Below are 57671 nucleotides of genomic sequence, written 5' to 3' on the forward strand. Positions count from 1 at the left end.
CATTTCCGTTTCGAGATTGGCGCGGATGGCCTCGAAGAACTGCTCGGTGGTCATCCAGGCCTGGTCCGGGCCGATCAGGATGGCGAGGTCCTTGGTCATCGATCCCTGCTCGACGGTCTCGATGCAGACGCGCTCCAGCGTCTCGGCAAAGCGCACCACTTCAGGGGTTTCGTCGAAGCGACCGCGATAGATGAGGCCGCGCGTCCAGGCGAAGATCGATGCGATCGGGTTGGTCGATGTCGCCTTGCCCTGTTCGTGCATGCGATAGTGACGCGTGACGGTACCGTGCGCCGCTTCGGCCTCGACGGTCTTGCCATCGGGGGTCATCAGCACCGAGGTCATCAGGCCGAGCGAACCGAAGCCCTGGGCCACGGTATCCGACTGCACGTCGCCGTCATAGTTCTTGCACGCCCAGACGAACTTGCCCGACCATTTCAGCGCCGATGCGACCATGTCATCGATCAGACGATGCTGATAGGTGATGCCGGCGGCTTCGAACTGCGCCCTGAATTCCTTCTCGTACACCTCTTCGAAGATGTCCTTGAAGCGGCCGTCATAGGCCTTGAGGATCGTGTTCTTGGTCGACAGATAGGTCGGCCAGCCGCGATCGAGGCCATAGTTCATCGATGCGCGCGCAAAGTCGGCGATCGAGTCATCGAGGTTGTACATCGCCATGGCGACGCCCGAGGACGGGAACTGGAACACTTCCTCGTCGATCGTGCTGCCGTCCTCGCCTTCGAAGACGAGGCGCAGCTTGCCCGGGCCGGGCACGCGGAAATCGGTCGCCTTGTACTGGTCGCCAAAGGCATGACGGCCGACCACGATCGGGTCGGTCCAGCCCGGCACCAGCCGCGGGATGTTCGAGATGACGATCGGCTCGCGGAAGACCACGCCGCCCAGGATGTTGCGGATCGTGCCGTTGGGCGACTTCCACATTTTCTTCAGGCTGAACTCTTCGACGCGCTGCTCATCGGGGGTGATGGTGGCGCACTTGACGCCCACGCCATGCTCGCGGATCGCATTCGAGGCATCGACGGTGATCTTGTCGTTGGTCTCGTCGCGCTTCTGGATCGACAGGTCGTAATATTTCAGGTCGATGTCCAGATAGGGCAGGATCAGGCGTTCGCGGATCCACTCCCAGATAATCCGGGTCATTTCATCGCCGTCGATTTCGACGACGGGCTTGGCCACCTTGATCTTTGCCATGCGGGATTTGCGCCTTCTTGCTAGGGAGGAATCGGAAAACTGGGTCGCTCTTAGCAAAGTCAGCCCATGTTTCAACCTTGTCGCGCGCCCTCTCGCTAGCGCAAATCAGTCGCAGAAATATGCCGCAGCGCAGCATTCACCGCATCCGGGGGCCATTGGTCGTTGTCACACCCGCATCCACCCCCTAAGAGGGCCTGCATGTCGCAAGAATTACTGGATAACCGGGGCAAGGGCCTGGCGAGCTGGAGCTTCCCGCCGGTTCATCCCGAAGGCCGAAAATTTGCCGTAATCGCCGCCGGAATCACGCTCGTTCTTGCGCTGATGGCCTGGGAAACCCTCGCCTGGCCGATGGGCGGCATCACCTTGTGGATCCTGGCCTTTTTTCGGGATCCCGCCCGCGTCACTCCGCTTGACGAACGCTTTGTGGTCGCACCTGCCGATGGGATGGTCACGCTGATCCAGGAGATCGCACCGCCGATCGAGCTGGCGGACATGGACGGATTGGGCAGCGAGCCGCTGTGGCGCGTGTCGATTTTCATGAGCGTGTTCGACGTGCACATCAACCGCGCACCGATTGGCGGCACCATCCGGCGCATCGTCTATATTTCGGGCAAGTTCCTCAATGCCGATCTCGACAAGGCGAGCGACGAGAACGAGCGCCAGCACATCATGGTGGAGCGCAGCGACGGTCTGCGCGTCGGCTTCACCCAGATTGCAGGGCTGGTCGCGCGCCGCATCGTGCCCTTTGTCAAGGAAGGCGATTTCGTCGCCGTGGGCCAGCGCGTCGGCCTGATCCGCTTCGGCAGCCGGGTCGATGTCTATCTGCCGCGCGGCACCGCGCCTGCGGTGGTCAAGGGCCAGCGCATCGTGGCAGGCGAAACCGTTCTGGCGGTGGTCGGCGATGCCCCGATGCGCGAAGGCATTGCGCACTGATGCGGCCCGCCCCCTCCCCCCGCCTGCGGATTTTCCGGACATGAGCGCCCCCGATCCTCTCGACCGGCGCGGACGGCGCGGACCGATCCGCTATCTTGCCGGGCGCCGCTTCCGGCTGCGCGAGGGCCTGACGCTCAGGGCCATGGTGCCCAATGCCATTACCGCATCGGCGCTGTGCTGCGGCCTGACCGGCATCCGCTTTGCGTTGCAGGAACAATGGCCGCTGGCGGCAGGGGCGATCGTGCTTGCTGGCGTGCTCGACGGGATCGATGGACGCGTCGCGCGCATGCTCAAGGCACAGAGCCGCTTTGGCGCCGAACTGGACTCGCTGGCAGATTCGATTGCCTTTGGCGTATCGCCCGCATTGGTGCTGTTCCTGTGGTCGCTCAACGAGTTGCCACGCTTCGGCTGGCTGATCGCGCTGACGCTGGCGGTCTGCTGCGCGCTGCGCCTGGCGCGGTTCAATGCACAGATCGACCTTGAGGACCAGCCGCACAAGTCTGCCGGATATCTGACCGGCATTCCGGCACCTGCGGGCGCTGGTCTTGCCATGCTGCCGCTGTATCTGTGGATCGAGACCGGGCTCGACGTCTTCCGCCACTATACCGTGATCGGCCCGTGGCTGCTGCTGATTGCATTCCTGATGATATCGAACGTGGCCACGTTCAGCTGGTCGTCGCTGCATCTGCGCAAGAACATCCGGCTGGAAATGCTGGCGGTCGTGGCGATCACGGCAGCCTCGCTGCTCACCGTCCCCTTCATCACGCTGAGCGCGATCTCGCTGGTCTATCTCGCGCTGATCCCGTTCGGGATGCGGTCCTACGCCAAGGTCAGGCGGCAGCGCGCCAGTCAGGCCGGCTGACCGTCACATTGCCGCGCACCGGCATGGCGATGACATTGCGCGGGCTATAGTCCGGCGCATGGGCCGGAACGAAGGTGACCGCCGCACGCATCTGCCCGCGAGCAACACGCCCCTGCCCTGCTTCACGATAGGCCGCAAACAGCGCGTCGAAACGCTCTGTGGCGCCCGCAAACGACTGGGCGATGACGAGCACTGCGGCGATGGCGGCAGCGGCGAAGAACAGGGCAATGGCTACAGCAAACATGGCGCTCAATCCTGGCTTGCGTCCGCTGTGCTGATCGCCCAGCAGAACATTGTGGATAACACTGTGGAAAGCCATTGGTTCCATTTCGGGACGATCCGGAGCCCTTGACCTGCTTTGTATCGCGTTTGTTCCACCTCTGTTTCGGCGCGTCAACCGGAAAATTCGGTTCGTCGCATGTTTTGGGACTGGATTTCCCACGCGAACTCGCATAAGGGCCCGCTCGCAGGCAGCACTGTGCCGCCCGCAATCCACATGGAAGACGCACATACCGGTGCCCCGGCCACCCTTTCAGGGTCGTGCCTTCAGGGTTCCTGTCTTCCAGAGGCTCAACCGGAAAGGAAATGATTATGGCGGCACCTGTCGTCACCATGCAGCAATTGATCGAAGCCGGCGCGCATTTCGGCCATCAGACCCACCGCTGGAACCCGCGCATGAAGCCGTACATTTTCGGCGCGCGCAACGGCATCCACATCCTTGACCTGTCGCAGACCGTGCCGCTGTTCGCGCGCGCTCTCGAATTCGTCTCGGCCACCGTGCAGGCGGGCGGCAAGGTGCTGTTCGTCGGCACCAAGCGCCAGGCCCAGGCCCCGATCGCCGAAGCAGCCCGCGCCAGCGGCCAGCACTTCGTCAACCACCGCTGGCTGGGCGGCATGCTCACCAACTGGAAGACGATCTCGGGATCGATCAAGCGCCTGAAGACGCTCGAAGAGCAGCTCGCCGGTGACACCTCGGGCTTCACCAAGAAGGAAGTCCTGCAACTGACCCGCGAACGCGACAAGCTGGAACTGTCGCTCGGCGGTATCCGCGACATGGGCGGCATTCCCGACGTGATGTTCGTGATCGACGCGAACAAGGAAGACCTCGCCATCAAGGAAGCCAATGTGCTTGGCATCCCGGTGATCGCGATCCTCGATTCGAACGTCGATCCGCAGGGCATCGCCTTCCCGGTTCCCGCCAATGACGATGCCGCGCGCGCCGTTCGCCTCTATTGCGACGCCGTTGCCGCTGCTGCCACCAAGGGCCGCACCGGTGCCGCCGTTGCTTCGGGCGCGGACGTTGGCGAGATGGCCGAACCGCCGGCAGAAGCCGCGCTGGAAGAAGCTGCAGCCGAAACCGGCGACGCTGCCTAATCGGGTTGGCTGATCGGGCCGGGTGGGGCTTGGCCCTGCCCTGCTTGCACAAAACTGACACATGCAGGGGCTACGGGCCGGGCATTGGCCCGCACCTGTGGCCCCTGCGTCCATATTCAAAACAAGGAACACGAACATGGCTGTTGTAACCGCTGCTACTGTCAAGGAACTGCGCGAGCGCACCGGCGCTGGCATGATGGACGCCAAGAAGGCGCTGACCGAAGCCAATGGCGACATCGAAGCCGCCGTTGACGCGCTGCGCGCCAAGGGCCTTGCCACCGCGCAGAAGAAGTCGAGCCGCACCGCCGCCGAAGGCCTGGTGGGCATCGAGGTTTCGGGTCTGAAGGGCGTCGCTGTCGAAGTGAACAGCGAAACCGACTTCGTCGCCAAGAACGACCAGTTCCAGGATTTCGTCCGCAAGGTGACCGGCGTCGCGCTGACCACCGGCGATGATGTCGATACGCTCAAGGCTGCGGACTATCCCGATGGCGGCACCGTTGGCGACAAGCTGACGAACTCGATCGCCACGATTGGCGAAAACCAGTCGATCCGCCGCATCAAGACCGTTTCGGTCAGCGAAGGCGTCGTGGTGTCGTACATGCACAATGCTGTCGCGCCGAACCTCGGCAAGATCGGCGTGCTGGTCGCGCTGGAAGGCGATGTCGCCGCCGACGTGCTCGAGCCGCTGGGCAAGCAGATCGGCATGCACATCGCTGCAGCCTTCCCGCTGGCGCTGAACGCCGATGGCCTGGATGCCGAGCTGATCGCGCGCGAACGCAAGATCGCCGAGGAAAAGGCTGCTGAAAGCGGCAAGCCCGCCGAAGTGCAGGCCAAGATGGTCGACGGTGCGATCGCCAAGTTCGCCAAGGAAAACGCACTGCTCAGCCAGCTGTTCGTGATCGACAACAAGACCCCGATCGCCGACGTGGTGGCCAAGGCCGCCAAGGACGCGGGCGGCAAGATCACGCTGAAGGACTATGTCCGCTTCCAGCTCGGCGAAGGCATCGAGAAGGAAGAAACCGACTTCGCGGCTGAAGTCGCGGCGGCTGCGGGCCTCTAAGCTCCACGCTGATACAGCATGAAACGGCGGGTAGCCCCCGGGCTGCCCGCTGTTTTTGCGTCCACTCCACTGGCGTTCATCGCTTCCTGCGGACAAGTGCAGGAACGTGCTTGGCAGCCCTTGATGCACCCACTATGGTGCGCGCCACCCGGCCTTGAGGGCCGCACTTCATCCCAGATACCGGAACATCCATGACCATCGCCCCCTACCGCCGCATCCTCCTGAAGCTGTCGGGGGAAGCCCTGATGGGCGACGGCCAATATGGCATCGATCCCGCCACGGTGGCCCGCATGGCGGGAGAGGTTAAGGCTGCCAAGGAAACCGGGCTGGAAATCTGCCTGGTGATCGGCGGCGGCAATATCTTCCGCGGCATGGCGGGCGCCGCCAAGGGCATGGACCGCGCCCAGGCCGATTATATGGGCATGCTCGCCACCGTGATGAACGCGCTGGCGATGCAGAGCGCGCTCGAGCAGCTTGGTGTCCCCACCCGCGTCCAGTCCGCGATCGAGATGGACAAGGTGTGCGAACCGGTGATCCGCAGGCGGGCCCAGCGGCACCTGGAAAAGGGCCGCGTGGTGATCTTTGCAGCTGGCGTCGGCGCACCTTATTTCACCACCGATTCCGGCGCGGCCCTTCGCGCGGCTGAAATGAAGTGCGATGCGCTGCTCAAGGGCACCAGCGTCGACGGCGTGTACAATGCCGACCCCAAGCTGGATCCGAACGCTGTGCGTTACGAAACATTGAGTTATGACCGGGTGTTGCAAGACAATCTGAAGGTCATGGACGCCAGCGCCGTGGCGCTCTGCCGCGACAATTCCATTCCCATCGTGGTGTTTTCGATCCGCGAACAGGGCAATCTCGCCCGTGTTCTCAGCGGCGAAGGCACGGCGACAACCGTACATCAGAAGGATTGAACCTGTGGCACAGTTTGACAAGAAGGACCTCGAGCGCCGGATGAATGGCGCGGTCGAATCGCTGAAGGGGGATCTTTCCGGCCTGCGCACTGGCCGCGCCAACACCACCCTGCTCGATCCCGTAACGGTCGAGGTCTATGGCGCGCAGATGCCGCTGACCCAGATCGCTACCGTTTCCGCGCCCGAACCGCGCATGCTTTCGGTGCAGGTCTGGGACAAGTCGAATGTCGGACCGGCGGACAAGGCGATCCGTTCGGCGGGCCTCGGCCTCAACCCGATCGTCGATGGCCAGACGCTGCGTCTGCCGATCCCCGACCTCACCGAAGAGCGCCGCAAGGAGCTGGCCAAGCTTGCCGGGCAATATGCGGAAAAGGCCCGCGTCGCGATCCGCAACGTCCGCCGCGATGGCATGGACGCGCTGAAGACCGACGAGAAGAAGGGCGAGATCAGCGAGGACGAGCGCAAGCGCTTCGAGACCGAAGTGCAGAAGCTGACCGATGACATGATCGCCCAGGCCGATGCCGCCGCAACCCATAAGGAAAAGGAAATCCTGGGCCAGTGATCTTCCGCCCGGGCTCCAAGCTTTCTGAGGCACAGGCGCAGTCCGCCACGCACAGCCATGTCGATATGGCCAAGGCGTGCGGAGTGCGCCATGCCGCCATCATCATGGATGGCAATGGCCGCTGGGCTTCCCGGCGCAGCCTGCCCCGCTTTGTCGGCCACAAGCAGGGCGTGGAGGCGGTGCGCACCACGGTCCGCGCCGCGCGCGACATGGGGCTGGAAGCGCTGACGCTCTACGCCTTTTCCTCGGAAAACTGGAAGCGCCCGGAAGACGAGATTTCGGACCTGATGGGGCTGCTGCGCCACTTCATTCGCGCCGATGTCGACGAATTCATTGCCAACAACGTGCGGCTCAAGATCATCGGCAATTACCGTGCGCTTGCGCCCGATCTGGTCGAGATGATCGATGATGTCGTGCAACGCACCGCGCATAACACCGGCACGACCCTGGTCATCGCGCTCAACTATGGCGCGCAGGACGAGCTGGTTCGCGCCGCCCGCGCATTGGCCGCAGCTGCCGCACGGGGCGAGATTTCTGCCGATTCCATCGAAGCGGCGCATATCGATGCCGCGCTCGACACCAGCGATCTGCCGCCGCTCGATCTGCTGATCCGCACCTCGGGCGAACAGCGGCTCAGCAATTTCCTGCTCTGGCAGGCAGCCTATGCCGAGCTGTATTTCACCGAAACGCTCTGGCCCGATTTCAACGGCGACAGCCTGGCCGAAGCCCTGACCACCTATGCCACCCGCGAAAGGCGCTTTGGTGGCCGCTGACCCCGTCCGGCGATCGCTATTCGGCCAGGATCTGGCAGTTCGCACGGTTTCCGGCCTGGTGCTGGTCGCGATTGCAGGGACCGCGCTCTGGCTCGGGGGGATCGCCTTCTGGCTGCTGCTGATGGCGGGTGCGCTCGCCATGCAGCATGAATGGGCGGGGCTGGTCGGGCGGATGGAGCGCCGCCGCCTGTCGATGCTGGCGCTGATGGCTCCGCTGTCGATGCTCTCGCCATTTGCCGATGGCCCGGGCTTTCTCTCGCTTGGCTTCATCATCGGTGGCGCGTTCTTCATCGCCGCAGTCGATCGCGGATTCCGCCTCGCAACGGGCGTGCTCTACTGCGCGCTGCCGGTGATGGCGCTGCTCTATCTGCGTCAGCAGGACAATGGTTTCCTCCTGGCGTTCTGGACGATGGCCACGGTCTGGGCGACCGATATCGGCGCCTATTTTGCCGGGCGCGGCATTGGCGGGCCCAAGATCGCGCCGACGATCAGCCCCAGCAAGACCTGGGCTGGCCTCGCCGGCGGCATGACCGCAGCACTGCTGTTCGCACTGCTGCTGCGCGAGCATTTCGACCTGCCCTATATCCTGGTGCTGGCCAGCGCACCGCTGGCGGTCATCGCGCAAATGGGGGATTTTCTGGAAAGCTGGATGAAACGCCAGGCAGGCGTCAAGGATTCGGGCGCGCTGATCCCCGGCCATGGCGGAATCCTCGATCGGGTCGATGGACTCGTCCCGGTCGCGCCCGTCGTCGCAACGCTGGTTGCAGCCAACGCCTTTTGGGCGCTAGGATAAGCATTCCATGTCGCGACCCGAAATTTTCTCTCCCGGCCTGATCGTGCCGCCGCCATCCGCGCAGCCGCGCTCGATCAGCATCTTCGGTGCGACCGGATCGGTCGGCACGTCGACGCTCGACCTCATCCGCTTCAACCCTTCTGCCTATCGCATCGTCGCGCTGACCGCGCATAGCGATGCAGAGGGCCTCGCGAAACTCGCGCGCGAATTTTCCGCCGAGGTCGCGGTCATCGGCGATCCGGCCCAGCATCAAAAGCTGGCAGACGCGCTGGAGGGCACCAGCACCCAGGCCTGGTCAGGCCCCGAGGCGCTGCTCGATGCCGCCGACCTCGATGCCGACTGGACGATGGCCGCGATTGTCGGTTGTGCAGGGCTGGCACCGATCATGCGCAGCCTGCTGCGCGGACGAAGCGTCGCGCTCGCCAACAAGGAGGCTCTGGTCTCTTCCGGCGCACTGATGATCGAGGCCGCGCGCAACAGCGGCGCGATCCTGTTGCCGGTGGATTCGGAGCACAACGCGATCTTCCAGTGCCTTGCGGGCGCTTCCTACGATCAGGTGGAAAGCATCACGCTGACCGCGAGCGGCGGGCCTTTCCGCACCTGGACGCTCGATCAGATGCGCGCAGCCAGGCCCGAACAGGCGGTGGCGCACCCCAATTGGTCGATGGGGGCCAAGATTTCGGTCGATAGCGCGACGATGTTCAACAAGGGGCTCGAACTGATCGAGGCCTATCACCTGTTCCCGGTCGGGCTCGATGCCATCCGCATCCTGGTTCACCCGCAATCGGTGATCCATTCGATGGTCGAATATCGCGACCGTTCCACGCTGGCACAATTGGGCGCGCCCGACATGCGCATCCCGATCGCCTCGGCGCTGGCCTGGCCGGACCGGATCGCCACCAACTGCGCGCCGCTCGATCTGGCCACCATCGGCCAGCTGACCTTCGAACCGCTGGATAACGAGCGCTTTCCCGGTCCCGGCATCTGCCGCCAGGCGATCGCTGCCGGTGGCGGCGCGCCTGCCATCCTGAACGCGGCGAACGAAATCGCGGTCGCCGCGTTTCTGGGCGGCAAGATCGGATTCCTCGATATTGCCGCAATTGTATCGGATGTTCTGGCAGGCTATAGCCCGCCAAGCCCACAAAGCCTGCAGGACGTGCTGGCAATCGACCGAGAGGCGCGCGCGCATGCCGCCGCCGCCGTGCAGACCAGGAACTGACACTTGAACGAAAATCCCGGCTTCTTGCTGACCGTCATCGCCTTTCTGCTCGTGCTCGGCCCCTTGGTCTTCGTGCATGAAATGGGGCATTATCTGGTCGGACGCTGGTTCGGGGTGAAGGCGGAATCCTTCTCGATCGGCTTCGGGCGCGAGATTGCCGGCTGGACCGACAAGCGTGGCACGCGCTGGAAGCTGGGCATGCTGCCGCTGGGCGGTTATGTGCAGTTTGCCGGTGACATGGACCCGTCGAGCCGCTCCGATCCGAACTGGGTGGCGCTACCCGCCGAAGAGCGCAACCGCACCTTCCAGTCGAAAAGCCTGTGGCAGCGCGCGCTGATCGTGTTCGCAGGGCCTGCGATCAATTTCCTTTTCGCGATCCTGATCCTCGCCGGCTTTGCCTTTGCCTACGGCAAGAGCGTCACGCCGCCGGTGGTTGCAGGCGTGCTGCCGGGGTCGGCGGCGGCCGAAGCCGGATTGCTGCCCGGCGACCGTATCATTTCTATCGATGGCGAGCAGGTCGAATGGTTTGACGAGGTCGGCCGCCGCATCGCGCACCGCCCGGATGAGCGCATCACCATGCGCGCGGAACGCGCCGGCAAGGAGCGCACGTTCGACTTCAGGATCGGCGTCGACATTCAGAAGGACCGGTTCGGCAACGAATATCGCATCGGCCGCCTGGGCATCATGTCGGCCCAGCCCGTCGTGCGCCCCGTATCGCTAGTGGAAGCGCCCGTGGTGGCGGTGGAGCGCACCGGCGATATCGTGCGGCTGATGGTGGCGACCCTGGGTCAGGTCATCACCGGTCGGCGCTCCGTCTCCGAACTCGGCGGCCCGCTGAAAATCGCGCAGGTTTCCGGCGAGCAACTCTCCGCCGGGCTGGACGATTTCATCTTCTTTATCGCGCTGATCTCAATTAATTTGGGGTTCATCAATCTGCTGCCAATCCCCATGCTCGATGGCGGCCATCTGCTGTTCTATGCGATCGAGGGTATCCGGCGCAAACCGGTCAATCCAAAGGTCATGGAATGGGCGTTCCGTTCGGGCCTGGCAGCTGTGCTGGCCCTTATGGTGTTCGTGACCGTCAACGATCTGGCATCGTTCGGCCTGCTCGGCTGAAAGACGGTTGATTGATTGCGGCGGATGATGCAGGGGTTTGCGCACCGGGGCGGGTTATCGGACGGCAATGCAGGGACCGTTCGGTGTTTTTTGGCTTAGGGTGGGTCTTTTTTCCGTGAAATCTGAACACAAAATCGCCATCGGCGCGCGTGCCCTCGGCCTGCTGCTGAGTTCCACCGTTCTGGCGGGAAGCGCCAGCACAGCCTTTGCGCAGACCGCAGGGCCGGCAGCGCCCGCGCCTGCCGCGCCTCAGGCAGCAGTACCGGCCCCTGCCCTGCCCCAGGGGCAGCAGATCCGGTCGATCACCATCAATGGTTCGCAGCGTATCGAGGCGGATACCGTACGTTCGTATATCCAGCTGCGCGTGGGCGACATCTATACCCAGGTCGCGGCCGACCAGGCGCTGCGCGACCTGTTCGAGACCGAGCTGTTCGCTGACGTTTCCATCCGCAACAATGACGGCGCGGTCGTGATCGACGTCAAGGAAAACCCGGTCATCAACCGCGTGATCCTGGAAGGCAACAAGCGGATCAAGGAAGACAAGATCCTTCCCGAAATCCGCCTCTCGCCGCGTCAGATCTTCACCCGCACCAAGGTGCGCGCCGACGTCGCCCGCATCATCGAGCTGTACAAGCGCCAGGGCCGTTTCGCCGCGACCGTCGAGCCGAAAATGGTCCAGCAGGACCAGAACCGCGTCGATGTGGTGTTCGAAATCAACGAAGGCCCGCGCTCCAAGGTCCGCCAGATCAACATTCTGGGCAACGAGAAATTCTCCGACGGAGAGCTGCGCGGCGAGATGGCGACCAAGCAGTCGCGCTTCTACCGTTTCTTCAGCTCGGGCGATTCCTACGATCCCGACAAGCTGGCCTATGACCAGCAGAAGCTGCGCCAGTTCTACCTGACCCAGGGCTATGCCGATTTCCGCGTGATCTCTGCGGTGGCCGAGCTGACCCCCGACAAGCGCGACTTCATCATCACCTATGTCGTCGAGGAAGGCGATCGCTACAAGTTCGGCGATGTCGGCGTCGACAGCCAGATTCGCGACTTTTCCGAAGACGGGCTGAAGGCCCAGCTGCCGATGAAGACCGGCGACTGGTACAATGCCAAGCTGGTCGAGGACACGGTCGAGCAGCTGAGCGAGACGGCAGGCCTGTTCGGCTATGCCTTTGCGGACGTGCGGCCGAATTTCAACCGCAACCGCGAAACGCTCACCATGGACATCACGTTCGAGCTCGCGGAATCGGCGCGCGTCTATGTCGAGCGGATCGACATCAACGGTAACACGCTCACCCAGGACAAGATCGTCCGGCGCGAATTCCGCCTCAACGAGGGCGATGCGTTCAACAGCTTCCTGGTGAAGCGTTCGGAAAACCGCATCAACTCGCTCGGTTATTTCCAGGAAAAGTTCGAGATCGAACAGAAGCAGGGCAGCGCACCTGACCGCATCATCCTGGAAGCCAATGTCGAGGAAAAGGCGACTGGCGAGCTTCAGCTCTCCGCCGGTTTCTCGTCGATCGAGAACTTCATCCTGCAGGCCTCGATCCGCCAGCGCAATTTCCGCGGCAAGGGCCAGACTGTCGGCCTCAGCATCAACTATTCGCGCTTCTCGCAGGGCGTGAACCTGAGCTTCACCGAACCCTATGTGTTCGACAAGAACATCTCGTTCGGCGCGGACATCTTCCGCCGTGACCTCAACAGCTTCAACTTTGTCGGCAATTCGCGCAACACCACGTTCGAACAGCTGACCACCGGCGCATCGTTCCGCCTGGGCGTTCCGCTGACCGAATATGTCTCGGCCCTGCTGCGCTACTCGCTGACGGTCGATGACGTGACGCTCGACCGGACCCAGTTCTTCTCTGACCTTGACGGCAACGGCACGCTGGAGTGCGACCCCGTGCGCGCAGGCTTCTTCCTGTGCGACAACCTGGGCCAGCGCACCACGTCGCTGATCGGCTATTCGCTGCTCTACGATAACCGCGACAACCGCATCCGCCCGACGCGCGGACAGAATATCACGCTGTCGCAGGATTTTGCCGGCCTTGGCGGTGCGGTGAGCTATCTGCGTACGCGCCTCAACGCGTCCAAGCACTGGCGTATCGGCCGCAGCGGCTTCATCCTTACCCTTGCGGCCGAAGGTGGCCATATCATCGCGTTCGAAGATCGCGGCACGCCGGCGCAGGGCATTGACGACATCCGCCTGACCGACCGCTTCTTCCTGGGGCAGCCGCAGATCCGCGGTTTCGACATTCGCGGCGTCGGCCCGCGCGTCATTCGTACCGGCTTCACGCCTGAAATCGTCAACGGCGTGATCGTCAACACGCCGGTGACCGAGCGCCGCAACCGCGTCGATGACGCGCTGGGTGGCCGCTATTACTATCTCGCCCGTGCTGAGCTCGACATTCCGCTGGGCAGCGGCGCGCGCGAGCTGGGCCTGCGTCCCTCGGTGTTCGTCGATGCCGGCGCCGTGTTCGGCGTGGTCCGTCCGCTTCTGCAGACACCGCAGAACCGCGATGAAAATGGCAATCTGCTGTATCTTACGACGGCGACCGACGCGGCCGGAGCGGTGACGATCGTCAGCACAACCAATGCCACCGATGCCAATGGCCGGGCCAACACTCCCAGCCTTTCCTTTACCGAACAGTTCTTTGGTGATTCGCCCAAGCCGCGTGTTTCGGTGGGCTTTGGCGTCAACTGGAACTCGCCATTTGGCCCGTTCCGCATCGATATTGCCCGCGCTCTGCTCAAGGAGCCGGGCGACGACACCCGTCTGTTCACATTCAACGTAGGGACCCAGTTCTGATGAAACTTCTTCTGAAATGCACCGCTGCTGCCCTGATGGCCGCAGGCACCCTGGCTTCGGGCGCGATTGCTCCCGTAGCCGCTCAGGCTGTCGCTGGCCTCGGCGTCGCCGATCAGCGCCGCGCCGTGATCGAATCGTCCGCCTTCGTCAACGCCAACAACGCGCGTCCGACGACCTACAAGGCGCAGTATGACGCGGCCCAGGCCAAGTCGAACCAGATCCGCCAGCAGCTCGAGCCGCTGGTGAACAAGTTCAACACCGACGTTCAGGCTCCCAACGCGCAGGCCAACCAGGCCGCGCTGCAGCAGCAGCTGGGCCAGATCCAGCAGCTGCGCGAGCAGGGTTCGCAGGAAGTGCAGGAAATCCTGCAGCCCGTCGCCCTGTCCGAAGCCTATGTGCTGGAACAGATCAGCGACAAGTTCGACGCCGCCGTGCGCGCTGCGATGACCAAGCGCAAGATCAGCATCGTGTTCGAAGTCGGATCGACCCTGGCGCACAATGACGCCTATGACCTGACCAAGGACATCACCGCCGAGCTGAACGCCGCCATCCCGACCGCACAGCTGGTGCCGCCGCAGGGCTGGCTGCCGCGCGCACAGCGTGAACAGCAGGCCCGTCAGGCCGCTGCTGCCGGTGCCGCTCCTGCACCTGCCGCGCCCGCCGCACAGCAGCCCGAAGGCCGGTAAACCCGACCGATGGCTGAGATGGAACAGGGCTACGACATTCTCAAGGTGATGGCGGCGCTTCCGCACCGCTATCCCATGCTGCTGGTGGACCGCGTGGCGCGGCTGGACATTGACCAGTCGATCCACGCGATCAAGGCCGTGAGCATGAACGAGCCGTTCTTCCAGGGCCATTTCCCTGCCCGCCCGATCATGCCCGGCGTTCTCATCATCGAGGCGCTGGCGCAGGCGGCGGGGATTTTGGCGGTGGAATCGCTGGGCCTGGCAGGCTCGGGCAAGCTGGTCTATTTCATGGCGATCGACGGTGCCAAGTTCCGCGCGCCGGTGGAACCCGGTGTGCTGCTCGACCTGCATGCCGAGTTCGAACAGAAGCGCGCCAAGGTGTGCAAGTTCAAGGCGCGCGCGGAAATGAACGGGAAGCTGGCCTGCGAAGTCGGCTTTACCGCGATGATCGCCGACCCGCCGGCCTGATCGGCGGACCCACTGCAAATCCCTTGCTTTTGACTGCGGGCAGCGTTATGCGCGCCGCTTCCCATTCATCCTGCGGGCTGGTCGGAACCAGCCATATTCAAGGACACGAGACAATGAAGAACGATATCCATCCCGACTATCACATGATCAATGTGAAGATGACCGACGGCACCGTGTACCAGACCCGCTCGACCTGGGGCAAGGAAGGCGACACGCTGCAGCTGGATATCGACCCGACCTCGCACCCGGCCTGGACCGGCGGCAACCAGCGCCTGATGGACGCAGGCGGCCAGGTTGCCCGCTTCAACAAGCGCTTTGGCGGCATCTCGCTCAAGAAGGGCTGAGACGCGCCCCTCGCTTGAGGAACCGCATCAAAAAGGGCTGCGAACCAGATGGTTTCGCAGCCCTTTTTTGTTGTCGAACAGAATGACTGCCCTCGCTCGTTGAGCGTTTCTGGTCCCTTGCCTTTACAAGGGACCAGAGAGAGTTACGCCGGAGCAGCCACCTTCTCGATCAGCGCACGGACTGCAGCGAGCGCGGCCTCTGCCTTGCTGCCATCGGGACCGCCGCCCTGCGCCATGTCCGGGCGACCGCCGCCACCCTTGCCGCCCAGGGCCTCGACCCCGGCACGTACCAGATCGACCGCGCTGATGCGGCTGGTGAGATCGTCGGTCACTGCGGCAGCGAATGCCGCGCGGCCTTCGTTGATCGCGATCATCACCGCAATGCCCGATCCGAGCGACGTCTTGGCCTGATCGAGCAGCCCGCGCAGTTCCTTGGGGTCCAGCCCGTCGATCACCTGGCCGGTGAAGCTCAGTCCGCCGACCGTCTCGACCGCAGCACCGGCCTTGCCTGCACCGCCGCCCAGCGCCAGCGCCTTGCGCGCTTCGGCCAGCTCGCGCTCGAGCGTGCGGCGCTCTTCGACCAGTGCGGCGATACGCGATTCGACCTCGTCGGGCGCGGTCTTGATCAGCGATGCGATCGCCTTCAGCCGCTCGTCACGGCCGACCAGCCATTGGCGTGCGCCTTCACCGGTCAGCGCCTCGATCCGGCGGACACCGCTCGACACCGCGCTTTCGGAAACGATGCGGAATATGCCGATATCGCCCAGCGCGCGGACATGCGTGCCGCCGCACAGTTCGACCGAATAATGCTTGTCGGTCGCGCGGCCCATCGAAAGCACGCGGACTTCCTCGCCATATTTCTCGCCGAACAGCGCGAGCGCACCAGCCTGGACGGCATCATCGGGGCTCATCAGCCGCGTCGTCACTGCTTCATTGGCGCGGATCTCGGCATTGACCTCGGCCTCGACGGCGGCGATCTCCGCCTCGCTCAGGGCCTTGGGATGCGAGAAGTCGAAACGCAGCCGATCGGGGGCGACCATCGATCCCTTCTGGGTCACGTGCCCGCCCAGATGATTGCGCAGCGCCGCGTGCAACAGGTGCGTGGCGCTGTGATTGGCGCGCAGCGCATCGCGGCGCTCGACATCAACGGCCAGGTGCACGGTGTCGCCCAGCTTGATGCTGCCGGTCTCGATCCGCGCCTGATGCGCGTGCAGCCGGCCCAGTGGCTTGGACGTATCGTCGACAATCGCCTTCAGCCCGGCGAGCGATGTTATCGCACCGGCATCGCCCATCTGACCGCCGCTTTCACCGTAGAACGGCGTCTGGTTGACCAGGATGGTGACCTTGTCGCCCGCAGTGGCACTGTCGATCTCGACGCCGTCGCGGACCAGAGCCACGATCTCGGCCTCGCCTTCGGTGGCGGTATAGCCGGTGAACTCGGTGCCGCCTGCGCGTTCGGCAATATCGTACCAGATCTCGGCCGAAGCAGCCTCGCCCGAGCCCTTCCAGGCAGCACGTGCGGCCGCCTTTTGCGCGGCCATCGCGGTATCGAAGCCGGCGCGGTCGACGCCGAGACCACGGCTGCGCAGCGCATCCTCAGTCAGGTCATAGGGGAAGCCATAAGTGTCATAGAGGCGGAAGGCGGTTTCGCCCGCCAGCACCGCGCCTTCGGCGAGGTCGGCGGTCGCCTCGTCGAGCAGCCTCAGGCCCTTGTCGAGCGTCTGGCGGAAGCGGGTTTCCTCGCGCTCCAGCGTTTCCTCGATCAGCGGCTGCGCGCGCACCAGTTCGGGGAAGGCCTGGCCCATTTCAGCGACCAGCGTCGGCACCAGCCGGTGCATCAGCGGATCGGCCGAACCCAGGATGTGCGCATGGCGCATCGCGCGGCGCATGATCCGGCGCAGCACATAGCCGCGGCCCTCATTGGCGGGCAGCACGCCATCGGCAATCAGGAACGAGGTGGCGCGCAGATGATCGGCAATGACGCGGTGGCTTGCCTGATTACCGCCCGTGGTCGCGGTGCCGGTTGCCTGGCCGGATGCCGCGATCAGCGCCTTGAACAGATCGATATCGTAATTGTCGTGCACGCCCTGCATGACTGCCGCGATGCGCTCGATGCCCATGCCGGTATCGATCGACGGGCGCGGCAGATTGGTGCGGCTGCCATCGGCATGCTGTTCATATTGCATGAACACCAGGTTCCAGATCTCGATGAACCGGTCACCATCCTCGTCGGGCGATCCCGGCGGGCCACCGAAGATATGGTCACCGTGATCGTAGAAGATTTCGCTGCACGGACCGCACGGGCCGGTATCGCCCATCGACCAGAAATTGTCCGAGGTCGCGATGCGGATGATGCGCTCATCGGGAAGCCCTGCGATCTTCTTCCACAGGCCGAACGCCTCGTCATCGGTGTGATAGACGGTGACGGTGAGCCTGTCGGCGGCCAGGCCCCAGGTCTTGTTGACCAGCGTCCAGGCGTGGTGGATCGCCTCTTCCTTGAAATAGTCGCCGAACGAGAAATTGCCGAGCATCTCGAAGAAGGTGTGGTGCCGCGCGGTATAGCCGACATTGTCGAGATCGTTGTGCTTGCCGCCGGCGCGCACGCATTTCTGCGACGAGGTGGCGCGCGGATTGCTGCGCGTCTCCAGCCCGGTGAACACGTTCTTGAACGGCACCATGCCCGCATTGACGAACATCAGCGTCGGGTCGTTATGCGGAACCAGCGGCGCAGAGGGCACGATGTCATGGCCGTTGCCCCCGAAATATTCGAGGAACGAACGCCGGATGTCATTTGTCGATGTCATGGCTGCGACATAAGGCGAGTTGAAGCGAGATTGAAGCAATATATGCGCAAAAATGAAGGGACAGAACCGCTTGCCTGCGGCCCTGCCCCCTTGATTTGTTCCAGCTTACCGATCACGGGCGCTACCGGACACTGCTGTCCACCGATCGCCCGGCACCCGATTACATGTCGTCGCCGACATCATCCTCGGCATCGGGCCCGGTCATCATCTCTTCGGCTACCTTGTCCTGCTGGCCGCGGATCAGACCTTCGATCTTGGCCATCATCTCGGGATGTTCCTTGAGGAAGGTCTTGGCATTCTCGCGTCCCTGGCCGATCCGCACCGAATCATGGCTGAACCAGCTGCCCGCCTTTTCAACGATGCCGGCCTTGACGCCGAGGTCGAGAATCTCGCCGATCTTGGAAATGCCCTCGCCATACATGATGTCGAATTCGACCTGCTTGAACGGCGGGGCGACCTTGTTCTTGACGACCTTCACCCGGGTGGTGTTGCCGACGATATCGTCGCGATCCTTGATCTGGCCGGTGCGGCGGATGTCGAGGCGGACCGATGCGTAGAACTTGAGCGCGTTGCCGCCGGTCGTGGTTTCCGGGTTGCCGTACATCACGCCGATCTTCATGCGCAGCTGGTTGATGAAGATCACCATGCAGCGCGAGCGGCTGATCGAACCGGTCAGCTTGCGCAGCGACTGGCTCATCAGACGGGCCTGCAGGCCGACATGGCTGTCGCCCATTTCGCCTTCGATTTCCGCGCGCGGCACCAGCGCCGCCACCGAATCGACCACCAGCACGTCGATCGCGTTCGATCGCACCAGCGTGTCGGTAATCTCGAGCGCCTGTTCGCCGGTGTCGGGCTGCGAGACGATCAGTTCGTCGATATTGACGCCCAGCTTCTTGGCATAGACCGGATCGAGCGCATGTTCGGCATCGACGAATGCCGCGGTGCCGCCGTTCTTCTGCGCCTCTGCAATCACGTGCAGCGCGAGCGTGGTCTTGCCCGAGCTTTCCGGGCCGTAGATTTCAATCACGCGGCCGCGCGGCAGACCGCCGACGCCCAGCGCAATGTCGAGCCCGAGCGAACCGGTGGAGATCGCCTCGACCTGCATCGCTTCCTTGGAGCCCAGCCGCATCGCCGACCCCTTGCCAAAGGCCCGGTCGATCTGAGCCAGCGCTGCATCGAGCGCCTTTTGCCTGTCCATGGATTTCGCCTCTTTCTCGGTCTGGATGAGTTTAAGCTGCCCGGCCATAGCCCTGCCCTCTCTTGCCTAGTTGCTCCGGACCTCCGGTGCAACGAATCAGTGATGTACCCGATGTGTTCTGATGGAACAGGTAGGGAACATCGCTGCGGAACGCAAGAGCATTCGCGCGTTACAACCGGCCGAGCGCCGCCTCCAGCGACGCCATCGTGTACGGCTTGGCCAGGGTCGGGGCCGATGCATGTTCCGCCGGGATGGTATCACCGCCGCCGGTCGCAAAAATATAGGGAATGCCCATGGCGCGCAGCGCATCGGCGAGCGGCCAGCATTTGTCGCGCCCCAGATTCACGTCGAGTATCGCCGCATCGAAGCCGCCAGCGCTGATCGCGGCCAGTCCGTCTTCCAGGCTTGCCACCATCGCGGCGATCTTGTGGCCCAACAGATCGATGAAATCTTCGAGCAGCATGGCAATCATCGCCTCATCCTCGGCGATCACAAAGGTCCTGGCGTCGCTCACGTCGGTCTCAATCCTTCAATCGCTGGGGGTGGCAGAAGCGGCGAGCGCGCCGTGCACGGCATCGACAATCTGCGCAACCGAAAATGGCTTGGGCAGGAAATGCACCTGATCGATCGAAATGCTCTGCCGCAGGGTTTCCTCGGCATAGCCCGACATGAACAGGATCGGCAGGCCGGGCATGCGCTTGCGCATCTCCACCGCCATGCCCGGGCCGTCCAGATTGGGCATGACAACGTCGCTGACCACCAGATCGAACGGGCCGCTATCGCCCAGCCGTTCCAGCCCATCCTCGCCATCGCTGGCGGTGACCACGGTAAAGCCCTGCCGCGTCAGCGCCCGTTCGGCCACCGCGCGGACCATGTCCTCATCCTCGACCAGCAGCAACCGCGCATGGCCCCATTGGCCGGGATTGACCTTGGCGGGCTTGCGGCTGCGCTGCTCGACCGCGCCGCCGCGATAGACCGGGAAATAGATCGAGAAGGTCGTGCCCTGGCCGGGTTCGGAATCGACGAAGATATAGCCGCCCGATTGCTTGACGATGCCATAGACGGTGGACAGCCCGAGCCCCGTGCCCTTGCCCACTTCCTTGGTGGTGAAGAACGGCTCGAAGATGCGCGCCTGGACATCGGGCGGAATGCCGACGCCGCCATCCTCCACCAGGATCGCGCTGTAATCGTCGACCGGCAGGATATCGCTCGCCATCGCGCGCACATCGGCTGCCGTCACCTTGCGGGTGCGGATGGTCAGCGTACCGCCCGGCGGGCGCTTGGAGAGCATCGCATCGCGGCCATTGACCGCAAGGTTGACGATCACCTGTTCCAGCTGGCCAGGGTCGGCGCGCACCGGCCCCAGATTGCGGTCGTGCTGCACCTCGAGCACGATCTTCTCGCCGATCAGCCGCTTGAGCAGTTCCGATGTGTCAGACACGATATCGGGCAGCTGCAGCACCTGCGGACGCAATGTCTGCTGGCGCGAGAACGCGAGCAGATGCCGCGTCAGCGAGGCCGCGCGGTTCGAGTTGCTGCGGATCTGCTGGATGTCATCATAGTCGCTGTCGCCGGGGCTGTGCCGCATCAGCATCAGGTCGCAATGGCCGATGATCGCGGTCAGCACATTGTTGAAATCATGCGCGACCCCGCCGGCCAGCTGCCCGATCGCCTGCATCTTGCTGGCCTGGGCCACCTGGCGCTTGAGGCGGCTTTCCTCGCTGTTATCCTTGATCGACAGCAGCACGGCGGCATCGCCCATGCCGCGCAGGCTGCCAAGCGACAGCGTCACCGGCTCGTCCGGCTGGTGGCGCAGGCGCAGCGCGACGTCGCCCGACATCGCCTGGCCGCTGGCATGGCGGCGCACCGCATCGGCGATCGCGCCCTTGTCTTCGCGCACCACCAGGTCACCCGGATAGGGCGGAAGCTCGGCCTCGGTAATGCCCGCCGCGCGCAGGAATGCATCGTTGGCGAACAGGAAGCGGCCGTCGCGGTCGGTCATCGCCAGCCCCACCGGCAACAGGCCGAGCAGCGTCTGGACATAGCCCAGCGCGGTGCCCTTATCGACGCCGCTTGCGTCCTCATCGATCAGCACGACCAGCGCGGGCGCCTTTTCCCGCTCGGCCGGATCGGTGACGTAGAGCGGATCGACCAATGGCAGGTGGAACAGCCGCAGCGGAACGCCCTTTCGGCCCTCGCGCTCGAAATAGATGCGGTTGCGTTCATCGGCGCGCAGGAAGCTGGCAAGATCGCGACCCACGACATTGCCCGCCTCCGCTCCCGCAGCGCGTGCGGCAAAGGCACTGTTGGCGGCGCGGATGCGGCCTTCCGGGCTGATCGCGGCGGCCATGAAGCCCCCCTCGCCCAGCGCGCGTCCGGGCCTGCCCGTCAGCAGCGCATCGGCTTCCAGCGCCAGATCGTGGCGCTGAACCGGCTCGAACCGCCAGAGCAGATAATCCTGCCCGCGCCCGACACGCCGCACCTGCGCTTCGATGGGCAGACCCGCCGCGACGAGCCCGCTGGCCGCGCCCTCGCCATCGCGCCAGGCGGCGCGGCCCGCCTCGGCCAGCAGATCGCCACCCTGGCCGGAAAGCGGCAGCTTGGGCGGCACCATCTCGGCCCCGAACTGATCGATGAAACGCTGGTTGGCGCAGATCATCCGCCCCGCTTCATCGGTGATGGCAATGGCGATCGTCGGATGGTCGGTCGCGGCAAAGGTCACCGACCAGTCGGGCATCACCTGCTGCACGGCAGCGCGCGCCGGAAACTGCTGGCGCACCAGCACGATCAGCGCTGCAATGCCCGCAAGCCCGGCCGCGAACAGCGCCAGCGGCACCCAGTCGCCGAGCGCGAGCCAGATCAGCGCGCCGCTCACCACCAGCCCGCCGACGATGATCAGCGCGGTGATGCGGGCGTCGGGCGTTTCGGAATCGGGCAGTGCAGGCAGCCATTCCGGCCAGTCAAGGTCGGTGCGGGCACGGGTGGTGGTCAAGGTCGTCGGATCCCCCTGGCGTGGCGAACGCGCTCAGCCTGTTCAGGTGATCGACGCTAGCGCAAGTTTTGCACCGTTACAAATTGCAGTTGCCCCTTAAAGCCAGCGGCGCGCGCTCAAGAGTGGCGCACCCGCGCCAGCCTGCGCCGTCTTTTGCCCGCAATCCAGATGCGCCAGCCGATGGCACTGACGACATAGCCGACCGCCGCCATAACGATCGCCAGCACGACCAGCCCGAAAGCGGTTATCGAGGCCGCCCCCGTCAGCCATTCCATCCAGGTTTCGACATGCGGCTGGTTGAGCGCGGTCGCGACCGGCTGCCCGAAGGTCGAGGCATCGACGCGCAGGATGAAGCTGCCGACATGATAGGCGGCAACCCACAGCAGCGGCGTGGTGAACGGGTTGGTGATGAAGGTGGTCAGCGCCGCGACGGGCACATTGGCGCGAAAGGGCAAGGCCAGCAGCGCAGCGCCAAAGATCTGGGCGATGGGCAGGATCACGCCGACCAGCACGCCCAGCGCAACGCCGCGGGGGACCGAACGCCGGGTGAACCGCCACAAGTCGGAGCGCAGGACGCGCGCGGCAAAAGGCTTGATGAAGCGGTTCTGCTCCATGCTCTCGCGCGTCGGCATGTTGCGCCCTACCCAGCGGGTGAAACGGCCTTCCGTCAACTCCAAACCCTTATGCCCTTTTGCTGCCCGCTTGAAGCGGCAGGGCCCATGTGGGAGCGCCGCCGCAAAAGGCCATAGCCTCAACGGATTAAAACGACGTTTACCCAGATTCGAAATCGACCGAATCGGGCTGCGACCCCGTTCGAGCACGGCCCATAGCGCGAAGCGGTGACCGCGCGCACGCTAAGTCACGAAGCGACGTTAATTTTCGACGGTTGGAGGCAGGTGCGATCAGCCACGGTCCCGCATCAACCGTCCTTGCTCGCGCTTCCATTCGCGTTCCTTGGTCGCCGCGCGCTTGTCGGGGGCCTTCTTGCCCTTGGCAAGTGCGAGTTCGACCTTGGCGCGGCCGCGGCCGTTGAAGAACACCGACAGCGGCACCAGCGTCATCCCCTGGCGGTTGACGGCACCATGCAGCTTGGCGATCTCGCGCGCGTGGAGCAGCAGCTTGCGCGGGCGCTTGGGCTCGTGGTTTTCGCGATTGCCATGGCTGTATTCGGGAATGTTCGAGTTGATCAGCCAGACCTGCTCGTCCTTGATCTCGGCATAGCTTTCCGCGATCGTGCCCTCGCCAAAGCGCAGCGACTTGACCTCGGTACCGGTCAGCGCGATCCCGGCTTCGTAGACGGTATCGATGGCATAGTCGTAGCGGGCGCGCCGGTTCTCGGCGACGATCTTCTTCTTGTCGAATGTCTCCGGCTTGGGCCGCGCCATCAGATCAACCCAGCATGGACGAGCGCGGCGTCAACCGCCTTGCGGCTCTTCTTGTCGGGCGGGGTCATCGGCAGGCGCAGATCGGGCAGGAAATCCGGACGGATACGGTGCAGCGCATATTTCACCGGGCCCGGCGAGGCATCGGAGAACATCGCCGAATGCAGCGGATACAGCCGGTCGTTGAGCGCCAGCGCGGTCTTGTAATCGCCCTTGGCCAGTGCCGACTGGAACTGCGCGCACAGCGACGGCGCGACATTGGCGGTGACCGAAATGCAGCCGACCCCGCCCATCGCGCGATGGCCCAGCGCCAGCTCGTCATTGCCCGACATCTGGCAGAATTTCTTGCCGCACTGCGCCCGCTGCGCGCTCACGCGTTCGAGGTCACCGGTCGCATCCTTGACGCCGATGATGGTCGGGAAACGCGACAGCTTGGCCATGGTCTCGACCTTGATGTCGGTCACCGTGCGCGCGGGCACATTGTACAGCATGATCGGCAGGTCGCATGCCTCGGTCAGCGCCTTGAAATGCGCGCGCACGCCGTCCTGGCCGGGGCGGTTGTAATAAGGCGGCACGACCAGCGCAGCGCTGGCCCCTGCCTTTTTGGCGTTGAGCATATGGCCGATGGCGACATTAGTGTCGTTCGATCCGCATCCGGCGATCACCGGCACACGCCCGGCCGCCTGTTCGACGCACACCCGCACGACATAGTCATGCTCCTCGATCGACATGGTCGCGGCCTCGCCGGTGGTGCCGCAGGGGACCAGCCCGGAACTGCCGTTCTCGATCTGCCAGTCGATCAGCGCGCGAAACGCGGGCTCGTCAAACGCTCCGTCGCGGAAGGGGGTCGCAAGGGCCGGAATTGAGCCGGAAAACATCGGGTAGCTCCTTTACCTTGCCCGCAAATCAGGCAAGAACGAATGCAATCACACGAAGGTTGCGTGTTCAGCGCCTGATAAGGATCGAAAGCGCATCATGTCCAGCATGGTTTCACGAATTGCAATCGCGCGCAGTACCGCCGCGCTACTCGCCCTGCCCCTGCTCGGCGTGCCCGCCGCCTGTCTCGCCAGCGATCAGAGCGCCGATTACGCGGCGACGGCCCCCAGCCGCACCGGCGATGGCAGCGACTGGGACCGCGCGCGCGCCAACCTGCTGCAGTCCATGCCCGCCGACATGTCCGGCACGATCGCCAATTGGCGGTCGCTGACCACGACGCCCAACAACTATACCTTCTCGACCTTTGCGAGCTTCCTGATCTCCAACCCCGGCTGGCCCGATGAGGACAAGATGCGCCGCAATGCCGAACAGGCGCTGGGAGCAGGTCCTGCTGCGCCGCAAGAGGTGGTCGCATTCTTCAACCGTTTCCCGCCGCTGACCAATGTCGGCCGCGCGCGCTACGCGATGGCGCTCGATGCCATGGGTCAGCGCGATGCGGCGCGCGGGGTAGCGGTCGCCGCCTGGCGCGGCGGCACGATGATGCCCGAGGACAAGATGCAGCTGTTCAGCCGCTTTGGGACGGACTTCACCGCTGCCGATCATGACGCACGGATGGATGCTTTGCTCTGGGCCAGGGCGACGCCCGATGCCGAGGAGCAGTTCGGCTATGTTTCGGCAGAGCGCCGCGCGGTGTTCGCCGCGCGCCTCGCGATGCTGAAGAACCTGCCCGATGCCGATGCGCTGGCCGGATCGCTGGGCGCAGAGGCGATGCGCGATTCCGGCTATGTCGCCCAGCGCGCGCGGCGTCTGGTCGATACCGGCAACTGGACCCTGGCGCGGCAAATGCTGGCAAGCCGCCCGGCCCTGCAATATCGCCCGGTCAATGCGGAAGGCTGGTACGAGCTGCTGCTGAGCCAGGCGCGCGCCGCGAGCAATGACGGGCAATATGCGCTTGCCTTCGATATCGCGTCCAAGGTCGATGATGCCTTTGCCCAGGGCCATGACATATCCGACGAGAGCCTGGGCGTGCGCGACGATTATACCAGCCTGACCTGGCTGGCGGGTACGGTGGCGCTGCAGAATCTGGGACGCCCGCGCGATGCCATCGGCATGTTCGCACGCTATGGCGGCGGTGCGCGCACCCCGCAGACCCGCTCCAAGGGCTTCTACTGGGCGGGCCGCGCAGCAGCCGTCTCGGGCGATCAGGCCGAGGCGATGCGCTATTTCGAAATGGCTGCCGCCTATCCCGACCATTATTACGGCCAGCTGGCCACCGAGCGACTGGGCCGCGAAATCGCGCCCTTTGCCGAAGCGCCGCGCGTGCAGGTGAGCGCGGTCGAGCGCGGGCGCTTCAACGCCAGCTCGCTGGTTCAGGCGACTCAGGCGATCTCGCGCAGCGGCGACTGGCCGACCCAGCGGCGTTTCTTTGGCGCGGTCGCGGCTTCGGCCAAGACCCCCGAAGAGCATGTGCTGGCCGCAGAGCTGGCACGGCAGATCGGGCGGCGCGACCTTGCGGTGATCGTCGGCCAGGCGGCCCGCTCCAAGGGGGTAGACGATCTGCAATCGCTCGCCTTCCCGCAAATGCCGGTCCCGCCCGGATCGCTGAGCAGCTGGACGATGATCCACGCCATCACCCGTCAGGAAAGCCAGTACGCCCCCAATGCCGTCAGCCATGCAGGGGCACGCGGCCTGATGCAGCTGATGCCGGGCACCGCCCGCGAGCAGGCAGGAAAGATGGGGTTGAGCTATTCGCTCGGCGCGCTGACCGATGACACCCAGTATAATATCCAGCTCGGCGCGGGCTATTTCAGCCGCATGATGGACTATTTCGGCGGCAGCTATCCGCTGGCGGTGGCGGCGTACAATGCTGGCCCCGGCAATGTGAACAAATGGCTGCGCGCCAATGGCGACCCGCGCATGGGCGGCATCGATATCGTCGAGTGGGTCGAGCGCATCCCGATCTTCGAGACCAAGAACTATGTCCAGCGCGTGCTGGAAAATGCGGTGGTCTATGACGTGATGCACCCCGAACGCGCCAATATGCGCGGGCGTGACAAGCTCAGCCGCTATCTCGGCAAGAATTCGCCGGGGTGATGTAAACCGCGAAAATTGGCGCTATGGGGCAGGCAATGGACCGTCCCAACCACATCACCCCGCAAGGCTATGCCGCCCTGAAGGCGCGCTACGACCAGCTGCTCGGCGTCGAGCGGCCCGCGATTGTCGAGATCGTCAGCTGGGCAGCGGGCAATGGCGATCGCAGCGAAAACGGCGACTATCTCTACGGCCGCAAGCGGATGCGCGAGATCGACCGCGAACTCAATCGCCTGGCCCGCAAGATGAAGGCCGCGCGGGTCATCGACCCTGCCGAACAGGCCGACAAGAGCCGGGTGTGGTTCGGAGCCGAAGTCGACATTGCCGATGAGGACGATAACTGGCGGACGCTGACGCTGGTCGGCGATGACGAGCAGGATGCCGCACAGGGCCGGATCGGCTGGAACGCCCCGCTGGCGCGCGCGCTGCGCGGTGCCGCTATCGGCGATCTGCGCACGGTGCGGCTGCCGGCGGGAACCAGGGAATATGAGGTCATGGCGATCCGCTATCCCGGCTGATACCGCCTTCATGCTCAACACACGTTTAACGCTGAAACTGTCGTATCCGTCCTATCTAGTTCATGTAACACGAAGTAAACCGCTCCTCGCGTGAACCAAGGCCGTGGTCGATGCCATCACGCCCATAAACATCAAAGATCCTCAACGCCCGAAATCACCATTTTGGTGATCGGGATTGCTTGTCCATGCCTCACCCTGCCCTCGATCGGCAGGCCGATGACGCTTGCCTGAAGGAAATTATCATGAATCCGGTATTATATTGGAATGCCATTCTTCTTGAGTGCTCGCGCCGTGACTTTACACGCGGTTTCAACAACGCCCAGCAGCCCGGCCCTATCCGTACTTCGCGGGCCATGGCGATCGTTCATCTTGCCATCCATGATGCCGTCGCGTTCAGCAGCGGCAATACCGGCGCGGCCTGGCTGAGCAAGAAGGGCATAGCCAACAGCATCGGCCCGGCACCGGCTGGCAGCGTTGGCGACATCATCGCCGGCGCGGCGGTGGTGACGCTGAAGGCGATGTACCCGCGCTATGGCATCTATATCGATGATTCGACCGGAGCGGTGAACGCAGGCCGCTTTGCCTATGGCCAGCAGGTCGGACAGGCGATCCTTGATGCGCGCGCGGCGGATGGATCGAATATCGACATCGCCACCAACCAGCCGGCCAATCCGGTCTATGGCCAGCATCGCGCCGATCCGTTCCAGCCTGGGCAGAACCGGTTGGGACCCGTCTGGGGCAATGTCACGCGCTTTACCGGCGCCGCCAACCAGCCGCTCGACCCGTTTCCCGGACTTGGGCTTTCCGACTATCTCAGCAATCCCGACTACAGGGACGACTTTGACGAGGTGCGCGAATTCGGCGCCAGGACGCGCGGCCAGCGGACCGCCGAACAGGAACGCATCGGCGTCTATTGGGGCTATGATGGCGCGATGAACCTCGGCGTACCGCCACGGCTGTACAACCAGGTCGCCCGCCGGGTGGTCGAACCGCTGGCGCTCAACATTCCGCGCGCGGCCGAACTGTTCGCGCAGCTCAACGTCGCCATGGCCGATGCGGGAATCGACGCGTGGCACTGGAAATATCAATATGACCTTTGGCGGCCCGTGGTCGGCCTGCGCGAAGAGGATGCAACGCGCGGTGGCGATCCGTTCTGGGCTCCGCTGGGCGCGCCGCAGACCAATACCGCAGGGCCGAGCACGCGCACGCCCAACTTCCCGGCTTATCCATCGGGCCATGCCACGTTCGGCGCAGCGCTGTTCCAGACCTTGCGGCTGGCGCTCAACACCGCACCGGGGCCGATCACGCTGAAGGATGTGCTCGATATCGAAACACATGACAGCGCGCCGATCGCCAAGGAGACCTTCAGCTTCGTCTCCGATGAGCTCGACGGCATCGCCAGCGATCCCGACGGATCGACCCGCACCCGGGTGGAAAAGAGTTTCGACAATTTTGCCGAGGCGGTGTGGGAAAACTCGGTGAGCCGCATCTATCTGGGCGTCCATTGGCGGTTCGATGGCATACCGCGCCGCGATGGCGAGAATATCGGCGGCGTACCGCTGGGCCTCGCGATCGGCGAAGAGGCGCACGACTTCTTCAATGCATCCCCCTCGCTCGGCGGGGTAGTGGTCACGCCCTGAACGCAGGCCGCATCGCTCGGCGCGGGCGATGCGGCCCCTGCCCTGAAGGCGTTGCCGGCAGCTCTTGCGACCGGCCGGCGCTTTGGTATCTTGTCGGCAACAGGGGGAGTTGCCGATGGATTTCATGGGGTTGCTGCGCTCGGTCGAGGACATATTGTTCGAGATCGTCAGCTGGTTGTATTTTTATCCGCGCACCTTTCTGCTCTCGTTATTCCGCCCGACCGAGATGATGGCTTATGCCGATGATGAGCTCGATGACCGTCCGCAGCAGCGCTATGAAAGCACCATCAATCCGCCCGTCTTCCTCATGATCACCATCGCGCTGGCCAGCACGGTCAGCGATGCGATCGTCGGACCGGAAGCCGTCCAGGAGGCGCTCAAGACCACGCCGGAATTCCTGAAGGACTGGAAGAACGACCTGATGTTCACCGCCTTCATTTTCAGCATTTATCCGCTGCTGCTGGCGATGGACCTGCTGCGCCACCGCAGGATCGCCATCGACCGCGGCTCGCTGCGCCCGCCCTTTTACAGCCAGTGCTTCGTCGCCGCGCCGTTCGGGCTCGCCAATTATGTCGCGCTCGCCTTCATGAGCGACACGACATACGAATACGAAATCATGGGCAGCTATTATGACGGGCTGTATATCGGTTTCCCGATCTTCCTGGCGACCCTAATCTGGTACACCGTGCTGCAGGCGCGCTGGTTCATCCGGGAGCTGGGCATTTCCAGGCTCAAGGGCACGTGGATCGCCGCGTTTGCCGTCTTCAAGGGCTTTTTCGTGACCTCATCGATCTTGCTGCTGATCGAGGGAACAAGCTGATCGCTCAGCCGCCCCGGATCAGCAGATTGCGGATCTCGGTCATGTCCTCCATCGCAAAGCGGATGCCCTCGCGGCCAAGGCCGGAATCCTTGACGCCGCCATAGGGCATGTTGTCGATGCGGAAGCTGGGCACGTCGTTGATGACGACGCCGCCGACATCGAGATGATCCCAGCAATCGAACATCTTGAACAGGTCGCGGGTGAACACGCCTGCCTGAAGCCCGAACTTGCTGTTGTTCACCTCGGCCATCGCCGCCTTGAAATCGGTGAAGCTCGACAGCACCGCGACCGGGCCGAACGCCTCTTCGGTGACGATTTTGGCGTCATGCGGCACGTTTTCGAGCAGCGTCGCTTCGAGCATCGCGCCATCGCGCTTGCCGCCGCACAGCAGCGTGCCGCCCTTGGCCACGGCTTCTTGGACCCAGCCATCAAGCCGGGTGGCCTCTTTCACATGGATCATCGGGCCGATGAACGTATCGCGATGCTTGGGGTCGCCAGCGACCAGCGTCGCGGTCTTGGCAACCAGCATGTCGCGGAACTTGTCGTAGATATCGGCATGGATCAGGATCCGCTGCACGCCGATGCAGCTCTGGCCCGACTGGTAGAACGCACCGAAGATCACGCGCTCCATCGCGTCTTCAAGGTTCGCATCGGCATCGATGATGACCGCCGCGTTGCCGCCCAGCTCCAACACCACCTTCTTCTTGCCGCAGCGCGCCTTGAGGTCCCAGCCCACATCGGGCGATCCGGTGAAGGACAAAAGCTTGAGCCGGTCATCGGTGGTGAACAGGTCCGCGCCGTCGCGGCTGGCGGGCAGGATCGAGAACGCGCCCTTGGGCAGATTGGTCTCGGCCAGCACCTCGCCCATGATGATCGCGCCCAGCGGCGTGCGGCTGGCGGGTTTCATCACGAACGGGCAGCCGACCGCGATGGCGGGCGCGACCTTGTGCGCAGCGAGATTGAGCGGGAAGTTGAACGGCGAAATGAACGAGCACGGACCGATCGGCACGCGCTTCCACATGCCGCGATAGCCCTTGGCGCGCGGGCTGATGTCCATAGTCTGGACCTCGCCGGCCATGCGCACCGATTCCTCTGCGGCGATGCGGAAGGTGTCGATCAGACGGCTGACCTCGCCCTCCGAATCCTTGATCGGCTTGCCCGCCTCGACGCACAGCGCATAAGCCAGCTCGTCGAACCGCTCCTTGAAGCGAGTGACGCAGTGGTTGAGCACATTCTGCCGCTCATAGCTCGGCATCGCCGCCATCGGCTCTGCCGCCTCAACCGCCCCTGCAATCGCCGCATCGATCGTCGCCGCATCGGCCTGGGCAACGCGGAACGCGACCTCGCCGGTGAACTTGTCGGTCACCTCAAGATCGGTATTGGGCTGCTGCGCCTCGTTGTTCAGATAGAGCGGGTAGACGGATTTGAGGCTGGTCATGTCGGATCCCTTGAAGCCCTCCCCCCTTCAGGGGAGAGGGCGTGCGCGGTACTAAAGCTCTTTCGCCATCTTCTTGATGTCGATGTTCAAGATCTGATCGTTCTCCGAATAATCAACCGGACAATCGATGAGGTGCACCCCTGGCGTGTCGCGCGTATGGGCGAGCAGCTCCTTCAGATGCTCGGCGCTTTCGACGCGATAGCCGTTGGCGCCATAAGCCTCGGCATATTTGACGAAGTCGGGGTTGCCATAGGTCAGGCCCCAATCCTTGAAGCCCATGTTCGCCTGCTTCCAGCGGATCATGCCATAGCTGTTGTCGTTGAGGATCAGCACGGTCATGTTGAGCTTCAGCCGGACGGCGGTTTCCATCTCCTGGCTGTTCATCATGAAGCCGCCATCGCCGCAGATCGCCAGCACCTTGCGGTCGGGATAGACCATCGACGACATCATCGCCGAGGGCAGGCCCGCGCCCATGGTGGCGAGCGCATTGTCGAGAAGCACGGTATTGGGGCGATAGGCGCAATAGCCGCGCGCGAACCAGATCTTGTAGACGCCATTGTCCAGGCAGATGATGCCGTCATCGGGCATCGCATTGCGGATTTCCTGCACCAGATAAGGCGGGAAGATCGGGAAGCGCGCGTCCTCGGCCAGCTTGTTGGTATGCTCCAGCTCGGCCTTGCGATATTCCAGCATATGGTCGAGCTTCCACCCGCCATTGGGGACGATATCTTCCTTCATCTGCCAGATCGCATTGGCGATATCGCCGATCACCTCGATTTCGGGGAAATAGACCGGGTCCACCTCCGCCGTCTTGGTCGAGATATGGATCACCGGGGTGCCGCCCGGCTGCATGAAGAAGGGCGGCTTTTCAATCACATCATGGCCGATATTGACGATAAGGTCCGCAGCCTCGACCGCGCGGTGGACGAAATCGCCTGCCGACAGCGCAGCGCAGCCCAGGAACTTGGGGTGCCGCTCATCGATCACGCCCTTGCCGAGCTGAGTCGTCAGGAACGGAATGCCGGTCTTCTCAATGAACTGCAGCAGCATGCGGCTGGTCATCGTGCGGTTGGCGCCGGCCCCGATCACCAGGATCGGCGACTTGGCCTGTTCGAGCGCGGTGACCGCGGCGCGGATCGACTTCTTGTCGGCATTGGGACGGCGGGTCTGGCTCGGCTTCAGCGGAACCGAGTCGGTCTTTTCCTCGGCAATATCCTCGGGAAATTCGATATGCGCTGCGCCCGGCTTTTCCTCTTCGGCCAGGCGGAAGGCTTCGCGCACGCGGCTGGGGATGTTGTCGGCACTGGCCAGCTGATGGGTGAACTTGGTGATCGGTTTCATCATGTCGACCACGTCGAGAATCTGGAACCGGCCCTGTTTGGACTTCTTGATCGGCTTTTGCCCGGTCACCATCAGCATCGGCATGCCGCCAAGCTGCGCATAAGCCGCTGCGGTGACGAAATTGGTCGCGCCGGGGCCCAAAGTCGCCATGCAGACGCCCGCCTTGCCGGTATGGCGGCCATAGGTTGCGGCCATGAAGCCTGCGCCCTGTTCGTGCCGGGTGAGGATGAGCTTGATCTGGGTCGACCGGCTGAGCGAGTCGAGCATGTCCAGATTCTCCTCGCCGGGAACGCCGAAGATATACTCGACGCCCTCTGCCTCAAGGCATTGGACGAACAGATCGGATGCTTTGGTCATGGAAATTCCTCCCCCGGAAGCCGAATAAAGGCTCATCGTTGCAATCGTGCGACCGAAAGGATGTCCGGGCGGCGCTTGCTGCTTGTTTACGCCCGGGCGGAACGGCTCGCTACCGGCATGGCATCCGCCCTCCATGCTGGCTGTGACGCAAGGCATAACCACAAAATTCGGCCAAGTCACCCGCCAAAAGTGCGGGATCGGGCTTCGCTTTTTCCGACCAGAGGCACGCCGGGGCGGCAGCCCGGCCCAGTGGTTGATGCGGCTTTGAATGTTGGAATTGAATGAGTATCCTGGCCGATTAACCAATCATAATTTTGTCCCCCGCCAGGCCGCTGTAGAATGCGGCCCCGGCATCGCATGTGCCGGATGAATGATGGAAAAGTAGCGCCATGGACCGTGCCCCCGTTTTCTCTGCCATCAAGACCCTGCGCCAGGGCCAGGCCTTTACCAATGCCGAAGTCACCGCCGTCGATACTTTGCTCGACACGCTCGGGATCGCAAGGGCCGGGGCGGGCGGCGCGGCAGAGGTGCAGATCGGCCTTACCCTGGCGGACTTCAACGCGGCGGCCACGTCGCTCGGCTGCACCAGCGCCCAGATCCGCAGCGTTTGGGAGGTCGAGAGCGGCGGCGGCTGGTTCAAGGATGTGCGCGCGGACATCCTGGCGCTCGACGGTGCAGGCGGCTTTCTCGATGGCCCGCACCTGCCCAAGATCCTGTTCGAGGCGCATGTCTTCGACCGCTATACCGAGGGCCGATATCGCGACAGCCACCCCAATCTTTCGAGCCGGGCGTGGAACCGCAAACTCTATGTCGGCGGCCAAGGCGAATATGTGCGGCTTTGGAAGGCGATGCAGCTCGATCGGCACGCCGCGCTCCTCTCCGCCTCGGTCGGCGGCGCGCAGATCATGGGTTTCAACCACAAGCTTGCCGGCTTCGATACGGTCGAGGCTTTCTGGGACGAAATGAAGGTATCAGAGGCCGCGCATCTGAAAGCCTTTTGCAGCTTCATCAAGAACCGCAAGCTGGTCAACGCGCTCAAGGCGATCAGCAACAGCCCGGATGACTGTATCGCCTTTGCCAAAGGCTATAATGGCGAGCTGTACTACAAGAACGATTATCACGGGAAGATCGCCCGGGCCCATGCCAAATATGCATGAGCCTGGCGCGCTTCAGTAACCCAGTGCCAGATCGACCTCGTTGACCAGCGCCTCGCCGCGCCCATAGCGGGCGAGATTATCGGCGAACAGCGCGGCAGAGCGCTGGAACATCCGCGTCTGCGCGCGGCCGGACAGGTGCATCGAGATCTGCACATTGGGCAGCGACCACAGCTCGTGATCGGCAGGCAGCGGCTCGGGCGTGGTGACGTCGAGAAACGCGCCGGCGATGCTCCTGGCCTTGAGCGCGGCGATCATCGCATCCTGATCGACACATTCGCCGCGCGCGATATTGACCAGGATCGCGCTGTCCTTCATCGCCGCCAACTCGTCCGCGCCGATCAGCGCATCGGTCTCGCGGGTCGAGGGCGTCGCGATCACGACCCAGTCAAACGCGCCGATCTGGCTGCGCCATTCGTTCGCGCCCAGAATGCCCTGGTCGGGCCGCGCGGTGCGGGCCACCCCGGTGACCTCGACGCCAAAGCCCTTGAGCCGGTCGCCGATCGCGGAACCGATCGCGCCATAGCCGATGATCAGCGCGCGCGTTTCGTCCAGCTCGACCGTGCCAGGCGAGGCCCAGAGCCATTCGCGCCGGTCGGCAGCGCGCACGACATCGGCATAGCCCTTGGCCATGCTGAGCATGCCCAGCACCGCATATTCGGCAACCGCGATGGTGTTGACGCCCACGCCATTGGTGACGCGAGTGCCCCGCGCGATCAGCTGGTCGACGGGGAAATGATCGAGCCCGGCATAGAGGGTCGACACCCATTTCAGTTGCTCGCCCGCTGCGATAATGTCGCGCATCGCCTGCTTGTCGTGCATGTCGACCCAGGCGATATCCGCATCGACCACCTCGCGCAGCGCCTCGTCGGCCGAACCGATCCAGACGACCTGCATGCCTTGAGGGACGACGCCCTCGATCAACGGGCGCACCAGCGCGGAAATCACGGCCTTGGTCATGCTCTCTCCCCATCACGGAGGCTTATTTCCAGGCTAGATAGGCGGATGCAGCCAAGACTGGCAAGGCGGCAAAATCTGTCAGCGCAATGACTTGCAGAGAGGCAGGGCTGCCTCCGAGCCGGTACAGGACCAGGAAGGCGATCATGCTGACGGCAGCGACCACGACCGCCAGCCTGCGGACGCCGGGATCGAAAATCGCCCAACCGCAGACCAGAAAAACGCATGCGAACAGCGCTGCTCGATGCTGGAGCAGCAGAAACGTGGGCGCATCCTGCGCTACGCCGTACAACCGAGTGATCAGACCGGGCCGCACCAAAGCCGCCGCCGGAGCGATATGAACCATCGCCAGAATAGCCCAGAAGACGCGTTCCATCATCGCCGCACATTAGCGGCTGGACCGTCCGCTACAATTACCCCGGGGGTAATCCGTGCGGAGCGCAGGTCCTTAAACCTCAATCCGCCATTCCCAGCCGAGCGGGTCGCCGTCCATCACCTCGACACCCGCTGCAACGAGTTCGTCACGGATCGCGTCAGAAGCAGCGAAATTCTTTTCCGCGCGGGCTTCCTTGCGCAATATCAGCATATGCTCGATCCGGTCTGCGTCGATAGATGCGTTCGCCGGACGAAGGCGCAGGTCGGCGCGGTCCAGTGCCAGCAGGTTGAGCCCCAGCACCGAGTCCATGACAGCAACCGCCGCAAGCCGCTGGCCGGCATCAACCTTTTTCTGCGCCAGCACCTCGTCGAGCACGGTCAGCGCCTTGGCGGTATTGAGATCGTCGGACACCGCCGCGCTGAAATCGCCTAGCAGCTGCACCAGCCGCGGATGCTCCGCCGCGCCCGCCGCCTGCGCCTGGCTGCGCAAGCCCGCCACCGCCATCACCAGCCGCTTGAGCCGCGTCAGCGCCGCGAGCAGATTGTCCCAGCTGAACTCCAGCTCGCTGCGATAATGCGCCTGCAGGCACATCAGCCGGTATGCCAGCGGATGGATGCCCTTGGACACCAGCAGCGGAAGCCGCAGAAACTCGCCCGACGATTTGGACATCTTGCCGGTCCTGTCGATCAGGAAGTTGTTGTGCATCCAGAACCGCGCGCCGCTGCCATGCGAGCAGGCATAGGCCTGGTTCTGCGCGATCTCGTTGGGGTGGTGGATCTCGCGATGGTCGATGCCGCCAGTATGGATGTCGAACGGAAAGCCGAGCAGCGCCTCGCTCATCACCGAGCATTCGAGATGCCAGCCGGGCGCACCCCGCCCCCAGGGTGAATCCCATTCCATCTGCCGGCTCTCGCCCTCGGGGGTCTTGCGCCAGATGGCGAAGTCCTGCGCGTTGCGCTTGCCTTCGACCGCCTCGATCCGGCCCTCGCCCGCCTCGGTCGCAGCGCGCGCCAGCGCGCCATAGTCGCTGACGGTCGAGACATCGAAATACAGCCCGCTGGGCAGCTCGTAGCAATGCTTGTCGGCGATCGACTCCGCGAACGCGATCATCTTCGGCACGTAATCGGTGGCAACCGACCATTCGGCCGGCTGGCGAATGTTGAGCGCCTTGATATCGTCCCAGAAAGCCTCGGTATAGTGCCGCGCGATGTCCCAGATCGACTGAGCCCTTTCTGCCGCTGCCTTTTCCAGCTTGTCCTCGCCATCATCGGCATCGTCGGTCAGATGGCCGACATCGGTGATGTTGATGATATGCTTGAGCGCAAAGCCCTTGAAGCTGAGCACCCGGCCCAGCGTATCGGCAAACACATAGGCGCGCATATTGCCGAGATGCGCATAGTTGTAGACCGTCGGGCCGCAGCTATAGACCCGCGCCTCACCGGGATGGACCGGTTCGAACGGTTCAAGCGAGCGCGTGAGGCTGTTGAACAGCATCAGCGGGGCGGTATCGGCAGGGCTGTTTGCAGACGTCGTCATGCCCCTGCCATTGCCTGCAAAGCGCGCGGGCCGTCAAGCCGCGATGGCGGATAGAAAAACCCCGCCCGCACCGGTCGCAACGGTGCAGGCGGGGCCTCAATTCCAATAAACGGTCTTAGCGGTCGCCGGTCGATCCCGCCGCCTGGCTGGCTGCGGCCATGGTCTCGACCAGCAGGCCGAGCTGATTCTCGCAGCCATTTTCGATCAGCGTTCCGGCCAGTTCGTCAACCTCGGTCGGGACGCTGGGCAGCACGACCAGATCGATCTTGCGCGCCATGCCGTCGGGGCCGGTGAGCGTGTAGCTGGTGCCGCTGGTCACTGGCACTTCGGTCATCGGCCACAGCCGGTTGCCCGAACCCTTTTTCCAGGCGATGGTCGCGGCCGAACCGGTGCCAGCCAGCTTCAGCTCGACATCCTGATCCACCTTGCCGCGCCAGAACATCAGGCGTGCAGGCTCTGCCACGCAGAACTTGCCCGACTGGCTGGCGGCATCGATGAACCACAGGTTCGGGCTGCGCGCATTGGTCGGCGCAGGTGCCTTGGCGGGAGCGCCACGGACTGCCCCGGTGCGGCTGCGCGTTGCCGGGCCGCCGGTCGCAAGCAGGCTGGCAATCTGCGTGCTCTGGGTCTGGTCGCGCTTGACCGCGCCATCGAGCGTGAACGATCCGGGGCCGGACAGCACGCGCGTGCCGGCCTTGTCGAGCACGGTCACCTTGTCGCTGGCCTTGAGCACCAGCTTGGTGTTGGCGGGCAGCTTCTTGCCGGCGGGATATTGCGCCGCCGAGGGCCCGACCGAGCGCACGACCATGGACTGGGCCATAGCGGCACCGCTGGCGGCCATGCCAAGAGTGAATACTGCACCAAACGCAAGCGCCCGGCGAAGTACGGACTTCCTTTCAACCGAGAACATAGCTTTCTCCTTTTTGTGTCTGACCAAGTCGCTTGAACAGATTCGCGATGGCCTCTTCCTGCCCCAATTCCTCAAGCTGCGATGTGAGTTGAACCACAGCCTCGTGATTTCCTGCCTCATGCGCGGCAACAAGCTCTGCAATACTCGTGCGCTCATTTTCGGGCCTGTCTGGCGCGGGCTCGAAAATGTCCACGGGCTTGGCGCGTCCCCTTAGCACGATCCGCCCCATCGGGCGATACCAGTCGAGGCCCGAGCGCTCGGCTGCCTCGCGGCTGACCAGCACGCGCGTGTCGAGATTCTTGTTCGCCGCCTCCAGCCGCGCTGCGGTGTTCATGCTGTCGCCGAACGCGGTATACTGGATGCGCCCCTCGCCCCCGAAATTGCCGACGATCGCCTCGCCGAAATGCACCCCCACCCGAGTACGTCCGATCGGCGGCACGCCTTCGGGCGCGGTCCGGCGGAAATCCTCGCCCGCCTCGTACATCGCCCAGGCCGCACGCACCGCGCGCTCGCCATCATCGGGAAAGCCGATCGGCGCACCCCAGAAGGCAACCACGGCATCACCGACGAACTTGTCGAGCGTACCGCCATATTGCAGCACGACATCGGCCAGCCGGTCGAGATAGTTGTTGAGCAGGAAGGCAACCATTTCCGGCTCGATGGCATGGGTGAGCTTGGTAAAGCCTTCCAGATCGGTGAAGACGCAGAAAATCTCGCGCTTCTCGCCATGCAGTGCCAGCTTGTCGGGGTCCTTGAGGATTTCCGCCGCGACCGAGCGGGGCAGATATTTGCCCAGGGCGTTCTGCGCAAAGGCGCGCTGTTTCGATCCGATCACCCGCGCTGCCGCGCCGACCGAGGTATAGGCGAGCAGCCATCCCGTCGCCCAGCCGAAGCTTGGCAGGTTGAGCGTGTCGAACCCGGCATATTGCAGGATGAACGGCGCGGTCATGAAGAACAGGATCTGGGTGCCCAGCAGCAGGCCCATGATCCACGCGCGCGCCTGGCTGATCGCGGTGATGCAGCCGGCGATCACCACCGCCAGCGCCATGGTCCATAACGACCATTTGGGGAAGGAAAACGGCTTATCCTTGTCGAGCAGCTGCGACATCATGTGCGCATGCACTTCCAGCCCGATCATTTGCGATTCGCCGGTCACGACATCGCCGATCCGGGTGAGCGGCGTATCGAATTTGTCGAAATCGACGAAATCGCCGCCGATCAGGATGTGGCGTCCCTTGACCTCGCTGGCGACGAACTCGGCGCTCGCTGGATCGGCAAACAGGTCGATCGGCAGCTTGTTGATCACCGGACGGTCGGATGACAGCGGCAGGCGGAAGCGGATGGCGCCGCGATAATCGGCAAAGGCAGCGTCCGGCGGCGTCATCGCGCGCACCATGATCGGCGGCAGGTTTTTGGGCTGATCGGGCCAGCGCCGAGCAACACCATCGGAATCGGTGACCAGGCGGATGCTTGTCGGCCTGGTCTTGTCGGTGGTGACGTCCTTCAGAAACTGTTCGAGAAACTGCTGCTGGCGGAACTGGATCGCCTCGGTATTGGTGGCGTTGCTGGCATAGGCGACATGCGTCGGCGTGTTCATGTTGCGCAGCGCGGTCTTGAGCGCCTCGTCATCATCCTGCGGCTGATCGAACAGGATATCGATGCCGATCGATTTGGCGCCCATCCTGTCGATATTGGTCAGCGCATTGGCCAGGATGGTGCGGTCGACCGGCGATCGCTGCCCGGTGTCGATCAGCGTATCGTCGGTATAGACGACCATCAGGATGCGCGGGTCCTGATCCACCTTCTTGGCGAAATTGGCCGCGCGCATGTCATACATCGCGTTCTCGGCATCGCCCAGCAGCGGCATTTCCGTGCTGTAGCGCGCCACCGCAACGGCAAAGACCAGAAAGCCCAGCGTGGCGAGAAGGCGCACCAGCCCCAGCTGGCGGATCAACCGTGTGGCCGACCGGCCCACCTCTTCGCGGCTGCTCGCCGCAGCAGCGGAATCTGCCTTGCTTGCCATGATGTCAGCTATTGCCCCCCGGCCCATGACACACGCTGCATGCAGGCGCGGCAGATGCCGGACCCAACGCGGGCATGCCGCAACCGCCTGGCGAGCGCGTCGTCGCCGCTTGCTGCCAGCCCGGTCCAGTCCAAAGCATCGTCGCACCCCTTGCCATCGCCGCCCCCAAGCCGCGATACGTCAAAATTCAATCCTCGGTGCGACCCGGAGAGGATTCGTTTCGCTAAGCTATAGTCTGCCGATAACGGGCTGACCAGTTGCCGCCGCCGGTTTGCCTGCGATTATACATGAGCAGGCTGAACCGGCGATGGCTGCTTTGCCGCGGTGGTCAGAAGCCCCGGAACTGAATAGCATCGTCGATACTGACGCGCGGCACGGGGAAGCCGTTGATCGGCGCATCAGGGTCGCGATAGCCCACGGCCATGCCGGTGAAGAAGATGAACTCGTCACCAATGCCCAGCAGCTCGCGCATATAGGTGCCGTACATCGCCCAGATTTCCTGCGGGCAGCTGTCCAGACCCGCCTCGCGCAGCAGCAGCATCACCGTCTGCAGCCACATGCCCATGTCCGACCATTGCGGCTGGCCCATATAGGTGCGACAATAGGTGAAGATCTGCACCGGCGCGCCGAAGCTGTCCCAATTGGCCATCATCTGCTTGACCCGGCCCGCGCCATCCTCGCGCCCGATGCCCAGCGCGCCGAACATCGCCTCGCCCACCGCGCGGCGCTGCTGCTCGTAGCGGCCCTCCAGGCCTTCGGGATAGATGGGATATTCCATCCCCTCGCCCATCGGCGCGGTCGCAGCCTTGGCCTTGATCTTGGCGGTCAGGTCGGCGAGCGGCTCGCCGGTCAGCACGATCGCATTCCAGGGCTGGGTGTTGCCGCCCGAAGGCGAACGCTGCGCCTTGGTCAGGATTTCACGGATCATGTCCAGCGGCACCGGATCGGGCCGGAACTGACGGACGGAACGACGGGTGGCAACGGCTTCGGATACGTTCAAGGCGGATCTCCCCTGCGAGATGAATTTAATCGCGTGGTTAAGGCGTTGTCCGGACCTTGGCAAGCCAAGCTTATTCGTCGTCGAACAACCCTGCCAGCTGCTCCACCATCGTGCCGCCCAGCTGCTCGGCATCCATGATCGTCACCGCGCGCCGGTAATAGCGGGTCACGTCATGGCCGATGCCGATGGCGATCAGCTGCACGGGCGACATTTTCTCGATCCAGTCGATGACCTTGCGCAGATGCTGCTCCAGATACGCGCCGTGATTGACCGACAGCGTCGAGTCATCGACCGGCGCGCCGTCCGAGATCACCATCAGGATGCGCCGCTCCTCATGCCGCGCGATCAGGCGGTTGTGCGCCCAGAGCAGCGCCTCGCCGTCGATATTCTCCTTGAGCAGCCCCTCGCGCATCATCAGGCCCAGATTCTTGCGCGCGCGCCGCCAGGGCTCATCGGCCTTCTTGTAGACGATGTGCCGAAGATCGTTGAGGCGGCCGGGAAGCTGCGGGCGGCCATGCGCCAGCCAGTCCTCGCGGCACTGCCCGCCCTTCCACGCCTTGGTGGTAAAGCCCAGGATCTCGGTCTTCACACCGCAGCGTTCGAGCGTGCGCGCCATGATATCCGCGCTGATCGCCGCGATGCTGATCGGGCGACCGCGCATCGACCCGGAATTGTCAATCAGCAGCGTGACGACGGTGTCGCGGAATTCGGTATCGCGCTCGATCTTGTACGATAGCGAATGGCCGGGCGCGACGACAACGCGGGCAAGCCGCGCGGCATCGAGCATGCCCTCTTCCTGGTCGAAGTCCCAGCTGCGGCTCTGCTGCGCCATCAGGCGGCGCTGCAACCGGTTGGCGAGCTTGGTCACGGCGCCCTGCAGATGCGCCAGCTGCTGGTCCAGATAGGCGCGCAGCCGCAGCAGCTCGTCCTCGTCGCACAAATCGGTGGCCTCGACGATCTCGTCGAACCGCGTGGTCCAGGCCTTGTACTCGAAATCATTGGGCAGATCGGTCCACGGGCGATTGGGCCGCGTCGGCATCATGCCATCGTCGCCCATCTCGCCGGGGTCGCCATCGTCCCCCTGCTCCATCTCGCCTTCGGTCTCGGACTGGTCGCCGTCCTCGTTCTCGCCGGTCTGTTCCTCGCCGCGCGCCTCGGTCTGGCCCTGGTCGGATCCGTCTTGCTCGCCTTCCTGATCCTCCGGCTCGCCCTGTTCGGACGAATCGTCATCATCGCCGTCGTCCTGGCTGTCCTCTTCGTCCATCTGGCCTTCGGTCAGCTCCAGATGCTCGAGCAACCGGTTGGCGAGCGCGGCAAACCCCGCCTGGTCGTCGAGCGACATCGCCAGATTGTCGATATCCTCGCCGCCCTTGGACTCGATCCATTCGCGGACCAGATTGACTCCGGCCACGCTGTCTTCGGGCATCGCCTTGCCGGTCAGCCGCTCGCGCACGATCAGCCCCAGAGCGGTCGAGATCGGCACCTCATCGGCGCGTGTCGCGCGCACGATCGGGTCGGAGCGCATGCGCATCTCCAGCGCCGCATCCAGATTGGCGCCAAGGCCGCTCATCGAGCGGCTTCCCAGCGCTTCGATCCGCACCTGCTCGACCGCATCGAACGCCGCACGCGCCACCGCTTCGCGCGGGGCACTGGCATTATGCTGGGCCGGATTATGGTGTTTCAACCGCAGCGCATACAGATCCGCGAAGCCGCGCGCTTCGGCGACCTGATCGGCCGGCAGCTTGCGTCCCGGCATCGGCACGCGCAGCTTGCTGCCCGATTGCGACGGCGGATCGGCGGTGAACGCGACCTCGATTTCGGGCTGGCTGGCAATGGCCCGCGCGGTCCCGGCCAGCACATTCTTGAGATCGTCGAGCGGAGTGCGATTGGTCATCCGCTATCGCTGAAGGGGGGCGCTGCCAATGTCAAGCGATGGGCTTGCGCTATTGCGGCGGATCGGTCGGAGGTGGCCGCTGGCGCTGCACATTTGCCCCGCTGCCATCGACTGTCACCTCCACTGGCGCTCCGCCCACATCGCCCGAAATGGTCAGCCCCTCGGGCGTCACGCGGACATTTGCACCACCCAGCTCGGCGGTGATTTCGCCTTCGAGAACGGGGCCGACCGCCGGATCGGGATCGACCTCCTCGGGCGGTGCAGCGGGAGCGGCGCGGCGCGGCGGAACGGCACCGCGCACGGCCTCGCCCATGAACTGGCGCCAGATGCGCGCGGGCAGACCGCCACCGCGAATGCCCTGCATCGGGCTGTTGTCGTCATTGCCGATCCACACGCCGACGACCAGATCGCCGGCATAGCCGATGAACAGCGCATCGCGATTGTCCTGGCTGGTGCCGGTCTTGCCGAAATTGGGGATGTTGAGGCTCGCCGCGCGGCCCGTGCCGCGGTTGACGGCGGCGCGCAGCATGTCCTGCATCTGTTCGTGCACACGGGTGGAATAGCTGTCCGGTCCATCGACCAGCCATTCGATCCAGCCCTGCTCCTCGCGCTTGAAGGCATGCGGTTCGACCGGCCATTTGTTGCTCGCTACTCCGGCAAAGGCTGCCGTCATCTCCAGCAGCGTCGCGCTGCCGCTGCCCAGCGCCAGGCTGGGATCGCCTTCGGTAAACGGCCCCTTCAGGCCCAATTGGGTCGCCTGCTTGATCACCTTCTCGCTGCCCACCTTCTGGAACAGCCGGACAGAGGCGACATTGCTCGAATGGACGAACGCCTCTTCCAAGCTGATGACGCCGCGATAGCGGTCGCCGGCATTGCGCGGGCGGTAGGTTCCGGTGGTGATCGGCGAATCCTCGACCACCGAGTTCGGCTCCATCCCCGCCTCCAGCGCGGCGAGCCAGACGAACAGCTTGAAGGTGGAGCCGGGCTGGCGGCGCGCCTGGGTGGCACGGTTGAACGGCGAGGCATCGTGGCTCTTGCCGCCGACCATCGCCACGACCTCGCCGTTGGTGCGCATCGCGACCAGGGCGATCTGCGCCTTGCCCAGCCCGGAGCGCGCGACAATTCGCTCGGCAGCGCGCTGCAGCCGCGCATCGAGCGTCGTCGTCAGCGTCAGGCGGCTGTGCGACATCTCGGTCAGTGCCCGGGCCTGCGGCATCGCCCAATCGGCAAAATAGGTGCCATTGGCCAGCTTGGGCCGCTCATGGACATCAAGCCGCGGCTGCGGCAGCGCGTCGGCCTCCTGCTGGGTCAGATAGCCCGCATCGACCATCGCCGCGCGCACCATGGCGGCGCGCTTGCTGGCCCCCTGCCAGTTGCGCGTCGGCGCAAAGCGCGAGGGTGCCTGCACCAACCCGGCGAGCAGGATCGCCTGTTCGGGCTTCAGCTTTTCCGGCTGGCGATAGAAATAGTGCAGCGAGGCCGCGCGCAGGCCGTACACATTGTCGCCGAAATAGGCGTTGGAAAGATAGCGCCCCAGAATCTCGTCCTTGGTCAGCCAGGCCTCCAGCCAGAAGGCGATCAGCATCTCGCGCAGCTTGCGCGTCAGGCTGCGTTCGGGGGTAAGGAAGCTGATCTTGGCAAGCTGCTGCGTGATCGTGCTGCCACCCTGGACGCTGCTGCCCGAGACATTGGCCCAAAGCGCACGCGCCAGCCCGCGCGGATCGATGCCCCAATGCGTGTAGAACCGCCGATCCTCGATCGCCAGAAACGCTTGCGTGACATGCGGCGGCAGCCTGTCGACCACAACCGGCTCTTCCACCACCGCGCCGCTGCGCGCGATCGGCGTGCCATCGGCGGCCAGCAGCGTGATTTCGGGCGGCGCGATCGGTTCGAGCGACTTGGACAGTGGTGCGGTGATCGCCAGCCAGGCGAGCAGGATCAGGAACAGCACAAAGCCCGCAGCCATGGCCCGCTTGGCCCACCACCAGCGCGTGCGCGGCGGCTTGATAGGCTCGGGCGCAGGCGCGCTGACGTCGGCAGGATCAAGCCACGGATTACGCGCCTCGCCCAGCCCCGGCGGCGGCCATGGCGCATCGGCAGCAGAAGCTCCGCCTCCCCCAAAACGTCCCGATCCGAATCGCAGTTTCTTGAACACAGCAGGTGTGTTATATGATTATGACAGCACTAGCTAGTGCGGCTTCATTGCTGCAACGCTGCACGACAGCGTTCTACAAGCCTCGGCACATCGTAAACGGCTGCTGCGTACAATATTTCATGATCGATCATGTCGTATTCTTGCCTCAACCTGTTACCCAAGCCCCTCAAGGCATGGAATGGCACTTCCGGGGCGATGGCTGCCATGCGTTCTTCGCCCACCCTTATGACAGCTTCAGTTATCCGCTGCAGGCAACGCTCGATGGCATCGACAGTGATGCGGCTTGCCGCAAAATGCTGAAAGTCCATGCCGTTCAGATATTCGGCTACGAAACCCGCATTTTCCACGATATCGAGCAGGGTGTCGTGCTCGCGATCAGAAGACATGAACACGATCCCGATCAATCGCGATCTGCATGCGCGGCTTGCGAGCAGGCTCGGCGACAAGATCGACGTTCGTGGTCAGAATTTCCTCCAACCGATCGGCGATCAGGGCATATTGAAAAATTCCCACCCTGGCTGCTGATGCGAAGCGCGCAGCAAGATCAATATCGGATTGTGGCCCTGCTTCGCCGCGTGCGGTAGAGCCGAACAGCGACAGCCGTTCGACGCCCAACGCACGAAGCTCGGCTTCATGGGCCTTCAGTCTTGCAATGGCAGTCGCCTTGTCCATCGCTTCCCCGCAGCTCACCCCCGACCGATGATGCTCTCCGGCAGGTCCTCGCCGAATACGCGCTGGTAATATTCCGCCACCAGCATCCGCTCTGCCTCGTCGCACTTGTTGAGGAACGACAGGCGGAAGGCGAAGCCGATATTGTGGAAGATCGCGGTATTCTGGGCCCAGCTGATTACGGTACGCGGGCTCATCACCGTCGAGATATCGCCGTTGATAAAGCCCTGGCGGGTCAGATCGGCCACCTTGACCATGTTCTTGACCACCTGCGGATCGGTTTCGCCGACCTTGGCCAGCACCACCTTGGCTTCAGTTTCGGCGGGCAGATAATTGAGCGTGCACACGATGTTCCAGCGGTCCATCTGGCCCTGGTTGATCTGCTGCGTTCCATGATACAGCCCGCTGGTGTCGCCCAGGCCCACGGTGTTCGCGGTAGCGAACAGGCGGAAATAGGGGTTCGGACGGATCACGCGGTTCTGATCGAGCAGGGTCAGCTTGCCTTCGGTCTCGAGCACGCGCTGGATCACGAACATCACATCGGGGCGACCCGCGTCATATTCGTCGAACACCAGAGCGGTCGGCGTCTGCAGCGCCCAGGGCAGAAGGCCTTCGCGGAACTCGGTCACCTGCTTGCCGTCGCGCAGCACGATGGCGTCGCGGCCGACCAGATCGATACGGCTGATATGCGCATCGAGATTGATGCGGATGCACGGCCAGTTGAGGCGCGCGGCAATCTGTTCGATATGCGTCGACTTGCCCGTACCGTGATAGCCCTGCACCATCACGCGGCGATTGTGCGCAAAGCCCGCCAGCACCGCGAGCGTGGTTTCCGGGTCGAACACATAGGACGGATCAAGATCGGGCACGCGCTCATCCGCTTCGCTGAACGCGGGCACCTGCATGTCGATATCGACACCGAACACCTCGCGCGCATCGACCATCTTGTCGGGCGCATCGAGCAGGGTGCCATCGCGGCTATCGGGCTGGGTGTTCGAAATATCGGTCATGGCAAAATCCGGTGTTGCGAGGTCGTCTGGGGGCTCCCCGCCCGATCGCATGATCAGGCGAAGGCGGCAAGTTTGCGCAAGTGCGTATAGGCGGCGATGACCTCCTGCAAGGCTTTCTCGTGGCTTCGGTCGCCGCCATTGCGATCAGGGTGATAAGTGCGCACCAGCTGCGAATAGGCCTTGCGGATGGTCGTGCGCGTTGCATCCGCGCCAAGCCCTAGCGTCCGCAGCGCATTCTGGTCGGCTGCCGAAAGGCCGCGCTGCTGCGCGCGGGCGGAATCGGCAGCAGCGCGCGCACGATCAGCCATGTTCTGGCGGAAGCGCGCGCCGATGGCGTCGAGCGGATCGGCAAAATCGCTCCATCGCGGAGTCTGGCCCGCGCCCGCGGCAAAGGCGCGCGTCTCGCGGTCCCAGCCGGCGGTCGGGCGCTGCGCCTGATAGATTTCCTCGGCGGTCATTCCGGCGAAGAAATTGTACCGCTCGTTGAATTCGCGGATATGCTCGAGGCAGAACCAGCGATAGCGGCCCGGCCCGTCAAAGCGCGAGCCATGGCGCGATTCTTCTGCCGGAGGAGCGCGGAACTCCCCCTCTTCCGGGCAATCGGCCCAGTCACAGCGCCGCCCGGTATTTTCCACCCGGCCATGAAAACGGGTGCGTCTGCGCGCACCGCCGCCATCCCGCCCCGTGTCGCCACTGTCTGCCAAGACCTGATGCCATTCCCTGAGTACGCCGCCTCGCCATCGGGCGGAAAGCGGCCTATATAGGTGCGCATGACGACGAAAACCAAGGGGCCGATGGCCAGCGAAATCGAAACGCGTTTGATGGCCGCGCTGACGCCGACGCGGCTCGACGTGATCAACGACAGCGCCAAGCACAGCGGCCATATGGGCGATGATGGCAGCGGCGAATCGCACTTCACGGTCGAGATCGAGAGCGCCGAGTTTGCGGGCAAGTCCCGGCTGGAACGCCAGCGCATGGTCAACCGCGCGCTGGGCGAGCTGCCGGGACAGAAGGTGCACGCGCTGGCGATCAAGGCGCGGGCACCGGGCGAATAGAGCTGAGCATCACGACGGCCTCTTTTTCCTCCACGCTCGCGGCCGATCGCGAGAGGGTATGGCATTCGGTTACCTCGATCGCCGGCCTGCGGCAGGAAATGATGCCGTTGCTGGCCATGACCGCGCCTGCAGGTTTCGAGCGCCTTTCCGATGGCGACATCCAGCCGGGCAAAGCCGTGTTTCGCAGTCGCCTGCTGATCGGCGGTGTTATTCCCGCTGGCACCAGCATGCTGACCTTCACCAGCTTCAACCCGGGTTTCGGCTTTGTCGAACAGTCGCCGATGACCGGGATGCGCCGCTGGCAGCATGAACGGCGCATCGACGAGGTGCCTGGCGGCTGCCGCGTGACAGACACGCTGAACTTCGAGCCAAGCCTGTTCCCCGGACTGACCGCCCGGTTCGTCGCACTGTTCTTCCACCACAGGCATCGCCGGCTGCGGCGCATGTTCGGAGAGATGAAATGACGTCCCCCATCGCCCTCACGCTGCTTCCCACCAGCCATGATCTGGGCGGCTTCACCGTGCGCCGCGTGCTGCCGCAGAAGAAGCGCGCAATGGTGGGGCCGTTCATCTTCGTCGACGAATTCGGCCCGGCGCAGCTCGATATCGGGCGCGATCTGGGCGTGCGGCCGCACCCGCATATCGGGCTTGCCACGGTCACCTATCTGTTCACCGGCGCGATCGATCATCGCGATTCGCTGGGCACCTTCCAGACCATCCATCCCGGCGAGGTCAATCTGATGACCGCAGGGCGCGGCATCGTCCATTCGGAGCGCAGCCCTGCCGACGAGATGGCGGGAGGCGCCAGGCTGTTCGGCATGCAGACCTGGCTGGCGCTGCCCGATGCCCTGGAAGATACCGAGCCCGCGTTCGAGAATATCGGCTGCCCCGCGCTGCCTACCGTCGACGATGGCAAGGTATCGGCCAAGATCATCATGGGCTCGCTCTGGGGCCAGACCGCGCCGACCACCTGCCACAGCCCGACCATCTATGCCGATATCGTGCTTCAGGCGGGCGGCGCGATCCCGATCGACAGCCCGGCGGACGAGCGCGCGGTGATGCTGGTCGATGGCGATGCCGCAATCGATGGCCTGCCGCTGGAGCCTTATCTGCTGTACCTCATCGCTCCGGGAGCCAAGCCGAAGCTGGAGAGCATGAGCGGCGCTCGTGCGATGCTGCTGGGCGGCGCGGATTTCGCCTCGGAACGGCATATCTGGTGGAATTTCGTCGGCTCGTCCAACGCGCGCATCCGCGATGCGGCCGACCGCTGGAACCGCGGTGCCTTCCCCAAGGTGCCGGGCGACGAGCACGAGTTCATTCCCATTCCCGAAGTGCCGCTGACCCGCGGGCGGACATGATCCATGCCTCCGTGGGGTGACGAGATTAGGGCGATGGCATAGAACGGCCGGAAAACGACAGACCGGAGACCCAGCGCCATGATCGACTTGCCCCTGACCCGCATTGCGCTGCCGACCGGGGTCGAGCTTGACGTCGCCATCGCCGGGCCCGCAGACGCGCCGCCGCTGATCCTGCTGCACGGCTTTCCCGAATCGCACCGCACCTGGCGCTATGTCATGCGGCATTTCCAGGATCGCTACCGGCTGATCGCGCCCGATCAGCGCGGGTTCTGCAATTCCTCCAAGCCCGAAGGCGTCGACAACTATCAGCCGAAACACATGGTCGCCGATCTGCTGGCGCTGGCCGATCATCTGGGGATCGATACGTTCACGCTGGTCGGGCATGACTGGGGCGGCGCGATTGCCTGGATGGCGGCGCTCAACCACCCCGACCGGGTGACGCGGCTGATCATGGCCAATGCCGCGCATCCCTTCACTTATCAGAAGGCGCTGTTCGACGATCCCGATCAGCGCGCGTCGGCGCAATATATCACCGAGATGCGCGCGCCCGATTTCGAGGCCAAGGTGCGCGCCATGGGCTGGGACGCCTATTTCGATTCGCGCTTTGCCGAGCCCAGCGCCGCCACGGCGATCACGCCAGAGGAACGTGCAATCTATCTGGCGCAATGGCAGACGCCGGGCGCGTTTACCGCGATGGTCAACTGGTACCGCGCCAGCCCGCTGATCGTACCGTCGGTGGGTGGCGAGGTGGAGCGCCCCGCCTATCTGGACCGCCCCTTCCTGCCGGTCACCCAGCCCACCCTGCTCTATTGGGCGATGGACGATTATGCGCTGCGCCCCTCGCTGCTCGATGGCATCGAGACGCTGGTGCCCGACCTGACGCTGGTCAAGGCCCCGGGCGGACATTTCGTCCCCTGGGAGCAGCCGCAGGCGCTGATCGGCGCGATGGAGCAGTTCCTCAGCGCCTAGAGCATCCGGCGCTTGAGCACAGGCACGGCGAACCGCTCCAGCGCCCACGCGATCACCGCCAGCGGCCAGCGCCGCCAGAAAGGCAGATGCCCGGCATGGATGGCGATATAGTCGATGGCGCTGCGCGCGCCGCGCTGCTGCTTGAAATGCCCCGCGCCTGCCGAACCGTGCAGCCTCAGGCCATGGCGCAGCGCGAAATCGCCGACCAGCCAGGAGGCTATGCGATACAATCCCTCGGACTGCGGCCGCTCCCGGTCATAGCCCAACATCGGGTTTGTGGCGATATCGCCGCGCACCACAATGGCCGCCGCAGCCATGATCTGCCCCGCGGAATCGCGCGCCACGCGCAACTGGAACAGCCCGGTTTCCACCGCCAGTTGCATCCAGCCGGGCGAATATTGCGGGTTCAGTGCCGAATATTTGTCGATGTACAGCATCGCGTAAAGCTGCGCGATCCGCCTGGCATCGGCATCGCCGAGCCTCGTGACGTCCTCGACCACCAGCCCCGATTGTGCCAGCTTGCGGCCGTCGTTCTTGACGCTCTTGCGCACCGCCCAGTCGCGCCGCAGGTCATCGGTCACCCATATCTGGCGGCTGGGCAGCAGCATCCAGCCATCCGCGCGCAGGGCAGCGGTGAGCGCGGGGCAGGACCAATCATCGACCGAGCGGATCAGCTGGTAGTGATCGGGATAGCGGCCCGCGAGCCGCTGACGCAGGTCGGCCAGCCCCTCGCCGCGCCAATCGCCATGCAGTGAAGTCGACAGCAGCCAGTTGTCGATCTGCACCGCGCGGTTGATCCTCAGTGCGCGGAGCAGCACATCCGCCGCGCCGATGGCAAGGCTGGCAAGGCCTCGCATCCGCCCGAGATTGACCAGGTCAAGCTCGGCGCGCGGATAACGCACATAGGCGCTGTGCGGGGCTACGACATAGCTGTGCCCGAGGCTGCCCGATGTGACGATCACCGGCAGGTCATGGGCCCCGGCGCGTTCCAGTAGCGCCTCGCCCTCGACATTGGCGATGAGCGTGGCTGGGCCGACCTCGCGTAGGCGTTCGACGAACAGCGCCGCATCCGGCCCGGTGCCGCGAAGGGGACCGGTTGTTTGAAAATGCTCCGCTGGCGGCTGGCTGTTCATCGCGGCGCACGTCCCCATTCAGGCAGCCGCATCCCCCCTCCGGCGCGGTCCTCACACCGCCCTAGCCGCGCTCGGCGAAATTATGGTGACAGTCCGGCGCGACGGCGTGGCAGCGCGGGGCTTGCGGGTATAGACTTGGGCCCCGTCGCCGATACGCGACTCGCAGCGCCGACCGCTCCGAGGGAGATCGCCATGACCGAGTGGAAACCTGCCGCCTATCCCAGCCTGAGCCCCTATCTCATCTGTTCTGAGCCCGAGCGGCTGATCGACTTTCTGGTCACGGTGTTCGATGCCCGGCTGGAGCGCCGCTTCGACCATCCCAATGGCGTGCTGGGCCATGCCGAGTTGCGCATCGACGACAGCGTCGTGATGATCGGCGGAGGCCAGAGCGAATATCTCTCGGCCGAGGTCCATCTTCACCTCTATGTCCCCGACGCACAGGCGGTCTACGACCGGGCGATGGCGGCAGGCGGCACTGTCGTGCGCGAACCCGAGCGCAAGGCCGATGACGACGACCTGCGCGGCGGCTTCCGCGATCCGGCGGGCACGATCTGGTGGGTGGCGACGCAATAGCGTGGGTGGGGTGGGGTGGCGCTACACGGTCTCACATTGCCGAACGCAGCCAACCTCGCAACGCACCCAACCCCGCTCAGCCTGAGCCTGTCGAAGGCCCCGCGAAACCGGTTGCCCCACCCGCAACCCCGTCCCGGCGAAAGCCGGCATCCAGAGCGAGATTGCACCAAGCCGATCCTAGACTCCGGCTTACGCCGGAGAACGGCGCAATTCGGGACGCTTGGCCGCGGGGCCTTCGACAGGCTCAGGCTGAGCGGAGGTGAGGCGCCTTCGGAGCCTAGCTCAATATAAATGCCCATCAAAAAGCACTCCCCATTGCGGATATTATTTATTGAGGGCAGAATTTCTGAATGAACCGTAGAACAATCTTTGTCTTGGCATCAGCAGCTCTAGTGGTCATACTCTTTTGGCCGTGGGTCGATAATCCGACCCATTTCGTTAAATGGGAGGATCGGCTTAAGACCTCGCTCCCAATCGCCTCTGCATTTGGATTTCCGTGCCACACGTATAAAGATGGTGTAATAGTCATAGACGTTGGCCCCGAATGCTATCGCTTTTCGGAACTACGAAACTACACTGGCGTGTGGTTGAACCAATTTGAGGGATCAACCTTCATAGAGGGCGCAAAAGACCTTCCAGTTCAGAGACCTCCTCACGAACAATCGGCATGGCTAGAATTTACCAGTTCTGAAAAATTGCCCCAGTTGCAATTTTACCCGTACGATGAAGCGCTGGGATGTTATCCGGTCGCAGCGTATTATGTCCGCTTTACAGGAAGAGAAAGACCCGGTCCTGGGGGTCATTTCGGCCTATCGGGTAAAGAGATTTGGGCTGAACGTGTACTGGAGATGCGCCCCCTGGCTAAACCAAGCTGCCAGCCAGACTAAGAACCAGCCCCTCCTCACCCCATCCACCGCACCCACGCCCCATGCGCATGCGCTTCGCCGAGCAACTGCGCCTCTTCACCGCCTGGCCAGAAGCGCACTTTCAGCTCGTGACGGAAGGTAGCGCGGTTGGTTTCCAGTGATATCCAGGCGAGCGGGCGCTCGGAAGTCGCTTTTGCCCCAGCTTCGACCATCGCGGCCTCGATCATCGCCTGGCGGTCGGGCGGGATGTATTGCCAGACGATCGAGTGCATCAGCACGCGGGTGACGCCCGGCTCCTGCGGCTCGGCAAGCCGCGCGGCGATCCAGTCGGCGGCGTCGGCCTGGACGAGATCTACGGCGCGCTCGCGGATCATCGCGATGCCAGCCTCCATCCGCTCGAACCGCGCTTCCGCTTCGGGCCAGATATAGGCCATCAGCCGGTCGGCAGCCGCCGCGTCGCGGACGTCGATGGGATTGAGATCGCAGCCGCTTACCGTTTCGATGCGGAAGGGCGTAGCTGGCGGCGGCGGCCCCTGCCACTCGGGGCGGATCACGCAAGGCGCGTCGGCGGGGCCTGAGGTCACACCGCACAAGTCATAGCCATAGCGGTCGATCAGCAGGTTCATCCCCGCGCTCGATCCGATCTCGTTGAGCTCGAACCGATCGGTGGTGCGGCTGGCCAGCCAGTGCAGCGCGGCGACAAAGCTCGCCGAGCGCCCGGCCTCGTTGGTCTGCGGCGGGCCATCGAACCAGGGGAGCAGTTCGGCATCGTGTCGGGCGACGACAGCAGCGACGATCGCGTCGATTTCAGCCTGATCCGTCACCTCCTGCGCATAGACCGGGCCAAGCTCGGGCGCTGCGCCCCGGCGGAACAGATGGTGCAGCCCGCCTGCGAGCCTGAGCGGCATCGCATCGGTCAGCACATGGCCCGGCCAGTCGGCGATCCGGCGCCCGCAGGCCGTGTCCCCCGCCATCAGCGCGATCTGCGCGCGGCACACGGCCCCGGTCGCCGGCGCGCCATTATGCGCGGCATGATCCGCCTGAAACGATATGCCGCTGATGATTTCCTCTTGCCGGTTCATATTGCCCTTTGCCCTGCTTGCCCCTACATGCCGCGGCCATGGCCGATACGCTGATCTTTGCCGTGCCCAAGGGGCGCATCCTCGACGATGCCCTGCCCGTGCTCGAACGGGTGGGTATCATACCGGCTGACGAATTTCATGATCCGAAGAACCGGTCGTTGCGTTTCGGCACCAACCGCGCCGATATGGACATCATCCGCGTGCGCGCGTTCGATGTCGCGACCTTCGTCGCGCATGGCGCGGCGCAGATCGGCATTGTCGGTTCGGACGTGATCGACGAGTTCGATTATTCGGACCTGTACGCGCCGGTCGACCTCAATTTCGGCCATTGCCGCCTGTCGGTCGCGGAACCGGCGGACGAGGCGGCGAGCAACCAGCCGCGCCCCTCGCATATCCGTGTGGCGACCAAATATCCCAACATCACCCGCCGCCATTTCGAGCGCCAGGGCGTGCAGGCCGAATGCGTGAAGCTGAACGGCGCGATGGAGCTGGCCCCGTCGCTCGGCCTGTCGCGGCGGATCGTCGATCTGGTTGAATCGGGCCGGACGCTCAAGGACAACGGCCTGGTCGAGACCGAGGTGATCACCCAGGTCTCCGCCCGGCTGATCGTCAACCGCGCCGCGCTGAAAAAGGACCACGCCCGGCTTGGGCCGCTGATGTCCGCCTTTCGCGATCTGGCCGCAGAACGCAGGCAGGCGGCATGACGCTCAGGCTTTCCACCCGTGATGCCGATTTCGGCCAGGCCTTTGACAAGCTGGTGCGCGGACGGCGCGAGAGCGATATCGAGGTCAGCCGCGACGTCACCGCGATCATCGCCGACGTCAAGGCGCGCGGCGATGCGGCGCTGGCCGATTATACCGCGCGCTTCGACGAGCATTCGCTCGATGGTGCAGGCTGGAGCATCGGCAAGGACGCATGCGCCGCCGCCTATGCCGAACTGTCGGACGAGCTGCGCACCGCGCTCGATCTCGCCGCTGCCCGTATCCGCGCCTATCACGAGGCGCAGCTGCCCGAGGATCGCGACTATACCGATAACGCAGGCGTGCGCCTCGGCGCGCGCTGGAGCGCGGTCGATGCGGCGGGGCTGTACGTTCCCGGTGGCCGCGCTGCCTATCCCTCATCGCTGCTGATGAACGCCATCCCCGCCAAGGTCGCAGGGGTCGAGCGGCTGGTGGTGGTGACGCCGACGCCCAAGGGCCAGGTCAATGCTCTGGTGCTCGCCGCCGCGCATCTGGCAGGCGTCGACGAGATCTGGCGGATCGGCGGCGCGCATGCGGTCGCCGCGCTGGCGTTCGGCACGCAGAAGATCCGCGCCGTCGATGTCATCACCGGCCCTGGCAATGCCTGGGTGGCTGAGGCCAAGCGCCAGCTTTACGGCGTGGTCGGGATCGACATGGTCGCGGGCCCTTCCGAAATCGTTGTGGTGGCCGATGGCAAGAACGATCCCGAATGGATCGCCGCCGATCTGCTCAGCCAGTCCGAGCATGATCCGACCAGCCAGTCGATCCTGTTCACCGACGACGCCGGTTTTGCAGACATTATCGCCGATACGGTCGGCGTGCAGCTCGCTGCGCTGGCCACGCGCAAGGTCGCGACCAGGGCGTGGGAAGACAATGGCGCGATCATCGTCGTGGACAGCCTTGACGAGGCGATGCCGCTGGTGAACCGCCTCGCCGCCGAGCATCTGGAGCTGGCAGTCGACGATCCCGAGCCGCTGTTTGCGCAGGTCCGCCATGCCGGATCGGTGTTTCTCGGTCGCCTGACCCCCGAAGCGGTGGGCGATTATGTCGCCGGGCCCAACCATGTGCTGCCCACTGGGCGGCGCGCACGTTTTTCCTCCGGGCTTTCGGTGCTCGATTTCATGAAGCGCACCAGCTTCATCCAGCTGGGCGCGCAAGGGCTGGCCGCGATCGGCCCGGCTGCGGTTGCGCTCGCCGAGATGGAGGGCCTGCCCGCCCATGCCGAGAGCGTTCGGCGCCGGCTGACATGATGGAACACAGATGAACGACAAATCTCGATCCCGCTCCGCCGCGCGGCTTGCCGCCGTCCAGGCGCTGTACCAGCACACGATGGAAAAGACGCCCATCGCGCAGCTTCTGCACGAATTCCACATGCACCGGCTGGGCGCGGAAATCGAAGACGACCAATATGCCGAGGCCGATGTCGGCTTTTTCGACGATGTCGTCAAAGGCACCACCGCGCGTCTCGAAGAGATTGACGGGCTGATCGAGGCGCGGCTGGCCGAAGGCTGGTCGCTGGGCCGCATCGACCGTACGCTGCACCAGATCCTGCGCGCGGGCACCTATGAGCTGCTGGCGCGCCCTGATGTGCCGGTGGGCAGCGTGATCAACGAATATCTCGATGTCGCGCATGCGTTCTTCGATTCCAAGGACACGCGCTTTGCCAACGGCCTGCTCGACGGGATCGCCAAGGATGTGCGGTCCTGAGTTTGCCGACGTCCCTCGACCTCGCTCGGGACAAACGGACGGGGGTGCGACCCGCTTTTACCTTATTCCGTTTGTCCCGAGCGCAGTCGAGGGACGTATGCGCTAGGGTCGTACCAGGATGACCGGCGAACCCGCCTTTATCGACCTCTTGCGCGCCATAGCCACCGATCCGGCGGCGCGCGGACTGGACGATGACGCGGCGATGCTGACGATCGGCAAGCAGTCGCTCGTGCTGACCAAGGACATGCTGGTCGAAGGCGTCCACTTTTTGCCCGATGACCCGCCCGCCGACATCGCGTGGAAGCTGGTCGCGGTGAACGTGTCGGACCTCGCCGCCAAGGGCGCGACCCCGCTCGCCTGCCTGACCGGGCACAGCCTGTCGCGCGACGACGGCTGGGACGCGGCCTTTGCACAGGGGCTCAAGGCGGCGCTCGACCATCACGGCATGGCGCTGATCGGCGGCGATACGGTCAGCGTGCCCGAAGGCCAGGCGCGGGTACTCTCGCTAACCGCCATCGGCCTGCCCTCGGTCCCGGTGCCGCCCTCGCGCGCGGGCGCACTCGCCACCGATGCGTTGTTCGTCACCGGCACCATTGGCGACGGCTGGGCCGGGCTTGGCCTGTTGCAGGCGGGCCAGCAGCAGCCCGCCGCGCTGATCGCCGCCTATCGCCGCCCGCAGGCGCGCATTGCCGATGGCCGCGCGCTCGCCCAGGTCGCGCATGCGATGATGGACGTATCCGACGGACTGCTGATCGATGCAGCGCGCATGGCCCGCGCTTCGGGTCTCGCGGTGCGGATAGACCTCGCACGGGTGCCATTGTCGGAGGCGTTCGCTGCAACGATCGGCAGCGATCAGGCCGCTGCCCTGTCGGCTGCCACCGGGGGCGACGATTATCAGCTGCTGTTTGCAGCGGATGCAGAGGCGCATCTGCCGGTTGCCGCGACCCGCATCGGCGGCTTTGCCGAGGGCGAAGGCCTGACCATCAGCTGGAATGGCATGCCCATCGAAACCCCCGAAAAGCTGGGCTGGCTGCACGGCTGAGCGCCCCTGCCCCGTCAGTTTTAATAAGTTGCGCCCCTGCAACACCCGCTTATACCTATGCAGGGGGACGCTGACGTTCATGAAGGGCGCGGTGATCGCCTGTTCGGCCGAGAGGCCTTCGCTTTTTGGGAGAGCGACGCATGAACGTGGTCTTGATAGCCATCCTGTGCGGGATGGTTGCAGTGTTCTATGGCATATTCACCAGCAGACAGGTTTTAAGCCAATCACCCGGCAATGCGAGGATGCAGGAGATTGGCGCAGCGATCCAGGAGGGCGCGAAGGCGTATCTGGGCCGCCAATATCGTACCATCGCCATTGTCGGCATCGTGATGCTGATCCTGGTCTGGGCGCTTCTCGACAAGTTCGGCAATCCCGTGTCCGCCATCGGCTTCGTGCTGGGCGCGGTGCTTTCGGGCGTGGCGGGCTATATCGGCATGAACATCTCGGTGCGCGCCAATATGCGCACCGCGCAGGCGGCCAGTGTCTCGCTGCAGGCGGGGCTGACACTGGCCTTCCGCGCCGGTGCGATCACCGGCATGCTGGTGGCCGGTCTGGGCCTGCTCGCGACTGCGGGCTATTTCTATTACCTTTACGCCATTGCCGGCCATGGCCTCAGCGACCCTGAGGACCGCAACATCGTCAACGGCCTGGTGGCCCTGGCGTTCGGCGCCTCGCTGATCTCGATCTTCGCGCGTCTGGGTGGCGGCATCTTCACCAAGGCGGCCGATGTCGGCGCGGACCTTGTCGGCAAGGTCGAAGCCGGAATTCCCGAGGACGATCCGCGCAACCCGGCGGTGATCGCCGATAACGTGGGCGACAATGTCGGCGATTGCGCC

The 57671-nt window shown here is 64.2% G+C and carries 54 protein-coding genes (2 of these 54 only partly in view); 29 read left to right on the forward strand and 25 right to left on the reverse strand.

From position 1 onward, the window contains the following. Positions 1-1206, reverse strand: partial view of an NADP-dependent isocitrate dehydrogenase gene (locus tag OU999_06300; protein ID WAC24794.1) — the 5' portion only. 15 nt of this gene lie to the left of the window's left edge; only the first 1206 of its 1221 coding nucleotides appear in the window; the start codon lies at positions 1204-1206; the stop codon falls past the left edge of the window. A 198-nt stretch (positions 1207-1404) separates the two neighbouring features. Between OU999_06300 and OU999_06305 the strand changes: the two genes are divergently transcribed. Together OU999_06305 and OU999_06310 are read left to right on the forward strand one after the other, a co-directional pair. After that, positions 1405-2139 carry a phosphatidylserine decarboxylase gene (locus OU999_06305; GenBank protein ID WAC24795.1) on the forward strand — a complete coding sequence of 245 codons (735 nt, stop codon included), beginning with the start codon at positions 1405-1407 and terminating at the stop codon, positions 2137-2139. Positions 2140-2179: 40 nt separating this feature from the next. Further along, positions 2180-3001 carry a phosphatidylcholine/phosphatidylserine synthase gene (locus OU999_06310; GenBank protein ID WAC24796.1) on the forward strand — a complete coding sequence of 274 codons (822 nt, stop codon included), beginning with the start codon at positions 2180-2182 and terminating at the stop codon, positions 2999-3001. Here the strand turns inward: OU999_06310 and OU999_06315 are convergent. Further along, the gene (locus OU999_06315) at positions 2970-3245 is read right to left on the reverse strand and encodes a hypothetical protein (protein ID WAC24797.1); all 276 of its coding nucleotides are present in this window, start codon (positions 3243-3245) and stop codon (positions 2970-2972) included. The genes OU999_06310 and OU999_06315 overlap by 32 nt on opposite strands. 347 nt (positions 3246-3592) lie before the next feature. Between OU999_06315 and rpsB the strand changes: the two genes are divergently transcribed. From rpsB to rpmE, 12 genes are all read left to right on the forward strand, one after another. Further along, entirely contained in the window at positions 3593-4375 is a 783-nt protein-coding gene (gene rpsB / locus OU999_06320) for a 30S ribosomal protein S2 (GenBank protein WAC24798.1), read from the forward strand. A gap of 136 nt (positions 4376-4511) precedes the next feature. After that, on the forward strand, positions 4512-5435 hold the full coding sequence (gene tsf, locus OU999_06325) for a translation elongation factor Ts (protein WAC24799.1): 924 nt from the start codon (positions 4512-4514) through the stop codon (positions 5433-5435). A gap of 191 nt (positions 5436-5626) precedes the next feature. Then, on the forward strand, positions 5627-6349 hold the full coding sequence (pyrH, locus tag OU999_06330) for a UMP kinase (protein ID WAC24800.1): 723 nt from the start codon (positions 5627-5629) through the stop codon (positions 6347-6349). Positions 6350-6353: 4 nt separating this feature from the next. Then, positions 6354-6911: a ribosome recycling factor gene (gene frr, locus OU999_06335; GenBank protein WAC24801.1), complete on the forward strand. Its 558-nt coding sequence runs from the start codon at positions 6354-6356 to the stop codon at positions 6909-6911. A gap of 65 nt (positions 6912-6976) precedes the next feature. Beyond that, on the forward strand, positions 6977-7684 hold the full coding sequence (locus tag OU999_06340) for an isoprenyl transferase (protein WAC25365.1): 708 nt from the start codon (positions 6977-6979) through the stop codon (positions 7682-7684). Continuing rightward, on the forward strand, positions 7671-8477 hold the full coding sequence (locus OU999_06345) for a phosphatidate cytidylyltransferase (GenBank protein WAC25366.1): 807 nt from the start codon (positions 7671-7673) through the stop codon (positions 8475-8477). Before OU999_06340 ends, OU999_06345 begins: the two co-directional genes overlap by 14 nt. Positions 8478-8484: 7 nt before the next feature. Beyond that, a complete protein-coding gene (dxr, locus tag OU999_06350) occupies positions 8485-9696 on the forward strand; it encodes a 1-deoxy-D-xylulose-5-phosphate reductoisomerase (GenBank protein WAC24802.1) in 1212 nt (403 codons plus the stop codon). A 3-nt stretch (positions 9697-9699) separates the two neighbouring features. Beyond that, entirely contained in the window at positions 9700-10812 is a 1113-nt protein-coding gene (gene rseP, locus OU999_06355; GenBank protein WAC24803.1) for an RIP metalloprotease RseP, read from the forward strand. A gap of 115 nt (positions 10813-10927) precedes the next feature. Next, positions 10928-13612, forward strand: a complete 2685-nt coding sequence (gene bamA / locus OU999_06360; protein ID WAC24804.1) for an outer membrane protein assembly factor BamA — start codon at positions 10928-10930, stop codon at positions 13610-13612. Next, positions 13612-14298, forward strand: coding sequence for an OmpH family outer membrane protein (locus OU999_06365; protein ID WAC24805.1), 687 nt, complete (start codon positions 13612-13614; stop codon positions 14296-14298). Before bamA ends, OU999_06365 begins: the two co-directional genes overlap by 1 nt. A 9-nt stretch (positions 14299-14307) precedes the next feature. Beyond that, positions 14308-14766: a 3-hydroxyacyl-ACP dehydratase FabZ gene (gene fabZ, locus OU999_06370; GenBank protein ID WAC24806.1), complete on the forward strand. Its 459-nt coding sequence runs from the start codon at positions 14308-14310 to the stop codon at positions 14764-14766. A gap of 113 nt (positions 14767-14879) precedes the next feature. Further along, positions 14880-15110 (forward strand): 50S ribosomal protein L31, encoded by a 231-nt coding sequence (rpmE, locus tag OU999_06375; GenBank protein WAC24807.1) that lies wholly within the window; start codon positions 14880-14882, stop codon positions 15108-15110. A 143-nt stretch (positions 15111-15253) separates the two neighbouring features. On the opposite strand, the gene alaS is transcribed toward rpmE, so the two are convergent. The 7 genes from alaS to dapA all read right to left on the reverse strand — a co-directional run bounded on the left by alaS (position 15254) and on the right by dapA (position 24364). Beyond that, positions 15254-17914, reverse strand: a complete 2661-nt coding sequence (alaS, locus tag OU999_06380; GenBank protein ID WAC24808.1) for an alanine--tRNA ligase — start codon at positions 17912-17914, stop codon at positions 15254-15256. 160 nt (positions 17915-18074) lie between these two features. After that, positions 18075-19160 (reverse strand): recombinase RecA, encoded by a 1086-nt coding sequence (recA, locus tag OU999_06385; protein ID WAC24809.1) that lies wholly within the window; start codon positions 19158-19160, stop codon positions 18075-18077. Positions 19161-19281: 121 nt separating this feature from the next. After that, complete coding sequence (locus tag OU999_06390; GenBank protein WAC24810.1) at positions 19282-19626, reverse strand: response regulator; 345 nt, start codon at positions 19624-19626, stop codon at positions 19282-19284. Positions 19627-19641: 15 nt separating this feature from the next. Further along, positions 19642-22059, reverse strand: a complete 2418-nt coding sequence (locus OU999_06395) for an ATP-binding protein (protein WAC25367.1) — start codon at positions 22057-22059, stop codon at positions 19642-19644. Positions 22060-22220: 161 nt separating this feature from the next. Continuing rightward, a complete protein-coding gene (locus OU999_06400; GenBank protein WAC25368.1) occupies positions 22221-22736 on the reverse strand; it encodes a DUF2062 domain-containing protein in 516 nt (171 codons plus the stop codon). A gap of 270 nt (positions 22737-23006) precedes the next feature. Continuing rightward, the gene (smpB, locus tag OU999_06405; protein ID WAC24811.1) at positions 23007-23489 is read right to left on the reverse strand and encodes an SsrA-binding protein SmpB; all 483 of its coding nucleotides are present in this window, start codon (positions 23487-23489) and stop codon (positions 23007-23009) included. Then, on the reverse strand, positions 23489-24364 hold the full coding sequence (gene dapA, locus OU999_06410; protein WAC24812.1) for a 4-hydroxy-tetrahydrodipicolinate synthase: 876 nt from the start codon (positions 24362-24364) through the stop codon (positions 23489-23491). Before dapA ends, smpB begins: the two co-directional genes overlap by 1 nt. A gap of 97 nt (positions 24365-24461) precedes the next feature. Between dapA and OU999_06415 the strand changes: the two genes are divergently transcribed. The 4 genes from OU999_06415 to OU999_06430 all read left to right on the forward strand — a co-directional run bounded on the left by OU999_06415 (position 24462) and on the right by OU999_06430 (position 29491). Beyond that, positions 24462-26516, forward strand: coding sequence for a lytic transglycosylase domain-containing protein (locus OU999_06415; GenBank protein ID WAC24813.1), 2055 nt, complete (start codon positions 24462-24464; stop codon positions 26514-26516). Positions 26517-26551: 35 nt separating this feature from the next. After that, positions 26552-27031, forward strand: a complete 480-nt coding sequence (locus tag OU999_06420; GenBank protein WAC24814.1) for a GreA/GreB family elongation factor — start codon at positions 26552-26554, stop codon at positions 27029-27031. A gap of 242 nt (positions 27032-27273) precedes the next feature. Beyond that, a complete protein-coding gene (locus OU999_06425; protein WAC24815.1) occupies positions 27274-28671 on the forward strand; it encodes a hypothetical protein in 1398 nt (465 codons plus the stop codon). 115 nt (positions 28672-28786) lie between these two features. Further along, positions 28787-29491, forward strand: a complete 705-nt coding sequence (locus tag OU999_06430; protein ID WAC24816.1) for a hypothetical protein — start codon at positions 28787-28789, stop codon at positions 29489-29491. A 4-nt stretch (positions 29492-29495) separates the two neighbouring features. Here the strand turns inward: OU999_06430 and OU999_06435 are convergent, their stop codons facing one another. Both OU999_06435 and OU999_06440 read right to left on the reverse strand, forming a co-directional pair. After that, positions 29496-30929 carry an aldehyde dehydrogenase family protein gene (locus tag OU999_06435; GenBank protein ID WAC24817.1) on the reverse strand — a complete coding sequence of 478 codons (1434 nt, stop codon included), beginning with the start codon at positions 30927-30929 and terminating at the stop codon, positions 29496-29498. 51 nt (positions 30930-30980) lie between these two features. Next, positions 30981-32627, reverse strand: a complete 1647-nt coding sequence (locus tag OU999_06440; protein ID WAC24818.1) for an acetolactate synthase large subunit — start codon at positions 32625-32627, stop codon at positions 30981-30983. Positions 32628-33016: 389 nt separating this feature from the next. Here OU999_06440 and OU999_06445 point away from each other — a divergent pair, with 389 nt between their 5' ends. Beyond that, entirely contained in the window at positions 33017-33784 is a 768-nt protein-coding gene (locus OU999_06445) for an N-acetylmuramidase family protein (protein WAC24819.1), read from the forward strand. A gap of 12 nt (positions 33785-33796) precedes the next feature. On the opposite strand, the gene OU999_06450 is transcribed toward OU999_06445, so the two are convergent. From OU999_06450 to OU999_06505, 12 genes are all read right to left on the reverse strand, one after another. Next, a complete protein-coding gene (locus OU999_06450) occupies positions 33797-34741 on the reverse strand; it encodes a D-2-hydroxyacid dehydrogenase (protein ID WAC24820.1) in 945 nt (314 codons plus the stop codon). Positions 34742-34763: 22 nt separating this feature from the next. Next, positions 34764-35117 (reverse strand): hypothetical protein, encoded by a 354-nt coding sequence (locus OU999_06455; GenBank protein WAC24821.1) that lies wholly within the window; start codon positions 35115-35117, stop codon positions 34764-34766. A 69-nt stretch (positions 35118-35186) separates the two neighbouring features. After that, positions 35187-36650: a cysteine--tRNA ligase gene (gene cysS / locus OU999_06460; protein WAC24822.1), complete on the reverse strand. Its 1464-nt coding sequence runs from the start codon at positions 36648-36650 to the stop codon at positions 35187-35189. A gap of 115 nt (positions 36651-36765) precedes the next feature. After that, a complete protein-coding gene (locus OU999_06465; GenBank protein WAC24823.1) occupies positions 36766-37470 on the reverse strand; it encodes a hypothetical protein in 705 nt (234 codons plus the stop codon). Positions 37471-37546: 76 nt separating this feature from the next. Then, the gene (locus OU999_06470) at positions 37547-39583 is read right to left on the reverse strand and encodes an adenylate/guanylate cyclase domain-containing protein (GenBank protein WAC24824.1); all 2037 of its coding nucleotides are present in this window, start codon (positions 39581-39583) and stop codon (positions 37547-37549) included. 328 nt (positions 39584-39911) lie between these two features. Continuing rightward, complete coding sequence (locus OU999_06475; GenBank protein WAC24825.1) at positions 39912-40583, reverse strand: nitroreductase; 672 nt, start codon at positions 40581-40583, stop codon at positions 39912-39914. A gap of 70 nt (positions 40584-40653) precedes the next feature. Next, complete coding sequence (gene cobT, locus OU999_06480; GenBank protein WAC24826.1) at positions 40654-42477, reverse strand: cobaltochelatase subunit CobT; 1824 nt, start codon at positions 42475-42477, stop codon at positions 40654-40656. Positions 42478-42526: 49 nt separating this feature from the next. Continuing rightward, a complete protein-coding gene (locus tag OU999_06485; protein ID WAC24827.1) occupies positions 42527-44632 on the reverse strand; it encodes a transglycosylase domain-containing protein in 2106 nt (701 codons plus the stop codon). Positions 44633-44676: 44 nt separating this feature from the next. Then, on the reverse strand, positions 44677-45036 hold the full coding sequence (locus OU999_06490) for a DUF86 domain-containing protein (protein WAC24828.1): 360 nt from the start codon (positions 45034-45036) through the stop codon (positions 44677-44679). After that, positions 45008-45304 carry a nucleotidyltransferase domain-containing protein gene (locus tag OU999_06495; GenBank protein ID WAC24829.1) on the reverse strand — a complete coding sequence of 99 codons (297 nt, stop codon included), beginning with the start codon at positions 45302-45304 and terminating at the stop codon, positions 45008-45010. Before OU999_06495 ends, OU999_06490 begins: the two co-directional genes overlap by 29 nt. 14 nt (positions 45305-45318) lie before the next feature. Then, positions 45319-46311, reverse strand: coding sequence for a cobaltochelatase subunit CobS (cobS, locus tag OU999_06500; protein ID WAC24830.1), 993 nt, complete (start codon positions 46309-46311; stop codon positions 45319-45321). A 53-nt stretch (positions 46312-46364) separates the two neighbouring features. Beyond that, positions 46365-47015, reverse strand: a complete 651-nt coding sequence (locus tag OU999_06505) for a J domain-containing protein (protein ID WAC24831.1) — start codon at positions 47013-47015, stop codon at positions 46365-46367. A 66-nt stretch (positions 47016-47081) separates the two neighbouring features. Here OU999_06505 and OU999_06510 point away from each other — a divergent pair, with 66 nt between their 5' ends. The 4 genes from OU999_06510 to OU999_06525 all read left to right on the forward strand — a co-directional run bounded on the left by OU999_06510 (position 47082) and on the right by OU999_06525 (position 49692). Continuing rightward, positions 47082-47366 carry a BolA family transcriptional regulator gene (locus OU999_06510; GenBank protein ID WAC24832.1) on the forward strand — a complete coding sequence of 95 codons (285 nt, stop codon included), beginning with the start codon at positions 47082-47084 and terminating at the stop codon, positions 47364-47366. A gap of 116 nt (positions 47367-47482) precedes the next feature. Beyond that, a complete protein-coding gene (locus tag OU999_06515; GenBank protein ID WAC24833.1) occupies positions 47483-47830 on the forward strand; it encodes a hypothetical protein in 348 nt (115 codons plus the stop codon). Beyond that, positions 47827-48723, forward strand: coding sequence for a pirin family protein (locus OU999_06520; protein WAC24834.1), 897 nt, complete (start codon positions 47827-47829; stop codon positions 48721-48723). Before OU999_06515 ends, OU999_06520 begins: the two co-directional genes overlap by 4 nt. 78 nt (positions 48724-48801) lie before the next feature. After that, entirely contained in the window at positions 48802-49692 is an 891-nt protein-coding gene (locus OU999_06525; GenBank protein ID WAC24835.1) for an alpha/beta hydrolase, read from the forward strand. Here the strand turns inward: OU999_06525 and OU999_06530 are convergent. Continuing rightward, positions 49689-50843, reverse strand: coding sequence for a GNAT family N-acetyltransferase (locus OU999_06530; protein WAC24836.1), 1155 nt, complete (start codon positions 50841-50843; stop codon positions 49689-49691). The two genes, OU999_06525 and OU999_06530, sit on opposite strands and share 4 nt — an antisense overlap. Before the next feature lie 174 nt (positions 50844-51017). Between OU999_06530 and OU999_06535 the strand changes: the two genes are divergently transcribed. Further along, positions 51018-51398: a VOC family protein gene (locus tag OU999_06535; GenBank protein WAC24837.1), complete on the forward strand. Its 381-nt coding sequence runs from the start codon at positions 51018-51020 to the stop codon at positions 51396-51398. Positions 51399-52299: 901 nt separating this feature from the next. Here the strand turns inward: OU999_06535 and OU999_06540 are convergent. Next, complete coding sequence (locus tag OU999_06540; GenBank protein WAC24838.1) at positions 52300-53346, reverse strand: DUF2332 domain-containing protein; 1047 nt, start codon at positions 53344-53346, stop codon at positions 52300-52302. A gap of 38 nt (positions 53347-53384) precedes the next feature. On the opposite strand from OU999_06540, the gene hisG reads away from it, so the two are divergent. The 5 genes from hisG to OU999_06565 all read left to right on the forward strand — a co-directional run. Continuing rightward, positions 53385-54050: an ATP phosphoribosyltransferase gene (gene hisG, locus OU999_06545; GenBank protein ID WAC24839.1), complete on the forward strand. Its 666-nt coding sequence runs from the start codon at positions 53385-53387 to the stop codon at positions 54048-54050. Further along, positions 54047-55336 (forward strand): histidinol dehydrogenase, encoded by a 1290-nt coding sequence (gene hisD / locus OU999_06550; GenBank protein WAC24840.1) that lies wholly within the window; start codon positions 54047-54049, stop codon positions 55334-55336. The genes hisG and hisD overlap by 4 nt, the downstream gene beginning before the upstream one ends. A 10-nt stretch (positions 55337-55346) precedes the next feature. Continuing rightward, complete coding sequence (gene nusB, locus OU999_06555; protein WAC24841.1) at positions 55347-55793, forward strand: transcription antitermination factor NusB; 447 nt, start codon at positions 55347-55349, stop codon at positions 55791-55793. Between the two features lie 118 nt (positions 55794-55911). Next, positions 55912-56835 (forward strand): thiamine-phosphate kinase, encoded by a 924-nt coding sequence (thiL, locus tag OU999_06560; protein ID WAC24842.1) that lies wholly within the window; start codon positions 55912-55914, stop codon positions 56833-56835. Between the two features lie 140 nt (positions 56836-56975). Beyond that, positions 56976-57671, forward strand: partial view of a sodium-translocating pyrophosphatase gene (locus OU999_06565; GenBank protein WAC24843.1) — the 5' end (the start) only. The gene runs 1437 nt beyond the window's last position; only the first 696 of its 2133 coding nucleotides appear in the window; its start codon is at positions 56976-56978; its stop codon lies off the right edge, out of view.

Origin of the sequence: Blastomonas sp. SL216, from assembly GCA_026625625.1 — a bacterium.
Classification (GTDB): Bacteria; Pseudomonadota; Alphaproteobacteria; order Sphingomonadales; family Sphingomonadaceae; genus Blastomonas.

What these genes read in the sequence shown, in the direction of transcription:
- alaS (WAC24808.1), bottom strand. Translation starts at nt 17,914, where the DNA reads ATGACATCGACAAATGACATCCGGCGTTCGTTCCTCGAATATTTCGGG.
- OU999_06495 (WAC24829.1), bottom strand. Translation starts at nt 45,304, where the DNA reads ATGGACAAGGCGACTGCCATTGCAAGACTGAAGGCCCATGAAGCCGAG.
- OU999_06425 (WAC24815.1), top strand. Translation starts at nt 27,274, where the DNA reads ATGAATCCGGTATTATATTGGAATGCCATTCTTCTTGAGTGCTCGCGC.
- OU999_06365 (WAC24805.1), top strand. Translation starts at nt 13,612, where the DNA reads ATGAAACTTCTTCTGAAATGCACCGCTGCTGCCCTGATGGCCGCAGGC.
- OU999_06455 (WAC24821.1), bottom strand. Translation starts at nt 35,117, where the DNA reads ATGATGGAACGCGTCTTCTGGGCTATTCTGGCGATGGTTCATATCGCT.
- rpmE (WAC24807.1), top strand. Translation starts at nt 14,880, where the DNA reads ATGAAGAACGATATCCATCCCGACTATCACATGATCAATGTGAAGATG.
- pyrH (WAC24800.1), top strand. Translation starts at nt 5,627, where the DNA reads ATGACCATCGCCCCCTACCGCCGCATCCTCCTGAAGCTGTCGGGGGAA.
- OU999_06540 (WAC24838.1), bottom strand. Translation starts at nt 53,346, where the DNA reads ATGAACCGGCAAGAGGAAATCATCAGCGGCATATCGTTTCAGGCGGAT.
- OU999_06435 (WAC24817.1), bottom strand. Translation starts at nt 30,929, where the DNA reads ATGACCAGCCTCAAATCCGTCTACCCGCTCTATCTGAACAACGAGGCG.
- OU999_06525 (WAC24835.1), top strand. Translation starts at nt 48,802, where the DNA reads ATGATCGACTTGCCCCTGACCCGCATTGCGCTGCCGACCGGGGTCGAG.
- recA (WAC24809.1), bottom strand. Translation starts at nt 19,160, where the DNA reads ATGGCCGGGCAGCTTAAACTCATCCAGACCGAGAAAGAGGCGAAATCC.
- OU999_06530 (WAC24836.1), bottom strand. Translation starts at nt 50,843, where the DNA reads ATGGGGACGTGCGCCGCGATGAACAGCCAGCCGCCAGCGGAGCATTTT.
- cobS (WAC24830.1), bottom strand. Translation starts at nt 46,311, where the DNA reads ATGACCGATATTTCGAACACCCAGCCCGATAGCCGCGATGGCACCCTG.
- smpB (WAC24811.1), bottom strand. Translation starts at nt 23,489, where the DNA reads ATGGCGCGGCCCAAGCCGGAGACATTCGACAAGAAGAAGATCGTCGCC.
- OU999_06515 (WAC24833.1), top strand. Translation starts at nt 47,483, where the DNA reads ATGACCGCGCCTGCAGGTTTCGAGCGCCTTTCCGATGGCGACATCCAG.
- OU999_06400 (WAC25368.1), bottom strand. Translation starts at nt 22,736, where the DNA reads ATGCCGACGCGCGAGAGCATGGAGCAGAACCGCTTCATCAAGCCTTTT.
- rpsB (WAC24798.1), top strand. Translation starts at nt 3,593, where the DNA reads ATGGCGGCACCTGTCGTCACCATGCAGCAATTGATCGAAGCCGGCGCG.
- dxr (WAC24802.1), top strand. Translation starts at nt 8,485, where the DNA reads ATGTCGCGACCCGAAATTTTCTCTCCCGGCCTGATCGTGCCGCCGCCA.
- OU999_06420 (WAC24814.1), top strand. Translation starts at nt 26,552, where the DNA reads ATGGACCGTCCCAACCACATCACCCCGCAAGGCTATGCCGCCCTGAAG.
- hisG (WAC24839.1), top strand. Translation starts at nt 53,385, where the DNA reads ATGGCCGATACGCTGATCTTTGCCGTGCCCAAGGGGCGCATCCTCGAC.
- OU999_06340 (WAC25365.1), top strand. Translation starts at nt 6,977, where the DNA reads ATGGCCAAGGCGTGCGGAGTGCGCCATGCCGCCATCATCATGGATGGC.
- OU999_06450 (WAC24820.1), bottom strand. Translation starts at nt 34,741, where the DNA reads ATGACCAAGGCCGTGATTTCCGCGCTGGTGCGCCCGTTGATCGAGGGC.
- OU999_06315 (WAC24797.1), bottom strand. Translation starts at nt 3,245, where the DNA reads ATGTTTGCTGTAGCCATTGCCCTGTTCTTCGCCGCTGCCGCCATCGCC.
- OU999_06465 (WAC24823.1), bottom strand. Translation starts at nt 37,470, where the DNA reads ATGGCCCAGTCCATGGTCGTGCGCTCGGTCGGGCCCTCGGCGGCGCAA.
- OU999_06520 (WAC24834.1), top strand. Translation starts at nt 47,827, where the DNA reads ATGACGTCCCCCATCGCCCTCACGCTGCTTCCCACCAGCCATGATCTG.
- dapA (WAC24812.1), bottom strand. Translation starts at nt 24,364, where the DNA reads ATGTTTTCCGGCTCAATTCCGGCCCTTGCGACCCCCTTCCGCGACGGA.
- OU999_06415 (WAC24813.1), top strand. Translation starts at nt 24,462, where the DNA reads ATGTCCAGCATGGTTTCACGAATTGCAATCGCGCGCAGTACCGCCGCG.
- OU999_06310 (WAC24796.1), top strand. Translation starts at nt 2,180, where the DNA reads ATGAGCGCCCCCGATCCTCTCGACCGGCGCGGACGGCGCGGACCGATC.
- hisD (WAC24840.1), top strand. Translation starts at nt 54,047, where the DNA reads ATGACGCTCAGGCTTTCCACCCGTGATGCCGATTTCGGCCAGGCCTTT.
- OU999_06305 (WAC24795.1), top strand. Translation starts at nt 1,405, where the DNA reads ATGTCGCAAGAATTACTGGATAACCGGGGCAAGGGCCTGGCGAGCTGG.
- OU999_06440 (WAC24818.1), bottom strand. Translation starts at nt 32,627, where the DNA reads ATGACCAAAGCATCCGATCTGTTCGTCCAATGCCTTGAGGCAGAGGGC.
- OU999_06430 (WAC24816.1), top strand. Translation starts at nt 28,787, where the DNA reads ATGGATTTCATGGGGTTGCTGCGCTCGGTCGAGGACATATTGTTCGAG.
- OU999_06535 (WAC24837.1), top strand. Translation starts at nt 51,018, where the DNA reads ATGACCGAGTGGAAACCTGCCGCCTATCCCAGCCTGAGCCCCTATCTC.
- fabZ (WAC24806.1), top strand. Translation starts at nt 14,308, where the DNA reads ATGGCTGAGATGGAACAGGGCTACGACATTCTCAAGGTGATGGCGGCG.
- cobT (WAC24826.1), bottom strand. Translation starts at nt 42,477, where the DNA reads ATGACCAATCGCACTCCGCTCGACGATCTCAAGAATGTGCTGGCCGGG.
- OU999_06470 (WAC24824.1), bottom strand. Translation starts at nt 39,583, where the DNA reads ATGGCAAGCAAGGCAGATTCCGCTGCTGCGGCGAGCAGCCGCGAAGAG.
- OU999_06445 (WAC24819.1), top strand. Translation starts at nt 33,017, where the DNA reads ATGGACCGTGCCCCCGTTTTCTCTGCCATCAAGACCCTGCGCCAGGGC.
- OU999_06510 (WAC24832.1), top strand. Translation starts at nt 47,082, where the DNA reads ATGACGACGAAAACCAAGGGGCCGATGGCCAGCGAAATCGAAACGCGT.
- thiL (WAC24842.1), top strand. Translation starts at nt 55,912, where the DNA reads ATGACCGGCGAACCCGCCTTTATCGACCTCTTGCGCGCCATAGCCACC.
- tsf (WAC24799.1), top strand. Translation starts at nt 4,512, where the DNA reads ATGGCTGTTGTAACCGCTGCTACTGTCAAGGAACTGCGCGAGCGCACC.
- cysS (WAC24822.1), bottom strand. Translation starts at nt 36,650, where the DNA reads ATGACGACGTCTGCAAACAGCCCTGCCGATACCGCCCCGCTGATGCTG.
- nusB (WAC24841.1), top strand. Translation starts at nt 55,347, where the DNA reads ATGAACGACAAATCTCGATCCCGCTCCGCCGCGCGGCTTGCCGCCGTC.